The sequence below is a fragment of the Enterococcus sp. AZ062 genome (genome assembly GCF_051715065.1).
Classification (GTDB): Bacteria; Bacillota; Bacilli; order Lactobacillales; family Enterococcaceae; genus Enterococcus_B; species Enterococcus_B mundtii.
Window position 1 is genome coordinate 3080343 of record NZ_JBIOTB010000001.1, and the last position, 57671, is coordinate 3138013.

Annotated in this window: 43 protein-coding genes and 1 riboswitch (1 of these 44 only partly in view); of the genes, 6 read left to right on the top strand and 37 right to left on the bottom strand. The window is 39.7% G+C overall.

Annotated features, from left to right (window positions below):
• Positions 1-23: 23 nt before the first annotated feature.
• Genes IGJ00_RS14325 through pth form a run of 4 tightly spaced genes read right to left on the bottom strand, consistent with a single transcriptional unit; the run spans position 24 to position 6022 of the window.
• Positions 24-299 (bottom strand): RNA-binding S4 domain-containing protein, encoded by a 276-nt coding sequence (locus IGJ00_RS14325; protein WP_019722335.1) that lies wholly within the window; start codon positions 297-299, stop codon positions 24-26.
• Positions 300-308: 9 nt separating this feature from the next.
• Complete coding sequence (locus IGJ00_RS14330; protein WP_071866557.1) at positions 309-1907, bottom strand: putative polysaccharide biosynthesis protein; 1599 nt, start codon at positions 1905-1907, stop codon at positions 309-311.
• A gap of 15 nt (positions 1908-1922) precedes the next feature.
• Positions 1923-5444: a transcription-repair coupling factor gene (gene mfd, locus IGJ00_RS14335; RefSeq protein WP_438844555.1), complete on the bottom strand. Its 3522-nt coding sequence runs from the start codon at positions 5442-5444 to the stop codon at positions 1923-1925.
• Positions 5445-5461: 17 nt separating this feature from the next.
• Positions 5462-6022: an aminoacyl-tRNA hydrolase gene (pth, locus tag IGJ00_RS14340; RefSeq protein ID WP_071866555.1), complete on the bottom strand. Its 561-nt coding sequence runs from the start codon at positions 6020-6022 to the stop codon at positions 5462-5464.
• A 346-nt stretch (positions 6023-6368) separates the two neighbouring features.
• On the opposite strand from pth, the gene IGJ00_RS14345 reads away from it, so the two are divergent.
• Together IGJ00_RS14345 and IGJ00_RS14350 are read left to right on the top strand one after the other, a co-directional pair.
• Entirely contained in the window at positions 6369-7343 is a 975-nt protein-coding gene (locus IGJ00_RS14345) for an L-lactate dehydrogenase (protein WP_019722338.1), read from the top strand.
• Positions 7344-7640: 297 nt separating this feature from the next.
• Complete coding sequence (locus IGJ00_RS14350; RefSeq protein WP_071866554.1) at positions 7641-9041, top strand: L,D-transpeptidase family protein; 1401 nt, start codon at positions 7641-7643, stop codon at positions 9039-9041.
• A gap of 48 nt (positions 9042-9089) precedes the next feature.
• Here IGJ00_RS14350 and IGJ00_RS14355 read toward each other — a convergent pair whose 3' ends face one another.
• Positions 9090-9596 carry a VanZ family protein gene (locus IGJ00_RS14355; protein WP_071866553.1) on the bottom strand — a complete coding sequence of 169 codons (507 nt, stop codon included), beginning with the start codon at positions 9594-9596 and terminating at the stop codon, positions 9090-9092.
• A 122-nt stretch (positions 9597-9718) separates the two neighbouring features.
• On the opposite strand from IGJ00_RS14355, the gene IGJ00_RS14360 reads away from it, so the two are divergent.
• The gene (locus tag IGJ00_RS14360; RefSeq protein ID WP_071866552.1) at positions 9719-11518 is read left to right on the top strand and encodes a M3 family oligoendopeptidase; all 1800 of its coding nucleotides are present in this window, start codon (positions 9719-9721) and stop codon (positions 11516-11518) included.
• A 161-nt stretch (positions 11519-11679) separates the two neighbouring features.
• The gene (locus tag IGJ00_RS14365; protein WP_438844556.1) at positions 11680-12975 is read left to right on the top strand and encodes an ISL3 family transposase; all 1296 of its coding nucleotides are present in this window, start codon (positions 11680-11682) and stop codon (positions 12973-12975) included.
• Between the two features lie 187 nt (positions 12976-13162).
• Here IGJ00_RS14365 and IGJ00_RS14370 read toward each other — a convergent pair whose 3' ends face one another.
• From IGJ00_RS14370 to IGJ00_RS14450, 17 genes are all read right to left on the bottom strand, one after another.
• Complete coding sequence (locus tag IGJ00_RS14370; RefSeq protein ID WP_438844557.1) at positions 13163-14662, bottom strand: C40 family peptidase; 1500 nt, start codon at positions 14660-14662, stop codon at positions 13163-13165.
• 363 nt (positions 14663-15025) lie between these two features.
• Positions 15026-15550, bottom strand: coding sequence for a rod shape-determining protein MreD (gene mreD, locus IGJ00_RS14375; RefSeq protein WP_065096081.1), 525 nt, complete (start codon positions 15548-15550; stop codon positions 15026-15028).
• Positions 15551-15553: 3 nt separating this feature from the next.
• Positions 15554-16408 (bottom strand): rod shape-determining protein MreC, encoded by an 855-nt coding sequence (gene mreC, locus IGJ00_RS14380; protein WP_010734107.1) that lies wholly within the window; start codon positions 16406-16408, stop codon positions 15554-15556.
• Positions 16409-16567: 159 nt separating this feature from the next.
• Positions 16568-17206 (bottom strand): thiamine diphosphokinase, encoded by a 639-nt coding sequence (locus IGJ00_RS14385; protein WP_065096082.1) that lies wholly within the window; start codon positions 17204-17206, stop codon positions 16568-16570.
• On the bottom strand, positions 17206-17856 hold the full coding sequence (rpe, locus tag IGJ00_RS14390; RefSeq protein WP_074801789.1) for a ribulose-phosphate 3-epimerase: 651 nt from the start codon (positions 17854-17856) through the stop codon (positions 17206-17208). The genes IGJ00_RS14385 and rpe overlap by 1 nt, the downstream gene beginning before the upstream one ends.
• A 12-nt stretch (positions 17857-17868) precedes the next feature.
• Positions 17869-18768, bottom strand: a complete 900-nt coding sequence (rsgA, locus tag IGJ00_RS14395; protein WP_176285335.1) for a ribosome small subunit-dependent GTPase A — start codon at positions 18766-18768, stop codon at positions 17869-17871.
• A gap of 151 nt (positions 18769-18919) precedes the next feature.
• A complete protein-coding gene (gene pknB / locus IGJ00_RS14400) occupies positions 18920-20968 on the bottom strand; it encodes a Stk1 family PASTA domain-containing Ser/Thr kinase (RefSeq protein WP_108145313.1) in 2049 nt (682 codons plus the stop codon).
• Positions 20965-21705, bottom strand: coding sequence for a Stp1/IreP family PP2C-type Ser/Thr phosphatase (locus tag IGJ00_RS14405; RefSeq protein WP_010734102.1), 741 nt, complete (start codon positions 21703-21705; stop codon positions 20965-20967). Before IGJ00_RS14405 ends, pknB begins: the two co-directional genes overlap by 4 nt.
• A 12-nt stretch (positions 21706-21717) precedes the next feature.
• The gene (rsmB, locus tag IGJ00_RS14410) at positions 21718-23076 is read right to left on the bottom strand and encodes a 16S rRNA (cytosine(967)-C(5))-methyltransferase RsmB (protein ID WP_071866547.1); all 1359 of its coding nucleotides are present in this window, start codon (positions 23074-23076) and stop codon (positions 21718-21720) included.
• Entirely contained in the window at positions 23076-24020 is a 945-nt protein-coding gene (fmt, locus tag IGJ00_RS14415) for a methionyl-tRNA formyltransferase (RefSeq protein WP_010734100.1), read from the bottom strand. The genes rsmB and fmt overlap by 1 nt, the downstream gene beginning before the upstream one ends.
• Positions 24013-24504, bottom strand: a complete 492-nt coding sequence (def, locus tag IGJ00_RS14420; RefSeq protein ID WP_071866546.1) for a peptide deformylase — start codon at positions 24502-24504, stop codon at positions 24013-24015. Before def ends, fmt begins: the two co-directional genes overlap by 8 nt.
• A 13-nt stretch (positions 24505-24517) precedes the next feature.
• Entirely contained in the window at positions 24518-26926 is a 2409-nt protein-coding gene (gene priA, locus IGJ00_RS14425; RefSeq protein ID WP_071866545.1) for a primosomal protein N', read from the bottom strand.
• Between the two features lie 190 nt (positions 26927-27116).
• Positions 27117-27422 (bottom strand): DNA-directed RNA polymerase subunit omega, encoded by a 306-nt coding sequence (rpoZ, locus tag IGJ00_RS14430; protein ID WP_010734097.1) that lies wholly within the window; start codon positions 27420-27422, stop codon positions 27117-27119.
• Positions 27423-27426: 4 nt separating this feature from the next.
• Positions 27427-28041 (bottom strand): guanylate kinase, encoded by a 615-nt coding sequence (gmk, locus tag IGJ00_RS14435; RefSeq protein WP_034688579.1) that lies wholly within the window; start codon positions 28039-28041, stop codon positions 27427-27429.
• Positions 28042-28305: 264 nt separating this feature from the next.
• A complete protein-coding gene (locus tag IGJ00_RS14440; RefSeq protein WP_074801781.1) occupies positions 28306-29196 on the bottom strand; it encodes a YicC/YloC family endoribonuclease in 891 nt (296 codons plus the stop codon).
• A gap of 18 nt (positions 29197-29214) precedes the next feature.
• Complete coding sequence (locus IGJ00_RS14445; protein ID WP_019722353.1) at positions 29215-29433, bottom strand: YdbC family protein; 219 nt, start codon at positions 29431-29433, stop codon at positions 29215-29217.
• Complete coding sequence (locus tag IGJ00_RS14450) at positions 29403-31094, bottom strand: patatin-like phospholipase family protein (RefSeq protein WP_142433061.1); 1692 nt, start codon at positions 31092-31094, stop codon at positions 29403-29405. The genes IGJ00_RS14445 and IGJ00_RS14450 overlap by 31 nt, the downstream gene beginning before the upstream one ends.
• 231 nt (positions 31095-31325) lie before the next feature.
• Between IGJ00_RS14450 and IGJ00_RS14455 the strand changes: the two genes are divergently transcribed.
• Positions 31326-32102, top strand: a complete 777-nt coding sequence (locus IGJ00_RS14455; RefSeq protein WP_071866542.1) for a hypothetical protein — start codon at positions 31326-31328, stop codon at positions 32100-32102.
• Between the two features lie 53 nt (positions 32103-32155).
• Here IGJ00_RS14455 and thiT read toward each other — a convergent pair whose 3' ends face one another.
• The 9 genes from thiT to mprF all read right to left on the bottom strand — a co-directional run bounded on the left by thiT (position 32156) and on the right by mprF (position 43029).
• Positions 32156-32740, bottom strand: a complete 585-nt coding sequence (gene thiT / locus IGJ00_RS14460) for an energy-coupled thiamine transporter ThiT (RefSeq protein ID WP_071866541.1) — start codon at positions 32738-32740, stop codon at positions 32156-32158.
• 83 nt (positions 32741-32823) lie between these two features.
• Positions 32824-32926, bottom strand: a riboswitch (TPP riboswitch).
• A gap of 23 nt (positions 32927-32949) precedes the next feature.
• Positions 32950-33918 (bottom strand): ribose-phosphate diphosphokinase, encoded by a 969-nt coding sequence (locus IGJ00_RS14465; protein ID WP_019722356.1) that lies wholly within the window; start codon positions 33916-33918, stop codon positions 32950-32952.
• Between the two features lie 89 nt (positions 33919-34007).
• Complete coding sequence (gene glmU, locus IGJ00_RS14470; protein ID WP_074801778.1) at positions 34008-35381, bottom strand: bifunctional UDP-N-acetylglucosamine diphosphorylase/glucosamine-1-phosphate N-acetyltransferase GlmU; 1374 nt, start codon at positions 35379-35381, stop codon at positions 34008-34010.
• Between the two features lie 156 nt (positions 35382-35537).
• Entirely contained in the window at positions 35538-36356 is an 819-nt protein-coding gene (gene purR / locus IGJ00_RS14475) for a pur operon repressor (protein ID WP_010734088.1), read from the bottom strand.
• A 175-nt stretch (positions 36357-36531) separates the two neighbouring features.
• The gene (locus tag IGJ00_RS14480; RefSeq protein ID WP_438844558.1) at positions 36532-37353 is read right to left on the bottom strand and encodes a metal ABC transporter permease; all 822 of its coding nucleotides are present in this window, start codon (positions 37351-37353) and stop codon (positions 36532-36534) included.
• Positions 37326-38006, bottom strand: a complete 681-nt coding sequence (locus tag IGJ00_RS14485; protein ID WP_074801775.1) for a metal ABC transporter ATP-binding protein — start codon at positions 38004-38006, stop codon at positions 37326-37328. Before IGJ00_RS14485 ends, IGJ00_RS14480 begins: the two co-directional genes overlap by 28 nt.
• A gap of 18 nt (positions 38007-38024) precedes the next feature.
• Positions 38025-38963, bottom strand: coding sequence for a metal ABC transporter substrate-binding protein (locus IGJ00_RS14490; protein WP_142433062.1), 939 nt, complete (start codon positions 38961-38963; stop codon positions 38025-38027).
• Positions 38964-39497: 534 nt separating this feature from the next.
• Positions 39498-40346 (bottom strand): 4-(cytidine 5'-diphospho)-2-C-methyl-D-erythritol kinase, encoded by an 849-nt coding sequence (gene ispE / locus IGJ00_RS14495; protein ID WP_071866538.1) that lies wholly within the window; start codon positions 40344-40346, stop codon positions 39498-39500.
• Positions 40347-40458: 112 nt separating this feature from the next.
• Positions 40459-43029, bottom strand: coding sequence for a bifunctional lysylphosphatidylglycerol flippase/synthetase MprF (gene mprF, locus IGJ00_RS14500; protein ID WP_071866537.1), 2571 nt, complete (start codon positions 43027-43029; stop codon positions 40459-40461).
• A gap of 434 nt (positions 43030-43463) precedes the next feature.
• Between mprF and proC the strand changes: the two genes are divergently transcribed.
• On the top strand, positions 43464-44258 hold the full coding sequence (proC, locus tag IGJ00_RS14505; protein WP_142433063.1) for a pyrroline-5-carboxylate reductase: 795 nt from the start codon (positions 43464-43466) through the stop codon (positions 44256-44258).
• Positions 44259-44394: 136 nt separating this feature from the next.
• Here the strand turns inward: proC and IGJ00_RS14510 are convergent, their stop codons facing one another.
• From IGJ00_RS14510 to IGJ00_RS14535, 6 genes are all read right to left on the bottom strand, one after another.
• Positions 44395-44796 (bottom strand): hypothetical protein, encoded by a 402-nt coding sequence (locus IGJ00_RS14510; protein WP_074801765.1) that lies wholly within the window; start codon positions 44794-44796, stop codon positions 44395-44397.
• 520 nt (positions 44797-45316) lie between these two features.
• Complete coding sequence (locus IGJ00_RS14515) at positions 45317-53215, bottom strand: QWxxN domain (protein ID WP_438844559.1); 7899 nt, start codon at positions 53213-53215, stop codon at positions 45317-45319.
• A gap of 374 nt (positions 53216-53589) precedes the next feature.
• Positions 53590-53784: a hypothetical protein gene (locus IGJ00_RS14520; protein ID WP_130029219.1), complete on the bottom strand. Its 195-nt coding sequence runs from the start codon at positions 53782-53784 to the stop codon at positions 53590-53592.
• A gap of 193 nt (positions 53785-53977) precedes the next feature.
• Positions 53978-55534 (bottom strand): ribonuclease Y, encoded by a 1557-nt coding sequence (rny, locus tag IGJ00_RS14525; RefSeq protein ID WP_071866532.1) that lies wholly within the window; start codon positions 55532-55534, stop codon positions 53978-53980.
• Between the two features lie 288 nt (positions 55535-55822).
• The gene (recA, locus tag IGJ00_RS14530) at positions 55823-56863 is read right to left on the bottom strand and encodes a recombinase RecA (RefSeq protein WP_010734076.1); all 1041 of its coding nucleotides are present in this window, start codon (positions 56861-56863) and stop codon (positions 55823-55825) included.
• Positions 56864-56968: 105 nt separating this feature from the next.
• Positions 56969-57671 carry the 3' portion of a competence/damage-inducible protein A gene (locus IGJ00_RS14535; RefSeq protein ID WP_071866531.1) on the bottom strand. The gene runs 542 nt beyond the window's last position, so only the last 703 of its 1245 coding nucleotides appear in the window; its start codon lies off the right edge, out of view; the stop codon is at positions 56969-56971.

A 57671-nucleotide genomic window follows, 5' to 3' on the forward strand; every position in this document is an offset into this window, starting at 1 on the left:
ATACCAACATCCTGAATGCTTGTCTAATCTATTTCGCTTGTGTTTTGTACTCGTGTTTCTGACAAGACTTCATACATTTTTTGTGCATCTTCTTTTTTTGTTGACTCATGCAACTCTGCTACCTTGATTTCCATCGTCTTGTTGCCAAATTGGATGTCCAATTGGTCTCCAACCTTGACATCACTGGAAGATTTCGCGAGTTTGCCATTGATTTTGATTCGTCCTTTATCCGCCACTTCTTTAGCGACAGATCGGCGCTTGATGATTCGCGAGATTTTTAAAAATTTATCTAATCGCATCTCATGTCCTCACTTTTCTTTTTTTATTTTTTTCAAACGTAAGATTTTCTTACCAAATGGCAGTAACAGCCATTCACGGATCGTAAATAATTTTGTCCAGATCACTGCATATACAAATGTGACTACGCCTATAATGACACCGCCTAGGCTGGCAAAAAGAGCAGTCGAGCGATGGCTCACTGGACCAAACAATAAGTTTAAGAAGCCATAATACACAAACAACGCTAAGACCATACAACCTAAACATTGGATCAATTTCTTACCAAATTTTCGTTCGTGCCAAAAACTATTGATTGCTGGAGTTTCAGTACGGACAAAATACCATAAAGTCACTGATAGTCCAAGTAATGTCGATAAACTAGCACCGACTGTTCCTAAATAACTCGTGAGAAGGGGGGTAGCTAAAGCTTTAGCAAGCAAGCCCCAACCAGCACCCTTTAATGAGGGGCGAAAAGAGTTTTTACTTTGAGCAATGCTTTGGTACGCTTGAATAATTGCAGTTAGTCCAATGGAAAAAACAAACAGAACTAGTGTCATATTCCCAGCATAATCTTTAAACAATGCGTAATTGATATAAGGCAACAATACAGCTAATCCTACTGAAGCTGCCAACGCCAATGCAGTCGTCAGACGCAAGTAAATTTTTGCTGTGGAATAAAATTGTCCTTTGACTGCACTCGTTAGGTAGCGTGTCAACGCGGGTAAGAACGTAGCACTTAAAGCTGTAGCAATAACTAATCCTAATTGAACTAACGGTTGCCCACGATCATATACTCCTTTAGCTATTTTAGATGCTTGCTCGGATAAACCATAGATTTGTAACGCATTCTTAACAAAAAAAGAATCAATCAATTGGAAGAAGATCAATAGACCACTATAAATGGATACTAATCCCCCTTCAATCAAGAACCGGCGCACGAGTGATTTCGCTGGCCTTCTTAAAATCGGAAAGTGGCGGAAGCTCAATGCACCACCATGGATTTTTTGTTCATAATAATACAGTACACCATATGCACATACGCCACCAAATACTGCGCCACTCATTGCCGCTGTGCCTGTTTGATAGACTGTCCAGCCTAATCGCTTAAAGGCAATCGCGCTAAAAACAATGATCGCTACACGAACAATTTGTTCAACGACTTGCGAAACCGCTGTGGGCTCCATTAAAAACCGACCTTGAAAATTCCCACGATAATAAGATAGTCCTGGCATCAACAAAAACGTGAAGGAGACGATCCGAATCAACGGCATCAGTTGTTGATCCCCCATCATGAGAGCGATCCAGTGACTAAATGAAAATACGAAGAGCCAGAGTAAAAAGCCTGACCAAAAAACAAGGGGATAAAGATTTTTCAATGCTTGTCTTTGTTCGAAAGGGTCTTTTTTTTCTGCTACATATTTAGAGATAAACTGGGGTAGCCCCGACAAAGCGAGTGTCATCGCAATACCATAAATAGGATAAACTTGTTGATAAACATAAAAACCTTCATCGCCCACTAAGTTTTGCAATGGAATCCGATATAGTGCGCTGAGGACTTTTGCTATAAAGGAGGCAAGCGTCAACACAAAGGCACCGTGCATCACTTGACGCATTTCTTTATGATCCAAAGGTTCAGCCCCTTCCTATGCAGTCGCATATTTCTGTTCGCGCAATGCTTTGACAAATTGTTGGATTTCTTGCAACCAAACAGCAGTCGTTGTTTGAGGTGGCAAGGTCAAACGAATCATCATTTGTTCTTTTTCCACACCAAGTCCTGCTTTTAATTTTGTAGCAGTCAGCGCTTCAAATAATTGTTCAACCGTGTAGCGTTTTGTTCCCACTTTGCTCAACTTGAACACAATGGTTTGTTGTTGCTTACGGATCATCTCTAGCAATGCACGATCGCCATCCATTTTGATTTGTCCAATCGTCAACAAATGTGCGACTTCTTCAGGATATTCACCAAAACGATCCAGGAGATCTGCTTCTAATTCATCCAACATCTCTTGTGAATCCAATTCGCGAATCCGTTTATATATTTCGATTTTTTGGCGTTGATCTGACACATAACTTTCTGGTAGATAGGCATCGACGCCTAGATCAATCTCCACAGAAGTTTTTTCTGTTTGTTGATTTTTACCTTGTTTACGAGCGACTGCTTCACTCAACATTTGAGAGTACATATCGAAACCAACAGCATCGATAAATCCATGTTGTTGCGCCCCTAGCAAGTTACCAGCACCACGGATCGATAAATCTCGCATCGCGATTTTAAATCCTGAACCCAATTCCGTAAAGTCTTTGATTGCTTGAAGACGCTTTTCGCTGACTTCATTAAGGATTTTTTGCTGTTCGTACATAAAATAAGCATAAGCGACGCGATTGCTTCGTCCGACACGTCCTCGTAATTGGTAAAGCGTAGAGAGTCCCATATAATCGGCATTTTCTACGAAGAGTGTGTTTGCATTTGGAATATCCACCCCTGTTTCGATGATCGTCGTCGTCACTAAGACATCATACTGTCCCTCGATAAAGTCGAATAATGTGTTTTCCAGTTGGACTTCCGTCATCTGTCCATGTGCATAGGCGATCCTCGCTTCGGGAACTAATGCTTGGATTTCTTCTACTTTACGCTCAATCGTTTCTACACGATTATATAAGTAGAAAACTTGTCCACCACGTCCCATCTCTCGTTGGATCGCTTCTCGGATCGCACCTGGATTTTTTTCCATCACATACGTTTGGATCGGATACCGATTCGCCGGTGGCGTTTCGATCACCGATAGATCCCGTACGCCCAGCATCGACATATGCAGTGTTCGCGGAATAGGTGTCGCTGTCAAAGTCAGCACATCCACTTGCGCACGCAATTGTTTCAAACGTTCTTTGTGTTTTACACCAAAACGTTGTTCTTCATCCACGATCAATAGTCCTAAATCGCTAAATTCAATATCTTTTGATAATACTCGATGGGTACCCACAACAATATCTAGTTGTCCTGTGCGTAATTCTTCGATCGTTTCTTTTTGTTGTTTCTTTGTTCGGAAACGACTCAGCAAACCAACATTCACTGGGAATCCCTCAAAGCGTTCCAACATCGTTTCGTAATGTTGTTGCGCCAAGATTGTTGTCGGCACAAGAAATGCCACTTGTTTACTTTCTTTGACTGCTTTAAAAGCGGCACGTAGCGCAACTTCTGTTTTCCCATAGCCGACGTCCCCCACGAGTAAACGATCCATTGGTTTTTCTTTTTCCATATCTCGTTTGATTTCCGCCGCACTTCGGAGTTGGTCATCTGTTTCCGAATATGGAAAAGCATTCTCAAATTCTTTTTGATAAGAGTCATCTGGACCAAATGCGTATCCCTTTTCTGCTTCTCTGACCGCATACAATTGGATCAAGTCATCCGCAATGTCTTCGATTTTTGAGGAGATTTTACGTTTCGTTTTCGTCCATTCACTACCACCGAGTTTGTTGATTCGTGGTGTTTTGGATTCCGAAGCTACATATTTTTGGATCAAATTCAACTGCGTGACAGGAATAAATAGCTTATCATCGTTTTGATAAATGATCGTCATATAATCTTGGTGGACCCCATCGACTTCTAAGGTTTCCATGCCGATATATTTCCCGATCCCGTGATTCGCATGAACAACATAGTCTCCAGCTTTTAATTCGTTGTAGCTTTTTAGTCGTTCTGCATTCGTTACCGTTTGACGACGTGTCTGTTTTTTTGTTGTCTTTTGAAAAATCTCTTTTTCCGTGATCGTTACGATTTTTTCTTGCGGCAACTCAAAACCTGTCATCAATGCGCCTTCGACTAATTGGACTTGGCCTTTGATCAATTGGTCTGCTTCTGTTTCTACCACTAATATATCTTCATCACGTAACATTTGCTCCGCCTTACGGATACGTTCTTTCGTTGGAATGAAGATGACGACCGTTTGCTCTTGTTTGCGCCAACGATCCATTTCCGTTTTCAGCAATGGCATTTGCCCAAAGAACTGTTGCATCGTGCGATACTGGAACTGGTACAGTGCTTGGAACCTGAGATTTCCCATTCCTTTTTGGAATAAAGAGAAAAAAGTGGTCGCAAATTTTTCTTTTTGGATGATCCCATGTACATCTGCCACAAATTGTTGTTCAGAGAATACGCGCAACTCACTGATTTTTTGTGTATGCCATTCCGCTGCTTCTCTTTCCATTTCACGATTCGTTTCCATGATTCGTTGGTAATCATCCACGATCAGCAAGCTATCTTGGGGAAAATAATCCAAAATCGATAAATGTTCAGGATACAAAAGATCCGCATAGAACTTCGCTTCGTCTGTCGGGACATTTCGTTGCCACTCCGAGATCAACTGACCGAAATAGTCATGCAAAAATTGTCGTTCAGTAGGTTCTGAGGTCGTTGCTAATTTCTTTTCTAAGAGGTTTTCTATTTTGTTGATACCGTCAAGCAGATTCTCTTGAGAATAAATTTGTTCACTTGTTGGTGGCAACCACACTTCTTCAATCTTTTCGATCGATCGTTGCGTATCGGCTTCGAAGTATCTCATAGAATCAATTTCGACATCAAATAATTCCACACGAATAGGGTATTCAAATGTCAAAGGATAGATATCGACAATACTCCCTCGCATACTAAATTCCCCAGGTTTTGCGACCATCTCTGTCCGCTCATAGCCCATCAAGACGAGTTGTTTTGGTAATGAGTCCACGGCGATCTCGTCGCCAATCTGCCAATGTAATTGGGCGTTGTTCCATGTTTCTTTATCAGGAAGACGTTTGTGCAATGCTGCCACTGGAAGAAGATAGATTCTTGGCTCATCTTGTTGCAAACGATTCAACGTCGCTACACGTTCAGCCCGAGCTTCAGGAGAAGAAAAAGCCATTTCTGCGGAAAGCACTTCATCTACTGGAAATAAGTGAATACTTTCAGCCGGCAGAACGTGTTGCAGATCCTCTGCCAATTGGTTGACGTAATATAAATTCGGCATCAGGATAATCAGATTTTTATCCAGTTTTTTAAACGCATGGGCAAACAACAACGTCTTAGCAGATCCAGCTAAACCTGTAATCAACTGTCTAGACATCCGTTGTTCAAGATTCATGGACCATTCAGCCACTTGAGCATCTTTGCCAATCAATTGGATCATATCCATCGTTTCATTCTCCTTTCTTAATTAAATTGATTCATTGTATCTATAAAGGAATGGCCATCCAATAGAAATTCAATAGCAGCTACAGATTGATCGATGCTTTGTTCGATCAAGGGTTGCGTCTCTTTACTAAAGGGACTGAGAACATGTTGGACGACTGTTTTTTTACCTTCTGGTCGACCAATACCAACTTTTATTCGATCAAAGATCGTACTATCCAAATGAGAGATAATACTCTTGATCCCATTATGTCCGCCTGCACTTCCTTTTTGTCGTAAACGGATTTTACCGATTGCTAAATCTAGGTCATCATAAACAACCACCAACTCTTCTGGATAAATCCCAAAGTAAGTCATCAATGGACCAACCGCTCGGCCAGATTCATTCATAAATGTTTGGGGTTTGACTAATAAAATTTTCTCACCTTTGTGGAAAAATTCAGCTACTTCTGCTTCAAATGTGTTTTTCTTAAAGGTCGCTTGGTGTTTTTCAGCCAAACGATCCACCACCATAAATCCAACGTTATGCTTTGTATGTTCATATTTCGTTCCTGGGTTTCCAAGCCCTACGATCATTTTCATTTCTGCGCTCATCCAATCTTATAAACAGCACAAAAGGCTGGACTGCTCATCGGCGGTCCAGTCTTTGACTCGATTTTTTTATTATTTTAGCTCCTATTAGTATAACACACAATCCTTTGTTACAGCTAAAAAGAGAAACTTAATAAATGAAAAAATGATTAAAATTATAATTCAAAACTAATGAAATCATTGGTTTTGCTAAATAGTGAAATAACGCACATGTAAGCTTTTACATATGGTACAACCTTGTTATCTGTTATATTTTGTAACCAAATAGCGTGACAGCAGGCTTTTTCCATGTTAGCATAGGCATGGGAAAAACAAATCAATGGAAGGATTGATATAAATGACTGCAAACGCAGAAAAAAAAGATCATCAAAAAGTAATACTTGTTGGAGACGGTGCTGTAGGTTCTAGCTATGCCTTCGCTTTAGTTACACAAAATATCGCTCAAGAAGTTGGTATCATCGATATCAATACAGCAAAAACTGAAGGAGATGCGATCGACTTATCACACGCTCTAGCATTTACTTCACCTAAAAAAATCTACTCAGCTTCTTATGCAGATGCACATGATGCAGACTTAGTCGTTATCACAGCTGGTGCACCACAAAAACCAGGTGAAACACGTTTAGATCTAGTAAATAAAAACTTAAAAATCAACCGCGAAGTTGTTACACAAATCGTTGACTCAGGTTTCAATGGTATTTTCTTAGTTGCTGCTAACCCAGTTGATATTTTAACTTACTCTACTTGGAAATTCTCAGGTTTCCCTAAAGAGCGCGTAATCGGTTCAGGAACTTCACTTGACTCTGCTCGTTTCCGTCAAGCACTTGCTGAATTAGTTGACGTTGATGCACGTAACGTCCATGCGTATATTTTAGGTGAACATGGAGATTCTGAGTTCCCAGTTTGGTCACATGCCAATGTTGCTGGTTTACAAATCTATGAATGGGTGAAAAATAATCCAGACGTTGATGAAGAAGCAATGGTCAACTTATTCTTCGGTGTACGTGACGCTGCTTATACGATCATCGAGAAAAAAGGCGCAACATTCTACGGTATTGCTGTAGCTTTAGCACGTATCACTCGCGCGATCTTAGACGATGAAAATGCAGTTCTTCCATTATCTGTTTATATGAATGGTGAATATGGACTAAACGATATCTATATCGGTGCACCTGCTGTCATCAACCGTCAAGGTATCCAAAAAGTCATTGAAATTCCATTAAGCGACAGCGAACAAGATCGTATGGCCGCTTCAGCAAAACAATTAAAAGATATCTTAGATGAAGCTTTTGCTAAATTGGATGCTGAATAATTAATTACTTGAGACGCTATCGTTCTCACTAAAAAAGAATACACGTTGTTCCAGAAGTAATGTCTTCGAAAACAACCTCATCTTCACAGGAAATCCTGAAAATCGACCTTCCATTTTCTAGGATTTCCTGTTTTTTTATACACTTCTGCATATAAAATTATTGTCTAACTATCGTTATTTTTCTATGCAGTATGTTAATTTTTATATAAAGAGGAACATCATTTCGTCTTTTACTGTAAATTATGCTATGATAGAGTCGTTACACCCTATAACTATTATTATTAAGGAGTTGCAGATATGACAAGATCTTCTCATCGAAAAAAATCAATGCGTATTGGTTTGCTTTCTGTTCTCGGTGTGATTCTAGTATTAATCGGCTTTTACACCTACCGTAGTACATATTACACGAATCGTTTTCTTCCTAAAACGGAAGTCAATTCGATCAATGTAAGTAACCTGACTATCGACCAAGCAAATGACAAGCTAAAAGAAGCTTATTCCAATAAGACGATTTCAATCAAAGAAAACGGAACGGTTTGGAAAGAGATTGCAAAGTCCGATCTTGGTTATAAAAAGGATTTTTCAACTGATCTAGCTTCCATCTTGAAAAACCAAAATGCTTGGACTTGGGGAATGAACTATGTAGCTGCGGCCGAAAAACAAGAAATCGATCCATTAAGTGCGGAACGGGAACAACTGGATCAAACGATCGAGACATTGTCTACGGAATTGACTGAATTGAATAAAGATCGTACACCTACTGCCGATGCAACGATTGAAAAGTCTGGTGACTCATTTAAAATCAAGCCTGAAGTGAAAGGGAACACGGTCGATGTCGAGGCCGTTACGAAGGAATTGACGACTGTCGTAAATGATGGAAAAGATACGATTGATCTGACTGAGTTCCAAAAAGAACCTGCCGTCACATCTACAGATAAAAAGTTGACTGAGCAGTTAACGACAATGAATAATATCGCTAAAGTAAAAGGAACTTACAGTATCAATGGTGAAACAGTGACGATCCCTTCTTCACTCATCGTTGAATGGTTAACCTATGAAGATGGAAAACCAGCACTTGATTCAGAAAAAGTTCGTCAATATGTTAGTGAACTTGGCGAAAAATACAATACAAGTACGAATGATACTAAATTCAAAAGTACCAAACGTGGCGAAGTAACTGTTCCTGCTGGCACGTTCAGTTGGACGATCCAAACAGATAGCGAAGTAACAGCTTTAACAGAAGCAATTTTAGCAGGACAAGATTTCACACGTTCACCAATTGTTCAAGGTAGTACAACTGCCGACCACCCATTGATTGAGGATACGTATATCGAAGTCGATTTAGAGAATCAACATATGTGGTTCTACAAAGATGGGAAAGTAGCACTTGAAACAGATATCGTTTCAGGAAAACCTTCTACCCCTACTCCTCCTGGTGTCTTTTATGTCTGGAATAAAGAAGAAAATGCTGTATTAAGAGGAACGAACGATGATGGTACACCATATGAAAGTCCAGTGAACTATTGGATGCCAGTCGATTGGACAGGTATCGGTATCCACGATTCGGATTGGCAACCAGAATATGGCGGCGACTTATGGCGAACTCGTGGTTCTCATGGTTGTGTCAATACGCCACCAGGTGTCATGAAAGAATTATTTGGAATGGTTGAAAAAGGTACGCCTGTTTTGATTTTTTAATCGTAACTACTAGAGCACAGTTGCAGACACGCAACTGTGCTCTCTTTTTTACTTTCTCTTCTTTATAAAAGTAAATAAAATACATATAATAACTGCAGTCAATGCCCCCATCGAATCAAGCATGACATCTTGGAACATTGGTGAACGATCACCTGTCAACATTTGATGGAACTCATCTAGACCGGCGTATCCTGTCGCAGATAACCAAGCAAGAACCCCCGTTAACCACCAGATTTTCATTTTCGGGAATACACCTAGATACAGACTACCTCCTAATAGAAAATAGGTGCCAAAATGGGCGCCTTTTCTTAAAAAGAATTCAATGAATTTGCTGTATCCAGAATGGTCGATACTGATAACACTTTCTCCATAAGTAAACTGGATACCTGATAATGCTTCTTTAAAGGGTTGGTTTGGGAACCAGGCATCAATTCTTGAAAGTTGCGATTGTTGTCCATAGGTTTGCGAGGAGCTATAAAATAAAATAGCCATGATCATTAATGCAAACACTAAATAGAAATTTCCATTTTTTCTTTGTTTTTTTAAAAACTCCATAAGTCACCTCTTCTTTCTATGATAGCTTTTTTTTCATAAAACGACAATAATTTCTCCAAGACTTATTCCTTCTTTAAATGCTATACTAGAGATAGTACCATAAATATGAGAGGGGTTTTTTGATGACTTATTCGCTTAACTGGGATTTAGATTCTATCTTTCCTGGAGGAAGTGCTTCAACTGAATTAAATGAACGTTTGGCTCAATTAGAACGACAAATAGAAACATATTACGAACAAATCAATCAATGGTCATTTTCATCCGAAGATATCGATTCTCTTGTGACGATTTTGGCACTTCAAGAAAAAGTAACCAATGGCTTCAGCCAATGTAATAGTTATATTACTGCTTTATTATCTGCTAATGTCAAAGATTCCGATGCAAAGATTTTGTCTGGTAAACTCTATGCTTCGTTACCACGTTGGCAAGCAGCAGATACGATCTTATCGAAAAAATTTGCAGAAATATCTGACAATGAATGGACAAACTTGATTGCCCAAGATCAATTAGCTCCGATTGCTTTTCGTATGAACGAAATTCGTCGCGATGGCGCACGCTTGTTATCTGAAAACGAGGAGCACATTATCAATACATTATCTTTGGATGGTTTGAATGCCTGGAGTAGTCATTATGATACGATTGTCGCTAGCGTGACTGTACCATTTGAACAAGAGGGAGAAATCATTGAATTATCTGCTGGTCAAGCATTCAATAAAATGATGGGTGATCCTGATCCAGAAGTCCGCAAACAATTATTTACAGCTTGGGAAACTGCTTGGCAAGAAAAAGCACCTTTATTTACAGACACCTTGAATCATTTAGATGGGTTCCGTCTATCTACCTATAAACTACACGGTACAACAGATTTCTTACAAAAGCCTTTAGAATATAATCGCTTGAAAAAAGAAACATTAGATGTAATGTGGGAGACGATCCAAAAAAATAAACAACCCCTTGTCGATTACTTAACAAGAAAAGCCAATCTTTTTGGTAAAGAAAAAATGGAATGGCAAGATCAAGATGCACCGATCATTCTAGGTGATATGAAAGAAAAAACCTTTACCTTTGATGAAGCAGCAGCATTTATCATTGAGAATTTCAATAAATTCAGTCCTAAAATGGCTGAATTTGCTCAAGACGCTTTTAACAAAAGTTGGATTGAAGCAGAGGATCGTCCTGGCAAACGACCTGGTGGTTACTGCACGGAATTGCCTGAAACACAAGAATCCAGAATCTTCATGACTTATAGCAATTCAGTCAACGAAGTCGCTACTTTAGCCCATGAGTTAGGTCATGCTTTCCATAGTAGTACGATGTGGGATCTTCCAGCGTTGAATCGTGAATACGCAATGAATGTTGCTGAAACAGCAAGTACCTTTGCAGAATTGATCGTAGCTGATGCAACACTTAAAGCGGCATCAACAAAAGAAGAAAAAATCAATTTATTGGATACGAAATTACAAAATGCTCTGGCTATGTTCATGAATATCCACTCCCGTTTTATCTTCGAAAATCAATTCTATACTGCTCGTCAAAAAGGACTAGTGGCAGAACAAGAGATCACTGATATGATGATCGAAGCGCAAAAAGAAGGATATGCAAATGCATTGTCTACTTATCATCCTTATTTCTGGGCAGCAAAACTACATTTCTTTATTGATGATGTACCGTTTTATAATTTCCCTTATACTTTTGGTTACTTGTTCAGTTTAGGTATTTACGCCTATGCTAACGAGCAAGGTTCAAGTTTTGAACAAGAGTATATCGACTTACTACGCGATACTGCTTCAATGACAACGGAAGAATTGGCTCAAAAACACTTAGGTGTAGACTTAACGAAACCAGATTTTTGGCAAGCAGGCATCAACATGGTCTTAGAAGATATCCAAAACTTCATGGAATTGACGGAAGAATTTATTTGATCATGCTTTCTAAGCAAGAAAATTTGGCTCTATAATTTATGGGACTGATGAATCAAAATTGATTCTTCAGTCCCATTTTCATTTTAGGTATTAAAAAACATATCGTTCTCTAGTATGATTAAATCACCACAAAATAAACAACTGAGAGGACGATATGCTATATGAATGATTCTATCAAAAAAATGCTGAGATTAATAGATAAAGATTTGATGATTACTGAGATCTCTTACGAGATCTTTCATAAGGAAAAGACATTGGTCATTAATGCCATTCTCTCACCTGATCCTCGTACCTGTAGAAGTTGTGGTTCTACTGTGGTAGATGGAAACGGGAAAGCAATTGTCGTGAAAAATGGGAAGAAGGAAATCATTGTCCGCTTTGAACAATACAATCATATGCCAATGGTTATGCGCTTAAAAAAGCAACGCTATACCTGTAAAAACTGTCGAACCCATTGGACTGCTCAAAGCTATTTTGTCCGCCCAAGACATTCAATTGCGGATCATGTCAGACATAAAATTGCTTCTTTACTGACTGAAAAAGTCTCTTTATCTTTTATTGCGAAAAGCTGTCAGGTATCTTTGACTACCGTTATTCGTACATTGAAAGAGTTTAAAAGCTATTTACCAAAGCCCACTAAGAGGATTCTCCCCAAAGTATTGATGGTTGATGAATTTTGTTCGCACACTTCCATAGAAGATAAAATGAGCTTTATTTGCGCAGATGGAGAAACAGGTAATTTAATTGATATCTTACCTACGCGTAAATTACCTCGATTAACAAACTATTTCTTGGGCTGCATCAATCCAGAAGAAGTAAAATTCTTAGTCACAGACATGAACGCCGCCTACTTCCAGCTTACCAAACGCGTTCTGCCAAATGCGAAAGTAGTGATTGATCGGTTTCATATTGTCAAACACATGAATCAAGCTTTCAATGAGTTGCGTATCCGTGAAATGAATGAACTGCGTAAAGCAGGACAGAAAAGCCATGCAGAAAAACTGAAAAAGAACTGGCGCTTTCTGCTAAAAAATCGTGCAAACATTAACCACTATGAGTATAAAACATGGAAAAGTTTCCGAGCACCTAAATACCCATTTCTTACTGAAGCAATGATGATTGATCGATTGCTTAGCTTTTCTACGCCCCTAAAGGAGGCGTATCCCTTTTTCCATGAATTAGTTGAAGCTTTTCGAGACAAAGACCCTGACTTGTTTTTCTCCTTATTGGCAGAACTTCCCGAAACGTTAGATGACGGCTTTCGTGAGAAACTTCAAAACCTTCTGACCTACGAAGAAGGCATCGCCAATGCGATGATTTATCCTTACTCCAATGGAAAAATAGAAGCAAAGAATACCCACATAAAAACGATGAAACGAGTATCCTACGGTTTTAGATCATTTGAGAACATGAAAATTAGAATCTTTTTGACCAATCAATTAATCAATGTTAGATAACAAAAAATCTGAGCCAGAATGAGGTTCATTCTGACCCAGATTTAATTTTTCGCAACTCATCAGTCCTTATTGACAAAGAGCCGAAAATTTTAAAGGATCGAACAGACAGTTATCAAAACTGTTTGTTCGATCCTTTTTAGTTTCGTAAAAAAAGAACTAACTCACTTAAGAGTTAGTTCTTCATAAATTACATACTTACAGCGAAGTCAGGTGCATACCATTGAACTGAGCCAATTTTAACACTTTCGCCCGGTTGTGGTGCATGGATGTATTGTCCGCCACCTAAAGAAATTGCTACGTGGTAAGTGCCACCAGCTGCTCCCCAGAATAATAAGTCTCCAGCTTTTGCTTGAGAAACTGAGATTCTAGCTCCTGCTGATTCTTGAGGTACAGTCCAACCACCGATGTCACGGCCAGTTACTTGTAGGTACACATAGCGTGTAAATCCAGAACAGTCAAATCCACTTGGATCTTTTCCACCCCATACATAAGGAGTCCCAATGTATTTCATCGCTTCAGCTACAATCGCTGCTCCATTAGTAGATGGAGTCGTTGGCGCTGGAATTGATGGTGCCGGCGTTGATGGTTCAGGTGTTGGAGCTGGTGTTGCAGGTGTTGATGGCTCCGGTGTTGATGGTGTTGTTGGCTCCGGCGTTGATGGTGTTGTTGTTTCTGGAACAGATGGTGTAGTAGTAGATTCTTCTGTTGAAGATTCTGGTACACTACTTTCAGTTGTTGAATCTTCTGTTGATGTAGATGATTCAGGAACTGAAGATTGTTCTGTTGAAGATTCAGCACTTGATGATGATTCTGAAGTAGCTGATTCAGAAACTTCTGTTGATTCTTGTACTGATGAAGAAGCTTGTTCTTGTTCTTGTTCTTGCTCTTGTGCTGCTGCAGCGGCAACTGCTGCTGCTTGTTCACGTGCTTCTCTTTCAGCTTGTTCTTGTGCTGCTTGTTGACGCGCTTGCTCTGCTAAACGAGCTTGTTCACGAATACGTGCTTGCTCTGCTTCAGCTTCTGCTTTTTGGCGGTTCAAGTCTTCTTTTTTATCTTCTGCTGTTGCTTGTTCAGCCGCTAAAGTAGTTTTTAGAACATTTAAATCAGCTTGTTTTGATAGTAAGTCGCCTTTTTGTGATTCTAAAGCCGCTTGATTTTCTGCTAACTCTTTTAGCTTCGCTTCATTTTCAGCTTTTTTATCTTCAACTGCCTGTTTGTCTTCTTTTTGTTGTTTCACTAAGTCTTGGTTCGCACGTACAATCGATGACATTGCTTGAACGCGTCCGATTGCATCTGAGAATGACTCAGCATTCAATACTGCATCGATGTAGTTAGAGCTTTTGCTGCTAACTTGTGTTTCACGTGCTTGCTCTTGGATTGTTGCTTCACGTTTTTCGATACGTTCTTGTAGATCTGCAATTTCTTGTGTCAATTGAGAAGACTCTTGACGTAATGTTGCTTGATTAGCTAATAAAGTTTCAGCTTTTGTATTGATGTCAGCGACTTGACCTTCTAATGCCTCGATTTGAGATTGGGCACTTGCTTGTTGGTTTTGTAATTCCGCAATTTTTTGATCTTGTTGTTGTATTTGAGAATCAAAATCTTCCGCCGCGGCTGCGATCGGTGATGCTACGGCAGTCAAGGCCATTGAACTTACCATTACTGCTGATATTAAACTCTTTTTCACTCTTCATTCCTCCGACTGGCTTAATTTAATAAATATCTAAAAATATTTAAGTCTTTCTTAACGATAACAAAATTGTACCATAGCTGTATGTCAATGAGATAATAGTTATGTTACAAAAACATTTCAAAACAACTGATTATAATGACAGAAATGTAAGATGACATGGTTATTTTCATAATACATTTTTCAATAATTAAATAATGCCCGTTTTAAATTAAATAAAAAAAGGCTGAAACATTCGTCCTTTCGCACCACCTAAAACCGAATAAACGGTGGGAACAGAAGTAATCTCTTCGGAAAACAAGGCGCCATCCACAAAAATTTGAAAAACAATTTTCGTGGATGGCGCCTTATTCTGCGAGGCTAGACACTTCTGTCCCGACCTTCTTTAAATAGCTTCTTTAATGGGAATACAAGTAGAGCGAACAATACCATATTCAATAATAATGTTGGACCTAAATATTTAGTGATAAAGTACGTACTATCTACACTCGCAAGTTTGAATACCATTTGTACGATCAATGTAAACAACTCATAGCCTGTGATGAAAATGATGAGGCTAAAAAACTCAGTAAAAATATTTACATGGATGACAGATTTCATCCCATACATGATAAATACTAATAAAGGTAAAGCAACTGCATAAATGCCAATCACACCAATATAGTAAGAATCAAAGATAATACCTAAAACTAATGTCGTGATCAGTAAGTAGCGTTTGGAGAAACTCAAACTGCAAAATAGTAAAACCAATATCAAAAGATGCGCACTTGCCATGTAGTCACCGCTTGACCACCTGATCATCATTCGGGTAAAGTGCCCATCGATCAACATGAGTAAGAACAAGAGGATCGGCAAATAAATGGTCATTTTCTCTTTTTTTAGCATGGACTATTCCTCCACAAGACGTTTGATGATCGTTACTACTGGGAGATCATACATATCCGCATAAGGTTTGACATAGACTTCGCGATCTAGCCCATAACTATCTGGTTTTGTTTTGATGACTGTACCGATTTGCAGATCTGCTGGCGAGTTGCCTCCAAGACCTGATGTTTGTACTACGTCGCCCTCTTTGATTTCACTGTCACCTGTTAGCTGTGTCACAACTAGCGCTTGTAACTTTTCGTCATAATTCTTGAGTAAACCGAAAGATTCTCCGTTTCCAGAAGATACGCGGACAGGGAAATGGTTGGAACTTACGTTTGACGAAGTCAGCAATTCTACTTTAGAAGAAGTGGCATTGACTTCAATGACACGTCCGACTAAACCTTTTTGCGCCATGACTGCCATATTGACTTCGATTCCATCATTTGATCCTTTGTCGACGACTAATAGATCTTGCCATGAGTCAGGTGAACGAGTGATCACATTTGCTGTGACTCTTTCATAACTCGTCAACGTTTGGCTTAAATCGAGTTCGCTTTTTAGTGCATCGATTTCTTTTTGCATGTTCTTGTTTTTTTGAGCTATCTCATCATAGCTGTCGATTTTTTCTTTTAACCGTTCATTTTCTGAATAGGTGGTGAAAAGATGATGTACTGAATCCACGCCATTTTGGACCCATTTGACCGGAGCAGAAATCGTCCGATCGACAAAAGAGACACTGTCGTTCACAATAGATTGGAAGAAATTGGGCTTTCCTTCATTCGCTCGCTGGGCAGCTGTCACACTTAGGACCGTTACTACAATAATAACGATGACTAAGGTAATAATGATATTTTTATTAGGATTGAACTTCTTCACAAAGACACCTCGAATTAAATTAGACTCTTACCTGTAATTTTATCATTAAATAAGGGGAAACAAAAGGCTCGACCCTTCTTTTAAGCTTTTTTTAGCAAATAATTTAAACTGTCATTTTTCCGCTTCATTTCTTTTGCTACTTTGTCCTGAACCGATCCATCAATCTTTACTTTGGATGACTGAAATGATTCCTTCAGAGAAGCTGAAGGATGCTTTGTCAGTGACAAATTCATTGCTTGCATAAGAAGTTGGACGAGATACTTCCTCGTTTGATAGTTGATATTTGCTGTCAGATAATGTCAATTGACTAACAGGTGTCAAACAACAGTAAGCTAAATACTTCATTTCAGGAATTTTTTTTATCTCGTAAGCTCCTGGTAGATAGTAAGTGATTACGTTTTGTTTGTCTTGTATTTGGATCTGTCGTATAAAAGGTTGAAACCGTGGTTCTAATGCTAACCATAGATTAGCTAATAAATGATCTAATCTTCCACCAGTTGCACCGATCAGTGTCACGCTTGCTTCTGGAAAGTGTTCGAATGTCTTTGCTAAACCTAGCTGAGTGTCCGTATCGTCTTTCTCTGCTGGCGCTTGGTGTACTTCGACAGCTTTATCGGATACTCGTTGATATTCTGAGGAAGACAATGAATCAAAATCACCGATTGCTAGATCTAACGAATAGCCTTTTTCAAGCAAATAGAGTGCCCCACGGTCGATGCCCACGTATCGATCAAATGATTGCTGTGACAAGTCTGGCCAATTTTCTGGTGATCCGCCTGCAACAAGTAATACTTCCATTAGCCTAATGCCTTTTTCAATTGATCGATTTGAGCTGCTGGATCTTCTGCACTATAGACAAAGGAGCCTGCCACAAATACGTCTGCACCTGCTTCATGACAAATTTTTGCAGTTTCTGGAACGATTCCACCATCCACTTCGATTTGATAGGTCCAATCGTTCACCTTGCGTAATTCCGCTAACTCTGCGATTTTATCCACTGTTTCTGTAATAAAGCTTTGTCCGCCAAAGCCTGGATTGACTGTCATCACTAACACTTGATCAACTAAAGGCAAAACATGCTTGATCATTTCGATCGGTGTACCAGGATTGATAACGACCCCTGCTTTGACATCTAAATCTTTGATCATCTGGATCGCACGATGGATATGTGGTGTCGATTCCACATGGACCGTAATGATATCTGAACCTGCTTTTGCAAAATCAGCAATATAATTTTCAGGATTGATGATCATCAAATGAACGTCTAACGGTAGTTTTGTGACCGGACGAATTGCTTGCACTACATTCGATCCGAATGTAATGTTGGGAACGAATTGGCCGTCCATTACGTCCACATGGATATAGTCTGCTCCACCTTTTTCTACTCGTTCAATGTCTGTTTGGAGATTGGCGAAATCTGCGCTTAAAATCGATGGTGCTATTTTCATAAAAATACCCTCCTACTTTCTTCTAGTTTCTTTTTTGTTGTACATCGGTTTACGGTTTTCAACTTCTTGCAAAAATTGCAAGTAATTGTCATAGCGAGTCTGTGCAATTTCTTTTGTCGCTACTCTTCGTTTGACTTCACAATCTGGCTCTTTTACGTGCATACACTCTCTAAAGCGACAGTCTACAGAAGCTTCGACAAATTCAGGGAATTGTTTGGATAACTCGACAGGTTCGATGACTAAGAAATCAATAGAACTGAAACCTGGTGTATCGGCAACCAATCCATCATAGAGTGGTAATAACTCAACATGTCTTGTCGTGTGACGTCCACGCCCCAAAGAATCAGATATTTCACCTGTTTCTAACTCAAGTTCTGGTGAGATTTGGTTGAGCAACGTCGATTTACCTGCACCTGACTGTCCCATGAAAACGGTCAGTCTTTCTGGAAAATAGCGAACTAATTCATCCGTATCACCCTGTGTGCGAGGAACGATCACTGGATAGCCGATTTTTTCGTAAGTCTCTTTAATTTCTTTTATTTGTGTAGAATCGACAGCTAAATCCGTTTTCGTCAAATAGATCACTGGCTCGATCGATTCATATTCCAACATGACTAAAAAACGGTCGAGTAGATTATAAGAGAATGTTGGTTCGATCAAGCTCGTCACAACAACTCCTAAATCAACATTTGCTACTGGTGGTCGTACTAATTGATTTTTACGTGGTAAAACTTCTAGTAGATAGCCATCGGTCTTGTTTTCACTTTCAAATATGACTTGATCGCCAACAAGGGGCGTGATCTTTCGATTACGAAAATTCCCTCGACCTCGTGTCTGATAGGTCTCTCCATCTTTATATACGTAATAAAATCCACTTATTGCTTTTCTGATTTGCCCTTTAATGAAACCCACCTCCATTTTTAGTATATTTTACCATAGGACAACAGAAGTTAGGAGAAATCACCAAAAAATAGACCTAAGAATTTCTTCAAATGTCGCCGACATTTTGAATTCTCAGATCTATTTTTTATCATTATCGTTTCAGTTCGTTTAATTCTGTCTATTAGTCACTATCCGTCGAGGACGTTGTAGTGGTACTACTACTAGTTGTTTCGGAACTTGAACTACTGCTTGAACTGCTAGAAGAACTGCTGGAAGAATCTTTTTCAGAACTTGATGATGCTTTCGCTGGGTCTGGTCCTTTTGAGTAAATCACATTGACGATCGTTCCTGATGTGATCGATGCACCTACTCCTGGATCTGTACGGATCACTTTGTCTTTTTCTACTGTATCTGAAAACTCATACGTTTCATGACCAATGTAGTCGGCACCGATACCAGATAAGTAACTTTGCGCATCACTTTTCGTATAACCAGAAATGTCATTCAGTGTCTTCGCATCTGGTCCTTTACTCACCACGAAACTAATAAATGTCGCATCCGTCAATGGTTCCCCAAAACTTGGTGACTGACTGATGATTGCACCGGCTGGGACCGTATCACTATAATCATTCGTTGCACTGATATTCGTATAGCCATTCGTTCTCAAAATACTAAGAACTGTTTCATAGTTTTGTCCGGTGTAATCGCTCATCGTCGGCTGACTTCCTTTACTAACAGTAAAAGTAATCGTATCTGATGTGGGATCGACTTCTGTTCCTTCATCTTCTGATTGTGAGATGATATTTCCACTAGTGACCTCATCACTAAATTCTTCTTCTTTTTTGATTCTACTTGAAGAGAAACCTAAATCCAGTAGCTGCTTGCGCGCTTCATCGTAAGACATACCCGTAAAATCATCGAGTTGGATTTTCTTCTTACCTGTACTGATATAAAGCGTGACTTCACGATTTTGTTTCACTGTTGTTCCTGAGGCTGGATCTGTTTTGACCACATTTCCTTTCTCAATCGTATCGTCAGCAATTTCTTCAGTGTTCGTTGCTACCTTTAATTTTGCTTGTGTCAAAGCTTCTCTTGCTGAAGCTTCGGATTGACCCGAAACATCGGGAACCGTTACTTCTCCTCGTCCACCTGAAGCAAATAAAATCGCTGTCCCAATTCCTAACAAAGCAAGCAAGACCAGCAAAATGATCCACCATTTTTTTCTTTTTTTAGTCTTTACATCTGGCATTGTTTCTTCGGGATCTGGTAATTCTTCCGCTGGTTTCTCTTCGGGAAGAGGCATTGACTTAAAGGAATCTGGCATCGGTGTTTCTGCCGTCAGTGGTGTCAATACTCTTGTTTCGTTGTCCATCGCCTGGGGTTGCCATTTTTCTTCGTTTGCTCGTTCTAACGACAACACCGTTGCTAGGTCATCTGCCATTTCTTCTGCCGTTTTATACCGGTCGACAGGTTCTTTGGCTGTTGCTTTCAAGACCACATTCTCCAATGACTGAGGTGCCCCTGGATCTAACTCTTTGATTGAAGGCAAGTCATCCTGAAAATGTTTCAGTGCAATGGTGACAGCTGATTCCCCATCAAAAGGAACGCTCCCTGTCAGCATTTCATATAAAATGATCCCTAACGCATAGATATCTGATTGTTTTGTCGCCATACTACCTCTTGCTTGTTCTGGTGAAAGGTAGTGAACCGAACCAAGCATCGTATTCGTTTGGGTGATCGATGTTTCCGATAAAGCAATCGCAATACCAAAATCGGTGATTTTCACAACACCTTCATTATCGATCAAGACATTTTGTGGTTTTAGATCTCGGTGGATGATTTGATGGCTATGTGCTAAAGAAATCGCAGACAAGATTTGTTGCATGATGTTTACTGCTGTTTCATAAGGAATCGGATAGTGCGTTTGGATATACCGTTTTAAATCCATTCCTTTTACATATTCCATAACTAAGTACTGCATGTTATCTTCTTCACCGACATCATAAACACTGACGATATTTGGATGAACTAGTTCGGTTGCCGCTAATGCTTCTCGTTGAAAACGACGGATCGCCGTTTGGTCATTTTGGAAATCAAAGCGTAGGACTTTGATTGCAACATCTCGATCTAAAATCAAGTCATGGGCTAAAAAGACATTTGCCATACCGCCACTACCGATGTTACCGGTAATTTGGTAACGACCATTTAATTTTCTTCCTGGCTCAATCATGCAACATCCTCCTTGTATTCAATAAGAAGAACGCTGATATTATCTGCTCCGCCGGCTTCATTTGCTTGATCCACTAATTGCGTTACTTTTTCTGATAATGATCCTTCTTGATTGATGATCGTACCGATCGTTTCTTCTGACAGCATATTCGTCAAACCATCCGAACATAGAAGTAAACGATCTTGGAGTTGCCAAAGATACGTTGCAACATCGACTTCTAATGATCCTGGCATGCCGACAGATCGAGTCAAGATGTTCTTACGTGGATGATTGACGGCCATTTCTTCGCTGATTTCACCAGATTTGACTAATTCATTTACTAAAGAATGGTCTTCCGTCAAGCGAATGATCCGATTGTCGCGAAGCAAATACGCACGACTATCCCCAACATTGGCAATCGTGAAACGTTCCTCTGATAGGGCAGCTGCTACGATCGTTGTTCCCATTCCGTTATATTCAAGCTGTTCTTGTCCTAATTGATGAATCGCGCGGTTTTCTTCTTGGATCGCTTGGATAAACCACTGCGCGATTTTTTCGTCATCAAGTAACGCTTGCTCTTCCCAGGCTTTCCCTAAGTTTGTGACGGCCATTTGACTAGCAATATCGCCTGCGCGGTGCCCACCCATGCCATCTGCTAAAACCGCCAGCGTGAGACCGACTTGGTTTTCAAATACACTGACATAATCTTGATTCGTATTACGTCTTCTTCCTACATCTGATTGATATTCAATCTGCATACTTTCACCTCATTACTTTTTGCGCAAACAACAAATGAAAAAGCCATCTGTATAAGATTGATGTGGATACAACGTCAACATCTTCTCCTTGATTGATGATTGTAGCACAGGATCAACTAAAACATCAATCTTCTCAAAATCAGGATGTCGTTGTAAAAACGCTGAAACAACTTCTTGATTCTCTTCTTTCAAAATCGTACAAGTACTGTAGGTCAATATTCCTGAAGGTTTAAGAGCCGTAGCTACACTTTCCAAAATAGCTAGTTGGATAGCCGGTAAATTGGCTAATTCTTTTTCATTATTTTTATAACGAATATCTGGTTTTCGGCGTAACAAGCCAAAACCGGAACATGGAGCATCTACTAAAATACGGTCAAATTGTTCTGCTTCAAACTGTTCTTTGACTTCACGTGCATCCATTTTTTGTGCGAACACTGCGTTGGCAACTCCTAAACGGCGAGCGTTCTCTTCCACTAGTTTTACTTTGTGGTCATGGACATCTAGAGCCACGACTTCTCCTCCACAAGTTGGATCAAGGAACGTGGCGATATGGGTCGTTTTGCCACCAGGGGCAGCGCAGGCATCTAGTACATGATGTTCTGGCTCAATCTGCATCGCTGGTGCAACAAGCATCGAGCTTTCATCTTGGATCGTCATCAAGCCATCGTGAAAAAGTGTCGTAGAGGCGAGTCTGCCTTTTTCAGCAATCACACCATATGGGCTTATTGGACTTGCTTTTACATCTAGTCCTTCTTCTTTCAATTGATCCAGTGCTTGTTCACGCGAAAGTTTACGGGTATCAATACGGCCACTCACATGACTTGGTTGATACAATGAAAGACCTAACTTTTCTGTTTCCTCGTAGCCGATTTGGTTAATCAAGCGCTGTGTCAGCCAATTCGGCAGACTTAATTTAACGGCTAAACGTTCGACTTCATCTGTGATAGTTTCCAGATCAGGTTTTCCTTGACGTAAATAATTTCTTAATACGCCATTCACAAATTTCCCTGTGCCGGGGTTGCCTTTGATTTTTGCAATTTCTACTGCTTCATTCAAAATTGCATGATCAGGTACTTTATCTAAAAATTCGAGTTGATAGACAGACAAATACAGCAAAGTTTTGACCCAGTCATCCACTTTTTTTGCATTTGCAATCAATGGCGCAACATAAAATGCAATCAAACGATGGCGACTGATTGTTCCATACACTAGTTCTGTAAACAGACCGATATCTTTTTGGTTAAGGTCGCCTTGGTTGATCATCTCATTCAATAATAGATTGGAGTATGCTCCACCTTTGTTGACACGCTCTAATGTCATCAACGCCATAAAGCGAACCGAACGTTTCATTTTTTTGGGTATTTTCGCCATTATTTCACCTGCTGTCCTACAGCGACTTGTTGGCCACTGCCATTTAGGAATTCTTGTATTAGTTGTTTTGCTTTACCGGCAGGTTGTAGTTCTTTGATCGATAATACCGTCTGTTCCCCACAAGCTACCCATAATTGTTTTTTATCTTTATGGATGATAGTTCCTGGTGTTTCAGATGTCGTCTCATCTGCCAACACATCTACTGCCCAAAGCTTCCAGCGTGTTCCTTCATAGGTTGTAAAAGCAATGGGCCATGGACGCATGCCACGAACTTGGCAGTCGATTTCTTCTGCTGTTTTTTCCCAATTGATTGCTTCTTGTTCACGTGTGATATTCGGTGAAAACGTTGCTTGGTCCTCATTTTGAGGCGTAGGCGTCAATTCGCCAGAAATGATCTTTGGTAGTGTTTCTAGCAATAACTCTTTGCCTAATAGACTAAGTTTTTCAAACATCGTACCGACATCATCTTGTTTAGTGATTGGTAGGCTTGCTTGTGAGAAAATACCACCCGCATCCATTTTTTTGATCATCTCCATGATCGTTACACCTGTCTCTTTTTCCCCGTTGATAATGGAATAATGGACTGGTGCACCACCACGATATTTTGGCAACAAAGAGGCATGAACATTGATTGCTCCATGTGTTGGAACTTGCAATAGTTTCTCCGGCAAGAATTGACCAAACGCAGCTGTTACCAGCACATCTGGTTGCAAATCAATGATTGTTTGCATTTCTGGAGAACCCGTGATTTTTTCTGGCTGTAGCACAAGAAGATCGTGCTTCAAAGCCGCTACTTTCACAGGTGTCGGGGTAATGATTTTTTTTCTTCCCACTGGTCGATCAGGTTGTGTCACGACAGCGACGATCTCATACCCTTGGTCGATCAGCCCTTCTAGTACAGGAACTGAAAATGCTGGGGTTCCCATAAATACGATTTTAGTCATCTAAATGTTCCTCCATGTATTCTTCGAGTTTTTCTTCGGGGATTTGTTCGATCATTTTATCGATAAATAAAATCCCATCTAAGTGATCGATCTCATGTTGAAAGGCGCGTGCAAGATAACCAAACGCAGTGACTTCGATTTCCTCTCCGTCACGATCATAATATCGAACCGTTACTTCATCTGCACGTTTGACTGTACCGTAGACATGCGGAATACTTAAGCAACCTTCCACATCGATACTTTCTCCTTTTGCCTCGATAATCTCAGGATTGATGAGTTCAAACTTATCCCCTTCATCGACTTCAACAATAGCGATCCGCTGATTTTTGCCGACTTGCGGCGCGGCGATGCCGACTCCGTCATTTGCCACCATTGTTTCATACAAGTTATCTAACAAGACGATTGTCTCATCAGTGATCATATCGATTGGTTGGGCTTTTCGATTCAATTTTTTATTTGGGTGGATCATTATTGGATAACTCATAGTGTTTCCTTTCTTAAATAAAATGTAGCGGCTCATTGTCGATCGCAACAAATAGATTTTGTCGCTGTTCTTTTTGACTTTGATCCAAAATTTCTTTCAGGACGTTAGGCAGTTCTGGTTCATGTTTATATTTGATGATCAGCTGATAGTAATAGCGATTTTTCACACGTAAAACGGTGCTAGGTACCGGACCTAACAGAAGGCTGTTCGTTCCTAATACTTGCTTTAATTGACTGGCGATCTGAAAGATTTTTTTGGCTGCGACTTGTTCTTCTGGATGACTCGTCGTGATTTTCACAGTGAAGTAATAAGGCGGATAGCCTCCACGATGACGTACATTCATTTCTTGTTGATAAAAGCGTTCATAATTTTGTTCCTTTGCTAAAGTTACCGCATAGTGATTCGGATTAAATGTTTGGATCACAACTTCCCCAGCTTTTTCGGCTCTTCCTGCCCTTCCGGAGACTTGTGTCAATAGTTGGAAGGTATGTTCACTAGAACGAAAATCTGGCAGGTTCAACGATGTGTCTGCATTTAGAACGCCGACTAAGGTCACATCAGGAAAATCTAACCCTTTTGCGATCATCTGCGTTCCTAATAGAATATCCGCTTGTTTGTCCCCAAATTTTTGTAAGATTCGTTCATGCGCGCCTTTTTTTCTTGTGGTATCCACATCCATCCGCAAGATTCTTGCTTGAGGATAAAGTGCTTTTAGCTCTTCTTCCACTTTTTGTGTTCCCGTTCCATAATACCGGATTTTGTTTTCTCCACAATTTGGACAACGATGTGGGATCGCTTCTTCATGTCCACAATAATGGCAACGCATCGAGCGAGAATCCATATGGAGAGTCAAAGAGATATCGCAATTTGGGCAAGGCAAGACAAAGCCGCAATCTCGGCACATCACAAAGGAAGAATACCCTCGTCGATTCAATAGAAGAACTGTTTGTTCTTTTTTTTCTAATCGATCTTGGATTTTTTCTTGTAATAATTGAGAGAACGTCGATGCTTGATTCTTTTCGAATTCTTCACGCATATCGACGACTTCGATCTCAGGTAATTGCGCACTCATTTTCGCACGCTGACTCAAGTGCAACATGCGATAGACACCTTTTTGTGCACGGGCTCTTGATTCGAGGGAAGGTGTCGCACTCCCCAAAACGATCGGGCAATGATGGTAATTCCCACGCCATATTGCTAAATCTCTGGCATGGTAACGCGGGGTTTCATCTTGCTTATAGCTTGATTCATGCTCTTCATCAATGATGATCAAACCAATGTTGTCTAGTGGGGCAAAGATCGCTGAACGTGCACCGACGACGACTTGCGCTTCATTGCGCTCGATTTTACGCCATTCATCATATTTCTCACCTTGAGACAAGCCACTATGTAAAACTGCGACGGATTCTCCAAAGCGCCCTTTAAATCGTTCGACCATCTGAGGGGTCAATGCGATTTCAGGGACCAACATGATCGCTGTCTTCTTCTCTGCCAAGACATCAGCAATGGCTTGAAGGTAGACTTCCGTTTTCCCACTACCAGTAATTCCTTCAAGTAAAAAGGTGTCATTCTTTTCCTGATGACAGGCTTCAATGATCTGCTGAACCGCCGATTGTTGTTCTTCATTCAATTGTAAGGCAGTCGTTCGTTCAAATATCCGATCTTTATAAGGGTCGCGATAACTTTCGACTTCTTCGATACGCAACCAACCTTTATCTCTACCTTGATTCAATACGGCAGAACTGACTCCTTTTTCTTTGAAATAAGCAATAGGCATCGGGTTTTCCATTTCTGACAAATAAAGAAGTAATTCTTTTTGTTTTTTCGCATTTTGTCTCAAGGTGCCCCAAGCTTCATCGAGTTGTGCTTTTGACAAAAGAGAGTGAACGACACGGATCGTTTTCACTTTGTTTTTTGTATGGACTTCGTAACGGATATCAACTAGCTTGTTTTTACGCCAACGGATCAATTGCGGTAAGATCCCAGTTTCTTCCGCTTCCTTCCAAGAAATCTCTTGTCTACCTGCGAAAAATGCAACGACTTCTGGTTCATCGGTCACTGGGTAAATGAGCTTATCGTATTCTGCTTTCATGACACTTGGGAGCATCGTTTGTAAACAGGTGATCTTAAAAGCATAAGTAATGGTTTTCATATAGTCTGCTAACCTCATCAACTCTTGATTGACAACAGGTGCCAAGTCAAGTAATTGAAGGATCGGCTTTAATTCTTTTTTAAGAGGTTGCTCGTTGGCTGTCAACGCCATCACAAAGCCTTGGACTTGGCGATTGCCGTTTCCAAATGGTATCGCTACACGCATACCGACTTGGATAGCCGCTTCCATTTCAGAAGGAACCAAGTAGGTGAATGCTTGATCGGTTTGCATAGTTGGTACATCGACAATCACATCCGCAATAACAGTCATGGACTCCTTCTCCTTTCTTCATCTTGGTTTTAAACACAAAATGGCTCTTGCCTATTTTACTAGAGATTCCTTGTTTTGTCTTACTTTCTGCCAAATCCTAACAAAAAATTAACGCAGGAAAAAAAAGAGCCTAGGAACATTTCCCAAGCTCAAATCTTTCGCTATCCATAAGCTGAATAGTGAGTTGATTTTATAGTTTTTGCTCGTCACGAATACGCGACTCTAATTCTTGTTGTGCACGGTCTTTTTGCGCACGACGTTCTTCGTCTTCCATACGTAGACGTTCACGTTTTAATTCAGGATGTGGATCACTGATCACATTTCCTGCTTCGATTTCTTCTAAAGCTTGTCCAACACTTTTGACAGAATCAAATGAATCCATTGTTGGTTGTGCTTTTGCGTCTAATTCATGTGCACGTTTACTTGCTAAGATCACTAGAGAATATTTTGAATTCACGCGATCTAATAATGAGTCGATTGAAGGCTTTAACATCATAAGACTACATCTCCTTTAACATTTTGATATATTTTCCGATGACACGATCGACACGGAAATGTTCACTTGCAATAATATCTTTGATTCGGTTGACCGCTAATGGAACTTCATCATTAACAACAGCATAGTCATACAGTGCCATCATCTCGATTTCTTCCTTAGCGACTTTCATTCGTTCTTCGATTACTTCATCTGCATCTGTCCCACGCCCAACGATTCGTGATTTCAATTCAGCTAAATCTGGGGGCGTCAGGAAAATAAATACGCCGTCAGGTACTTTTTCTTTTACTTGTTGTGCACCTTGGACTTCAATTTCAAGAAAAACGTCTTTTCCTTCGTCTAAGGTTTTGTTGACATACGATAGTGGTGTACCATAATAATTCCCGACATATTCTGCATATTCCAACATTTCGCCTTCAGCGATCATTTGTTCAAATTCTTCGCGGCTTCGGAAATAGTAGTCGACTCCTTCAACTTCTCCTTCACGCATCTTGCGTGTCGTCATCGAAATCGAATATTGGAAATCATTATCCTCACTCTCAAAAATTGCTTTTCGCACTGTGCCTTTTCCCACACCCGATGGACCAGACAACACGATTAATAATCCACGCTCTGACATGACGACGTCCTTTCAACTAGTCTTTTTTATACTATTGCTTATTTTGCACTTTTTTCTTGCAACTTTCAAGGCTATTTTTTTATTATAGCTAGAAAACCTAGAAAAAGCTAGTCTACTTCCCACTAAAGAGTCCGAGACAAAAGTAAAATTTACTTTTGTTGTATACCTAAAAAACGAATAAACGGCGGGAACAGGAGTAACCTCTTTGGAAATAAGACGGAATCCTGCCTAACGGACAGGTCATCGATCAGACAGGCTGGACACTTATTCAATATTTTGGATTTGCTCACGGATTTTTTCTAAAATCGTTTTAGACTGAACAACATGGTTTTTGATTTCGATCGCGCTTGATTTTGAGCCGATCGTATTGATTTCGCGATTCATCTCTTGTAAAAGGAAATCTAGTTCTCTACCGATGGGATAATCTGCTTCAAGTAGCTCTTCCAATTTCTGCGTATGGATGATTAAACGGTCGATTTCTTCATGGATATCGCCACGCTCTAAAAGAATCGCTATTTCGGTCAATAAACGATCTCGCTCAACTTCTGTACCAAGAAAAGCTTCTAATTTTTCTTGGTATCTCGTCTGAAATTCTTGCTCGTAAATCTCGACAAAGCTAGCTAATCCAGCAATATTTTGTTTTAATTCTGCGGTTTGTTGAAGTAAAACGTTCGCCAAAGCTTGGCCTTCTATACTCCGACTTTCTTCGATTGAACGAAGTGCCGTTTGCATCGTTTCTTTCGCTAATTGTGCAAGTAATTCTTGATCCTCTTCCGTTGCTTCAGCAATTGTCACAAACTCTTCGTTTAGTGCAAAACGTTCGATCAGTTTACCGATCGACAATGCGTTCGCTTCGCCATACCTTTCTTTAATACCGGTAGTCATCTGTGTATAGAGCGTATCGATCAGTTGCCAATTGATCGTCACTTTTTTATCTTGTTCACCTAAATATGTTAGGTTGATAAAGACATCGACACGTCCTCGACTTAACTTCGTTTTGATCAATTGTCTCAGTTCATTCTCAACAAAGCCTAATACTTTAGGGCTACGTATCTGGATATCTAAAAACCGTTGATTGACGCTTTTGATCTCGATTTCAAGTTGATAGTTCTTTTTTTCGCGGATGGCATTGCCAAAGCCAGTCATGCTCTTCATGCGACAGAGTCCTTTCTTTTACATATTTTTAATTGCTTTTTGTAACTCTTCAAACTCTTCGTTCGTTAATGTTAGTCCCTTACCCATTTTTTCATGGTCCGGTGCCCAATCCCGCAAGTCAAATTTCGGTGGTCTACCATTCCAACTCACTAAGTTCAATTCTTTGCGCCATCCTTTATTGTTTTCAGATAATACTGCAATTTCTTCTACGATCTCATATGAGAATTCTTGTGCCATTTTTGTTCCTCCTTTATATGATAAAGATAGAGATACATCAGAGTTTCTACTGTATCTGCATTGAGTTGTCGTTGTAAGCGATCACGCTTTTTTTCTTTCACGTATTGGTAGATCGCGTGTTCCTTCATTACGTGTATTTTAGCATTTCGCTCCAGTTTTCGAAACTTCAACCATTCGCTGGCGTTTAATTGACCGACCTTTTTTAAAAATGCTTCATCGATTTTACTTTCTTGGCAAATGATTGGTAACATTTCTTCGACGGTATACACTTTATTCGGTAAGATCAATTTTTGTTTCGCTAGTAGCTCAAGCATCGCCAATCCGCATGTTTCACTTGTGACCCTGTCTTTATATACATTACGCAAGTCCCGCCAGAATTTTTCTTTGTAAAAAAAGGATACGTCTAAATCAAGTGTTTCGACTAAGAAACGTAAGAAACGTCGCCAATAACGTTCAGCTGGCTTTGCGGTTTCAAACGTATACCAGTTTCCTTGATAGATCCCTAAACATTTTTTAGCCTCTAAATAACCTAATTGGATATTCAATTGGTTTCTTTGTCGCTCAAAAACTAAGAAACCACCTAAAGACCAGTTTGAACAACATTTCCAGGTCACCAAAGCATCAGGTTCCTTGTATTTTTTGGCTACACCAGGTCCTTGGACATCGACAATCAAGACTTCGGTTGCACCTTGTTGGATAGCAACATCTACTGGCACGTTATTTCGATAGCCACCATCAACATATTTTGATCCATCGATCTGGCGATAAGCCATGGCAGGATAAAAAGAAGCAGAGGCGAGGATCCAATCGGCGATCTCTGTTGGTTCTAATGCTTGCATCTTTGTAACTGTTTCTTGAAATTCTGGGATTTTAGTTGCGATTGTATAGAGTTGCGGTTTTTCTGTACATTTGATTTTTTCTGCATCTAGGTATTGCTCTAGTAACGCTTCCAACGGTGCAATCGAGGTTCCTCCTTCGACTACTGCACGACGTGTCATCAAGCTGGCTTCTTGGATATAACGTTGCCTCAAATCTTCTGATAAGGCAACCTCTGGTAAAGCCAATACTTGATTGGTTGATAGTTCCTGCCATAACTCAATGGCTTGTGCTAGTTGATCCTGAACGACTAAAGCCCCATTTAGCGCACCTACAGAAGTGCCAGTAACGAGTGAAATCTCTAGATTTTCTTCTTTCAATGCTTTCCAAACACCTATTTGATAAGCTCCATGCGCCCCGCCCCCACCTAAGACAAGCCCTGTATGATAGGAAAGTTCCTTCTCAAACGATTGCGTTCCCGAATAACCACTTCGGTGGAAAAGGTCGACCATGTTGGGTGAGATCGAATGATCAAAGCGGACGAGTCCGTATTTTTTGAAAAAATAACGACCCGTACTTTCTAACAATAGGAAAATATCGGACCACTGCCAATATTCTTCTTCAATCAACACGTTGGTATAGATCATTTTTTCATTCGTTATTTCTGCAGTAAAGTAAATGTTCAGCCTTTTCGATACGATCTTCCATGCCTGTTGTTTTTTTGCCTGTTGCCAAAAATGTTGCCGGCTTTCTTGATGTGTAGTAAAAAAACTAAAAACTTGTTTTGCTTGCTGCACTCGATTCTGCTGATAACGTTCCGACCAATAGACTTTTTGAACTTTCATAGACACCTCGTATTCTCTTTTTCTTTTATTATATCAGTAATCAGAAAAAAAGGGCGGGGTGAATAGTTATCCGATTCCAGTGTTATATATATATAAATTTTTACTCTATGTTCATCTTTTATTCATAAAAAAAAGTTGCTTTGTAATCGAATTTTAAAATAAAAGAAACAAGCTTTTTTTCAGTAAATGTTGTAAAATGAAAGGGATGAGATACAGGGGAGGAGGAGCATGATGAGTGATTCAGTATATGTACATATCGATACAACTAGTAACGCCGTTTTGACCAAAGGGCTGACTATCAATGATTTTTCAAATAGCATCGTGCATTTCCCTCAAAATCTACTTTTGTTGGACCCTTCCGCATCTGCTGGAGAATATGAATCACACACAGGCTTGAAGGTCATTCGTGGAACTGAGAATATCCAAAGATTTTTCCAAACCGTTCGTAGCCGTAACAATAATACGGATCTTAAATGGATCGATTTTACTGATTTGACGATGTTAAAAGAATTAAGTCCTTTAGAAATCTCAGAGTTGCTTTATTTTGGTCATATGAAAACACATCTCCATTCACCTTTTTTCTATAAATTACAAAATAACTTTGTTTATTTTGATTTGAGCGATCATCTAGGTAGAACCTATTATCGTTATTTAGATGAATTTTATCGGATTTTTGCCAACAAATTAAGCACGATCTTGGCGGGGAAAATCAACGAAAAAAAATCATTCTTTCGAAAAGAGATCCCCGTTGAAAAAATCAGTGTGGAGATACTGAAAAAGATGCGTAATTTGATGCAAGAAGGAATCATTTTTTCGTTTGATCAAGCAGGTTTGGTCGATGACAAGTATGAGATCCCGATTTATGTCATTGAAGATTACGTTTGGAAATTAAAAGGGACACGTTACTTGGAAGAAAAACCGGTAGCTGTTCTCGTCTATCATGCCACTCAACAACGTTGGCAACTAGACGGCAACGTTTCTGATTTTGTCTACAACACATTTGTATAATGACATTCAACTCCACTAAAAAAGCGTAAAGGTAGCTACCTTTACGCCTTTTTTTAATTTTTGCTTTTACGTACTTGCAATCCTTCTCCTTCAAATAAAGAAGGAACGGTCTGTTCAATACCTAGTAGGACAATAGTTGTTACAATCCCAGTAGCTAACCCACTAGCGCCATTCATGACTAAGGAGAACAACCATGGATTCATCCCCCATAGTGCGAAACTTCCCCAAAAAGCAACCCCAGCGACAAAATGCCAGAAATATCTGGCAGTCACACCAACGAATGTCGCTAAAATGATCGTTGAGGCCATTTTCTTACGATTGCCTTGCAGATAACTCTGCTGCATTCTTTGCGAAAAAATCCCTGCAACGCCAGCAAACGTGAACGCGATCGGATACTCGATCAATACTTGGATGACACTCAAATAATAGACAGTTCCCATGGGAAAATGAAGGATTCCCCACAGAAAAGCCGATCCCATACCAGCTTTCCAACCCCTTCTTAAGGCAAATAAAGTTAAAGGGATTTGTCCGAGCGAGATTGCAAAACTACTACCGATTTGTAGAGGAATCATCGACAATACTAAAGATAATGCTGCGACGATCGTTCCCTCGATCCAGACACGATGATTCTTATTCATAAAAAAGCTTCCTCCTTTATAATTGGACATCACAAAGGAGGAAGCAAGTTTGTTTTTTTACAAACAGCTTCGTGCTTTCACACTAGCTATTCATTCACAATTCCTACGCTCGCATAACCGAAACAGGTACGAAGGGTTTAGAATATATTCAGTCTCAGCCCAAAATGGACTCCCCTTTGTGATTGTAATTATTTAGTTTTTATTTTCCTTTATCTTTTTGTTTCAAATAAAGGACTAACTGGTTTGTTTTCATGGATACGTTTGATTGCGTCACCCATCAAGCCACCAACGCTTACTTCGTCAATCTTATCAATTTTGCGATCTTCTGGCAAATAGATTGAATCCGTTACAACTAAGCGCTCGATTGCAGAGTCTTCGATTCTTTGTAAAGCAGGTCCTGACAGTACAGGATGTGTACATGAAGCATAAACGCTCACTGCTCCAGCTTCTTTCAACGCATTGGCAGCCAATGTGATCGTTCCAGCTGTATCGATCATGTCATCGATCAAGACACACGTTTTGCCTTCTACTTGACCAATGATATTCATCACTTCTGCCACGTTTGCTTTTGGACGGCGTTTATCAATGATTGCAATTGGTGCTTTTAAAAATTCAGCCAATTTGCGTGCACGAGTAACACCACCATGGTCAGGTGAAACAACGACAACATCATCGCCTTGAATCCCTTTTTCTAAGAAGTAATTCGCAATCAGTGGTGCGCCCATCAAATGGTCGACCGGAATATCAAAGAAACCTTGGATTTGGACTGCGTGCAAGTCAAGTGTCAACATTCTTGTTGCTCCAGCTTTTTGGATCATATTTGCCACTAATTTTGCAGTGATTGGTTCACGCGCGCGCGCTTTACGGTCTTGACGTGCGTAGCCGTAATACGGCATTACAACGTTGATCGTTTTGGCACTTGCACGCTTCAATGCATCGATCATGATCAACAGTTCCATCAGGTTATCATTTACCGGACTACTTGTTGATTGAATAACATATACGTGTGAACCACGGATACTTTCTTCGATATTGACTTGGATCTCACCATCACTAAATTGAGTGACGGATGATTTTCCTAATTCAACCCCAACAGCTGCAGCAATTTTTTCTGCCAATGGACGATTTGAGTTTAATGCAAATATTTTTAATCTTGGATCAAAGTAATGTTTGGACATGAGGACCTCCGCTTTCTTTTTCACAACTCTACTACCTAATAAATACTAGTCATATTTGCCGAATAAATCAAGTGATTTTGCAAAAAGTATCAATTTGAATATGGGAGTTTCTTCGCGTATCCTTCTTTATTGACTTGTCTAGCGCGTGCGATTGCCATCGCATGTTCAGGAACATCGTTAGTGATCGTCGAACCAGCAGCGATACATGTATTCTCTGCCACTTCCACTGGCGCCACAAGATTCGCATTTGACCCAATAAAACTATGGTCACCGACTGTTGTATGATGTTTTGCTTTTCCGTCATAATTGACAAAGACGACACCACACCCCACATTGATTTCTTCACCTAGTGTGGCATCCCCGACATACGTCAAGTGACCAACTTTTGTGTTTTTGCCTATTTTCGCATTTTTCACTTCTACAAAGTTGCCGATATGGACGCCTTCTGCAATTTCTGCTTTTGGACGTAAATGGGCATACGGTCCTACATCTGCTTTACTTTTGACAACACTGTGTTCGATCACTGAGTTTTCGATGACTACTTGGTCACCGATCTTGCTGTCAACAATACGTGAATGTGCACCAATAAAACAATCTTCGCCAATTTCTGTTTCCCCTTGGATCTGAACGCCCGCTTCGATCACTGTATCTGAACCAATCACAACATCTGCATCAATATACGTAGTTGCAGGATCAACAAAGCTAACGCCATTGACCATATGTTTTTTGTTGATTCTTTGGCGCATCAACTCGTTTGCTTTTGCTAGTGCCATACGATCATTGACACCCATACACTCATCGAAATCTTCCGTCTGATACGCAGCAACTGGATTTCCAGCATCTTTCAGGATCTCAACGATGTCTGTTAAATAATACTCGCCTTGTGCATTGTCGGTTCCTACTTTATCCAATGCTTCAAATAACGCTTTGTTATCGAAACAGTAAGTTCCTGTATTGATTTCTTGAACTAACGCTTCTTCTGGAGAAGCATCTTTTTGCTCAACGATTTTTTCAACGATTCCTACATGGTCACGAATGATTCTGCCATAACCTGTCGGATCTTCTGCTTGTGCAGTCAAAATCGTGGCACTTGCATTTTTCCCTTGATGGTATTCAAACAAGTTGTTCAACGTCTCAGTTGTCAACAAAGGGGTGTCACCACTAATGACTAACGTCGTGCCTTCCTTGCCTGCTAAAAATGAGGCTGCTTGTAGTACCGCATGACCCGTCCCAAGTTGTTCAGCTTGTAACGCATACTCGCTGCGCTCGCCTAACTGAGCTTTGACTTTCTCTGCACCGTGACCAACGATCGTCACGATTTGATCAGGGTTTGTCTCACTTACACGGTTGATGATATGTTCGACCATCGGTTTTCCAGAAACAGGGTGTAGGACCTTGTATAGTTTTGATTTCATGCGAGTACCTTTACCCGCGGCTAATATGATTGCATAACGTGCATCCAAATATGTCACTCCTAAATTACGATTTATTATTTTTAGTTTAGCCCAGTCGCTCTTTTTTTTCAACTAAACGTTCATTTTAGCAACCAGGACGCAAAAAAAAGAAGAGACATCATCCATCGCCTCTTCTTTTTCCATAGCACCGCTATGTTCGTTGTTTTATTCTTCGAAATAGTTACCTGGTACTACAGTGATATTTTTCGTTTTTGTATCCACATCTTTGACGTAAAGTAGTGACGTGTAGTCATTGATTGCGCGATGTCCGTTGAATTTTGATTCCGCAAACACAGTGATACCGACAAGCTCAGATTCAAATTCTTCAATCAAGCTCTTCATTCCGTTCACTGTTCCGCCGCCTTTCATAAAGTCATCGACGACAAGCACGCGAGAACCACGTTTCAAACTTCTTTTTGATAGTTCCATTTTTTCGATCCGTTCCGATGAACCTGAAACATAGTTCACACTCACTGTAGAACCTTCTGTGATCTTAGAGTCACGACGTACGATGACAAACGGTGCGTTCAAGTAATAGGAAACGGCTTGAGCGATAGGCACCCCTTTTGTGGCTACAGTCATTACAGCATCGATTTTTTCTCCTAAATATTTTGAGGCAATGATTTTCCCTACTTGACGTAATAGCTCAGGTTCTCCTAATAGATCAGATAAGTAAACATAGCCTCCAGGGAGTAAACGGTCTTGTTCAGACAAGCGCTCAGCTAGCGATTCAACATATTTCTTTGCTTCTTCGTAGGAAATCTCCGGAATGAATAGAACACCTCCGGCTGCGCCAGGGATTGTTTCAAGCGTTCCGTAACCTCTTTCTTTAAATGTTTTTTTGATGATCCCCAAATCTTCACTGATCGAAGATTTAGCAGATTCATAACGTTCGGCAAAGCTTGTTAATGAAATCAATTCATGCGGATGATCTAATAAATACTGTGTCATATCGACAAGACGCTCACTGCGACGTACTTTCAAAAATTCCAGCTCCTTTTTCCAACAAATTTTATCGTGTTTCATTATATAAGTTTTTTCGGGAAAATTCGAGCATTTTATCCAAAATTAAGAAAATAGTTCGGTATTTATAAAAAAACAGGTAGCTATTTAAGACATTTGTTTGTCCCAAATAACTACCTGTTTTTCAAATAGTAATCTATTTTTTCCTTCTAATTCCTAATAAAATACGTTTACTCAAGTTGACTAATAAGAATAAAAAGATAAATACTAACGTGATAGTTGCCCCTGGAGGTGTATCCAAGTAAAACGAACTAGTCAACCCAGAAAGCATACCAATAAAACCAACGATGATACTAATCAATATGACAATATTGAAGCTTTTCCCTAAACGCATCCCGATTGCTGCTGGTAAAACCATAATAGCAGAAATCAGCAACGCGCCTGCTATCGGGATCATAACAGCGATTGCTACCCCAGTAATGATATTGAACATCATTGACATCCAACGAACCGACAGTCCATCGACATGAGCGGTGTCTTCATCAAAGGTCAACACGTACATCGGACGTTTGAATAAGAAAAACAAAAGACCGATCACTGCAAACAAAATACCTAGGAATAGAACTTGTGGCCAAGTGATCGTCACAATCGATCCAAATAAATAAGATTGGATGCTCGTGGCAGAATTACCCCCACTCAAATTCATCAAAACTAATGCAAGCGCAAGTCCTCCTGCCATTAAGATCGCAATGGAAATCTCTGAATACGTACGATACATCGAACGTAGGTATTCTAAAATGATTGCAGCGATAACGACTACCACCATTGTGGTCATCGTTGGATTGAGATTGAGGAAAAATCCTAAGGCTACCCCTGCTAAAGAAACATGAGACAGTGTATCTGCCATCAACGATTGCCGACGTATCACTAAGAATACTCCTAACATCGGTGCGATTCCTGCAATAAAGATCGCAGCAAGAAATGCCCGCCTCATGAATTCATATGAAAGCAACGCCATTGAGAATCCTCCTTTCTCACTAAACGGATTTGTCGATCCGCATATTGTTTGATGTCTTCGTGATCATGAGTGATCATCAATACAGCTTTACCATGGTCGTGTGCGCTATGGCGCAACAAACGATAAAATTCATTTCGTGATTCTTCATCCATTCCAGTAGTTGGTTCATCAAGTACAAATAAATCTGGATCAGTCGCAAAAATACGTGCTAAACTGATTCGTTGCTTTTGACCACCAGACAGCTCACCGATCCGACGATGACGCATATCCCACATACCAACAGATTCTAAGGCACGCTTGACATGCTCATGGTCTTTTTCGCTTAACCGTTTGAACCAACGACCTCTCGGATATCTGCCAGAACGTACTAATTCTAAGACTGTACTAGGAAAACCCGCATTAAAGGAAGAAACTTGTTGTGGAATGTACCCGATACTTAATTTGTCTCCTTCTTGATTTTTTCCTGCAATTTTTATGGTCCCTTTAGAGGGTTTCAATAGCCCCAAAGAAGCTTTGATCAATGTAGATTTTGCCGCTCCGTTTTCACCAGTTAAAATCACAAATTCACCGGCATCTACATGATAAGAAACTCCTTCTAACACAGGTTCTTCATCATAATAGAAAGTAAGATCGGCTATTTCGATATAACGCACATAGAGGACTCCCTTCCTTTACTTTATGCTTTCTTTTAATGCCTCTAGGTTTTTCTCCATGGTAGAAATGTAGGTTTCACCCGCTTGGATTTGTTCATTCGTCAAACTCTCAAGGGGGTTGAGTACTTCAAGTTTTACACCTGTTTCCTTCGATAATGTCTCTGCTACTTTAGATGACGCATTTTCTTCAAAATAGATGACTTCGATTTTATTTTGATCGACAAAATCTTTCAATTCAGCTAATCGACTAGGTGTAGGCTCTTGATCCGGTGAGACTCCTGAGATGGCTACTTGTTTTAGGTCGTAGCGATTTGCTAAATAAGCAAAGGCAGCATGTTGCGTCACAAACGTTCGGTTTGTTGCACCTTTTAATGCTTCTGTATAGGCCTGATCCAATACTTCTAATTTTTTGATATAAGCTGCGGCATTTTGGTCAAATGTGTCTTTCTTCTCTGGATATTTCTTGCCGAGCTCTGTAGCAATCGTCTGTACTTCTTGGATCGCTAATGTTGGATCTAACCAAACATGAGGGTCATAGGCATGGTCATGCTGATGTCCTTCTGATTCTTCGTGCTCTTCTTCATGCTCTTCTTGTGACTCTAGACGTTCAATTCCCTTAGCGGCTTCGATCATCAACGTTCGATCGGTATCGACCGTGTCTTTCAATGAGTCAACAAAAAATTCCATATCTGAACTGTTATAAACAAAAACATCTGCATCCGCAATGGTTGCACTTTGTTTGGCACTTGGCTCAAAATCATGGGGTTCCGTTCCTGCGGGGATCAATAATTCGACCTTCCCAGTATCACCAACGACTTCTTTCGTAAATTCATACATCGGGTAAAACGTTGCGACAACGTTCAACTCATCTTGTGCCGATTCTTGGGTTGTCTGTCCACACGCTGTAAATAGGAAAGCTCCTATTGCTAAAGATGCGGCTAATAAATATTTCTTCATATATGCTCCTTTCAAAACAAATCGTAATATTACGATTTATCAACGAGGATTAATGTACCAAATTAAAAAAAAACAGTCAATAGTTTAACCTGATTTTCTGATTTAAATGCAAACTTATCCTGTAAATCGGAAAACAAATGAATTGCCCGTCATATCAACAACGAACGTAATCGTTTTCTTTCAACTTTGGTTAAAAAGTGTCTGTTCAACACTATTATTTTTTGTTCCGATAACACTGAACGATTGGTTGAGATTGATAACAAAAAAGAAGGTAACGATCCTTCATCTTCTAAAACGAAATCAGCGGGAAAGATGTCTAGGTTATTAGTCCTCCCACATCTCCTAAAACTGAATAAACGGCGGGACTAGAAGTAACCTCTTCGGAAACAAGGCGCCATCCACAAAAATTTGAAAAACAATTTTCGTGGATGGCGCCTTATTTCTCGAGGCTAAACACTTCTGTTCCGACCTCTTTTACCGCTTATTTCTCGAAGCTGACTACTTCCGTCATGACATCGTGTCTCTTTCATGCGTTTATAGCGTTCTGACAAGATAAACTTCCTCACAAAAACCTTTTAATCCGTTGTAGACGCGTTGGGCTCTGGAATAGTGTTGACAAAGGGCAAAAACAGTTGGACCACTACCACTCATCAGGGCCGCATCTGCGCCATATTTGATCATTCGCTCTTTGATTTGATAAATGACCGGATGGCGTTTTCCTGTCACATCTTCAAGACTGTTCCCCATTTTCGTCAACATTTTTTGATAATCTTGTTGTCGAAGCGCATCAGCCAAACCAGGAATATCTTGATGTTGGATTTTTTGCGTATCGATTTCTCGAAAAACAGTTCGTGTCGAAACACTCATTTTAGGTTTTACCAAGATGATCCAGCAAGAGGGCATCGCTGGCAACAATTGGACGATTTCTCCCTTTCCGCCTACGTAAGCTGTTTGTCCGTAAACACAGTAAGGTACATCTGTCCCCACTTCCAAACCAATCTCAGCTAGTTCTTCTAAGCTACAGCCTAAATCCCATAACCGGTTGATCCCTCTTAATGCTGCAGCACAATCTGTACTTCCACCACCTAGTCCAGCGGCAACAGGGATATTTTTCTTCACAGCGATTTTTACGCCTTTTTTTATCTGGTATTTCTTTTTCAGCAACAAAGCTGCTTGATACACATTGTTACGCTGATCTACCGGTAAAAATGCTTTATTCGTCTCAACAATGATCCGATCTTCCGATAGCTCTTCAAAGAACAAGTGATCAGCTAAATCTACACTTGACATCACCATTTCCAACTCATGATACCCATCTGGTCTTTTATATAACACATCCAACCCTAAGTTTATCTTCGCTGGTGCTTTTTCAATCAATTCCATCCTCTCACCCATTCGAAAAGTCTAAGTCGAAAGTATTCTATCATAGGGGAAAATAAAAGTATAGCTTCCACCAACATGCGTAAACACTTTCCTCACAGCTTTACAATCATTTTTACAATTCTGTCAGAACTTCTTCTGCTAGACTTGTTCCTTTTTCTTTCCCTTTACCAATCAATAAGAAAAGCTGCCATGTGGCTAAAGTAAAACTACTTCCTTTCATATACGCAAAATAACGGCCTTCCCAATGAGTAACATACCGTTGTTTTTCTTCGTAAGTTAATTGGAATGAGTAAAAGAAATTCCCGTAATTGAAGATGATCCTCATCACTTTTTCTTGCAAGAACGAGAAATCAGTTTCTCCGACATTTGCAAGGGGAGCCAGCCCTAGATTCGCTTCTGCATACCCATTTTTGCGATAGACATCCAGTAGATTTGCAAGTAAGTAATCACCTAGACTATTCGGCTGGTTCGGTAGATACCGCAATAAATCATACCCCGCTTGGCGGTCATTGATTGGTTGAGATGTAATGAACCCAACGATTTTCTGCTCTTTCCTAACAATACCAATACCACTCATCAAGAGATAATCTTTCTCAAAATAACCAACAGAGAAATGCTTCTCACGAGAACCATCCAACCATTTTTGAGAAACTTCCTGAATCGGTTCGAGCAACTCTTCAGGTAATTGGTCATACCAAGTAAAATGGTATCCCTCATTCGTCAAACGTTGCAATTCGATCTGCTTTGTACGCCAGTGAAGCGCGTCTGAAGAAAGATTAGTAATCGCTGCTTCTCCAACTTTTGCAAAGTGAAAACCCGCTTCGTGAAGCATGACGACATAACTTTCGGATACTTTATAAAAAGCTAATTCATAGCCAAAACAATCGGCTTTTTTCAAAAACTCATGCGTAGCTGTACGTATCTTCGTTGGATCACCAATCGGATCACCAAGAACAAAACATTTATTTCCTTTGATTTGGTAACCAAACACTACTTTATCTTGACCATTTTCCTGATAATAAAAATAAGTATATCCAGGTAAGTGCAGATAATGACTAGCCGCGGTTCCACCATAGGCTGTCAAGAGGCGATTTAAACGCATTTGATCCAGAGGTTCACCAAACCCTGTTTCTGAAGCTAAATATTGGTACAATGCAACTAACGCAAGTAATGAGATTCCTAAACCAATCAGTCCTGAAAACCAAACATCCTCAGATGGAAAGAGAATAAAGCGATTCGCAGTTAAATCTCCTACCCAAAAACTTCCACGGTGATAGCCTGCGATTGCATAAACAATAAATAAAAAGCCAAACAAACACGCATCAAATATGATTGCTCCCCATGAATAGACGAACTTTTCACGATAAAACTCTTTTCGGGATAACCACACCGCTAATAAAATCAAAAGGTATACAACAATCAGTTCCCATGATAAGGTGCGCATTACAGTATTGATGATTCCAAAAGCGAGTAAAGCAATAGTAGGAATAAACGCTTTTTTGACTTTCATCGCTAAAGCTCTAGCTAGCCCTAACAATAAGAACCCAACCAGCAGGTTCAATGACTGATCTAAAAAATCAAACGAAAAGGGTAAGAGTATTTGAAACAACCGACTGACAGTCGAAAGATTCGTGATCGTTGAAAGTAAGACCATCATGATTCCCGCAAAATAAACGGCACATACTAACACTAAATGAGCAATTTTTTGAAAAAATAGTCGGGGAATATTATCTAAAAATCGATTGATTTTGACGCCTGTGTGTGTCAAAAATAAAACGATCCCTGAAAGAAATGGTAGAACATAGTAGAACAAACGATAATAAAGCAACCAAACAAGTGCAACATCTTGCCGCACGCCAAGTTGACTCATTCCTAAGATCATCAGCACATCAAATGTGCCTACACCACCTGGTACCATTGTCAACATCCCAATCAATGTGGCAATGATAAACATAGGGTACAAGGACCATACAGAAATATCTACAGCCATCAAGCGCCCAATCAACAAGAAAACCACTAAGGCACCAGTCCATTGTCCAAAGGAAGCCAGTAACAAGCCCAGTAAACCTTTAGGATAAAATTCTGCAAATAGCGTTTTACGTTTCAAATAGGCAAACAAAAAGATAAGTGGTGCTAGAAAGCTACCACCAAATAACCAAATCCAATAACTACGAAACACACTATCTGTTTGAAGAAAGAAGACATTGATGAACGTCACTAATGACCAAATAGAAAGACCCGTCAATAGAAACAAAGCAACCTTAGAGACTGTTGCCAACACCATTTTTCGATTCGTGTGCTTGCCATAAAAACTGGCGCGCAAGCTTGCTCCGACAATCCCTCCGAATCCTGCCAAGTTATTGATCGTATTCGTGATCCATGCAGATAGCAAAAAGTCTTTACGACTCATTTTGGGCTTGCCTTGTTTTTCCAATACTCGAATCGTTACCCAATCATAAAGTAACATCGGCATCACACCAATCAAACCTGCTAATATCATCCATGCTAACGTGACATGACTTTGTTGTTCCATCGTGTGCCAGACATCTTGCCAACTCATCCCATGGGCAATGTTTGCGACTTGATTTGCCACAAAAACAAGGATCGATCCAAAGAAAATCAGCTTCAAAATCAACTGATGTGCTTTCACCCACTGGATCATGATCTGTAATTTATTTTTCACCGGCACCCTTCCTCACCTGTAGACTTTCTAAACATATACATTCATGTTATCTTATTTACATTGATTTTTCCACTTTGGGCATTAGGTTGTGAAAGAAGCGCTTTGACCTGAGCAATAAGCTGGAAAATCGGAAAATAGCTTCTCATATTTTTTGATTTTTCAGCTTAGTGTTGAAGGTCAGCTTCTTGAACACCGTTTATCGAGGTCGTGAAAAAGCCGTTAAGCTCCAAGTAGTAAGGCAGAACGTGGGAAAATAGCTCCTCATATTTTTTCACGTTTTGACTTACTATTGAAGGAGCTGGCTTTTGAACACCGTTTATCAAGGTTGTGAAAGAAGCACTTTGACCTGAGCAGTAAGCTGGAAAAACAGTTCGTCTCTCGACTTGCAGATTATGAGAAAGAAAGCTATGCTAAAAATCAAAGGAGAGGATTACATGAAAATCGGATTTATCGGTACAGGAAATATGGCACAAGCAATTATTCACGGTATCTTAGCAAATAATCTAGTGGCTAAAGAAGATATTTTTGTTTCAAGCGGTCATTATGAAAATGCTCAACGCTTTGCTGGTAAAGTTGGGATCAATGCTTGTCAAACCAATCAAGAGATTGCTGAAAAAGCAGAAATCGTTGTTTTGGCAGTAAAACCAAAAATCATCGAACAGGTGTTAAATGAATTACGCGACTATCGTAAACAACAGTTGTTTATCTCAATTGCTTCAGGAAAATCGCTTGCAACACTAGAACAAGCACTTGATCCAGAAGCTGCTATCGTTCGTGTGATGCCCAATGTCAACGTGAGTGTGGGCGCGGGTGTTTCTGCAATCTGCAAAAACCAAGCAGCAACAAATGAACAGTTGACACAAGCGACACAAATCTTTGAAGCGATTGGTAGTGTTTATCCTTTAGCAGAAGATGATTTCAGTACATTTATTGGATTAGCTGGAAGCTCCCCTGCTTTTATTTATATGTTGATCGATGCAATGGGACGTGCAGGTGTTTTACATGGACTACCTAAAAAAACAGCAACGGAAATTGCAGCCAAAGCGATTTTAGGTTCCTGTCAAAAGTTCCTAGCAAGCCATGAAAATCCTTGGGAATTAGTTGACCAAGTATCTTCTCCAGGCGGAACGACAGTTGCTGGTGTCGTCGCATTAGAAGAAGCTGGGTTTATCCCCGCGATCATCACAGGGATTACCAAAACGATCGAAAAAGACAAAGAAATGTTGTAAACGAAGAAGCGATACAAGGATAGACTGAAAAAAATAAAATCTAATATGGTTAAAACAAAACAAGCCGAAGAATCCGAAAACACCTGTGCCTACTTCCGGATTCTTCGGCTTGTTTATAGTGAACATTTGCTATTATTTATTTCTTGTTTTTATGCGAAGTAAAAGTTACTCCACATAAAATTAGTATTCCTACAAGCATTAATCTAGCGTACAAAAAACGTGTAATCTCAAATCTTTCAACTTCAAATGAGCTTACTATTTTAGGTGGTAAGTAAAAACACAAGAATAGAAGAACCGCATATTGGATTTTTCTTATCCTAGTTTCATTCTTAAACGGTTTAACGGATAAAAATGGAACGCCAAAAACATAGCCTAAACCACTGGTTGATATTAGTATAGATTTATTTCCTTTCAATAAAAACTCAACCAAGCCGATAAAGGCTAATACAAGTGAAAATATAACTAGTAATTGAACGATGTATTTCTTCATACGATTAGTCATCTCGTTCTGTGATGCTTTCCATGATGTACCCTCCATGAGTCATCCCATACTTCTCGAACATATCATCCAGTCATATCACCAGTAGCTAAAGAGAATGCACTTGCTTCTCCACTAGATAACATACTCATTGTGACAGACAAGGTAAAAATTTCAGATTTAATCATTTATACTCCTCCTTTAACATTTAGTGAGAGTGCTCGCTAAACATTAAACCACTCATTTAGAGTACTGTATTCAATAATTTGTGTTTTTTTATTGTTACTATTCGACATACGATAACCTATTGTTAATACGTCCTTTATCCGTTGATTTTCAAATTAAATAATAACAATAATACATAAAAATCCTTGTAAATTCACTTTTTTCTGTCACCTTAGAACTGAATAAACGCCGAGAACATCCGTAACCTCTTCGAAAATAAGACTGCACATTTTTATGCTTACTGTCTTAGTGATCGAAGAGGTTGTTCTTCATATTTTAGCTGATACTTACAGTAGTAAAATTATACCTTATCTCTGTTCTATCTTTTTTTGGCTAGTGTCCTTTACTGTTCGTTTTACAGACTGACCTGTTTTCCCTTCACGATAGACTGCTGGTAAGTGATTGTCGCGTTGGTCTCTTTACTAACCTTTTTGCCATGACTTATGATCTTTGCAAAATCTACCGCTCCATCTCTTGTTTGAGCAGGTGCTTCTGTCAACATTTTTGGTACTACTTGTTTCTTTTCTAAACGTTTATCTTGTTCTATCACTAAAAAATCACCTGTTTTCATTGTCGTTGCAACAGGAAACAGCTTACCATCTCCCGATTCTTCTTTTGTCTCTCTTTTGACGCGGGGGTGATCGTGGGACTCATTTTTATCCTCATCCCCTCTCATGATCCTTGCAAAATCTGCCGCTTTATCTCTTTTTTGAGCAGATGATTCTGTCGGCATTTTTGGTACTACTTGTTTCCTTTCTACATTTTTATCTGGTGGTATAACTGAAAAATCATCGTTAGATTTCTGGTAAGTTGCTGTCGCATTGGTCTCTTTATTAATCTTTTTACCATGACTTATGATCCTTGCAAAATCCGCTACTTCATCCCTTATTTGAGTAGATCCTGTCGGCATCATTTCAGACAAGTCTTGCTTCTTTTCTAAATCTTTAGTTTGCTCTAACACAAAGAAATTACCTGTTTGCATCATTGCTAACACAGTGAATAGCTTGCCGTCTCCCAATCCCTCTTCCTTTGTTTCTCTTTTGACACGCGGTTGGTTATAGAACTCATTTTGATTGGCGAAATCTCTCATAATCGTTGCGAGTAATTGAGCATCCGTCAGTTTAAAGTTAGTAAATAACATAGCATCTGTTTGAAATGCTTTGACGACCGTTTTTTTAGATAAACGAGGGGCATTTTGTTGTTTTGCTACCCCTGTAACAAATTGATCAAAATTCGGATGTTCAAAAAAACCCGAGTATCTTGTAAGAAAATCATCTTTCACATTTTGTCCACTCGGCAAAAATCCAGTAAGCGTTAGCCCATATTTAACAACATCATATGTTCCTGAAACAATATGTGTGGTTTCATGCGTGATCGTTATCTCTGGAGGTGCTGCTATTTGAATTCCTGGTAAAATTTCTGGTCTTTTATGGAAAGCATCAGCTACAATAATGATGCGACACTCGGCATCTTCTTTCAATACAAAGGCATAGGCTTTCGGATTATCATTACTAACAGAGTAATAGGCATGTGTCTTCTCATCTAGAACAAAATCAGTCGAAACGATCCAAATATTTTCAAATCCCCAGTCTGCTGATTGTCTCAGAAATTGTTCACCCTTGGTTGCGATTGAAAGGAGTCTCTTTACCGATTCCTTTAAAATCTTCTCTTGCTGAACAGAAGGTGGCACGTCAAGGAAATTTATTAAGTATTGACCTTCGGCTGTTTCTGCGATTTTATCTACTTTTAACAATTCTAAACACACATCTTTGACGATTCTGAAATTTTCTATGGCATTCTTGAATTCTTGAGGAAGTTTCTCTATAAACGGTCTAAGTGATTCCGGCACCATACTTATGTCTAAACCGGAAAAAACACGAAACTGGTCATCTGGTTTCAAAGACAATACTTTGGCAATCTCATCAGAAATCGATTTTTGTGCTTTCTCCTCGTCGATATAGACAATTCTTTGTGGCTCTGGGATAAAATGATCCAATGGTTTGATCGGAACTAATTCATCTTCCAATCTTGAAATGCCTTGCATTGGCGAATACTCGATTGCATTAAGCATACCGTACCATCCCCACCATCTATTTGGGGATTCTGGAAGGGTATTATACGGCGGATACAATGAATTCTCATTCCTCTGCGCAACTGTCTTTCCGCGAGCTGACCCTACATCCTCTTTTTTTGACATACCTTCTTGCGGAGAATTAGGGCTATTATATTGGACAGTCCCTGGATATTTTTCATTGGCTTTCTCTAAAGGCGTTTCAAACCGAAAAGCACCATTATTCGTGTCCAATCGTAATACGGTCATCGGTGCAAGAATATTTTTTTTCACCAAATGGTAACGATTCGTTTCCTTGTCCAACAAAACTAATGGAAGGTATTGCTCTTGGATTCTGATATAAGATCGCCCAGCAGAATTCCACATCAACCCATTTTCATCCGGTGGGGATAGCGTAGTCGGAGTCAGTAATGACTCATACTGACTTAATTCCTTTCCTACCTTCTCACGTACTGCTAGCGAAACTGTTGGGCTAGTTTCTGCTTCAAAATACCACTCTATCCCGTTAAAGTTTACCGGATATATCGCTCCTCTATCATGTATATCATAGCGGACACCATGATTCTCAATTGTACTGATTCTGACAGGCACTAATTTCTTATTCATTTCAATAAACGTTTGCCGAAAATCTCCTTCTCCAGTAACAGTTAATGTAGTTGCCTCCCCATAAGCTTTAGGATTTAAATTTAGTTCTTTTACAGCTACATCTCTGTTAGGAATCTTCCTTGAAATTCGGTTAACCAAATATTTGTGTCTGCGAAAAAAAACTGCCGGTCCCTCAAACAGCCTTAGCTTTGTTCCACGCAATGTAAAATGATTTCCATAAACAGTCCCTTTTTTTAAATCTGATACTGGGACGTACAAATGATCTTGCACACGTTTCACGCGTATTTCTGGACCATTATTTGGTAAAGTAGCTTGCGTATAACTTTTCGCCCAATCGTGGGTTTCTATTCCAAATTTTTCAAGTTTTACCACTACTTCCTTGAGTTCTTTTCTAATAAATGCTTGGTTTTTTAAACGTATCAACCCCTTAAATAGGGCTTGTGAACTATCATTTAGAAATTCTATTCCTGGATCAGCGTAACGTATAGCACTAACAACAATTGATCGGAGTTCTGATGTTCTTGGGAGGAAGCGCGTACTATGACGTACTATACCTGCTACACCTTGTTTCATGATCGTTCTTGCCATACCAAATACAAATCTCGTATTGAGGGCTGTGACTTGACCCAATACAGGAATCAAGGACACTGCATCGAGCATACAACTGGGAACCGCCTCACCAATATCTTTATTCATACTACCGACCACGCAATCGTAAAAAGGAATGAGATGCTTGAAAACATCCCAAATTTTTGTAACCATTGTTGTCTCTCTTCCTGAATCATAGAGTTGTCGATAGACTTTATCCCTGTGTTTACCGCTGATATGGTTGATAAACGCCTCCTGTGCATTTCCTTTCAATAAAAGTTTGTTCTGATTCGATTCTAGTTTAAAAATATAAGGCTTATCTCTGATCAGAACTTTATCACCATATTTTCGAAATTCATTTTTCCAAAGATCTTGTCGATTAAAAAGTCCATATCGGAGATATGACATAGGATCTTTATCAACGCGATAAAGCTTGTATCCTCCATCTTTTTCAAGCCTTTTCAACGCATAGCATCTTTCTTCTCCACCAAGAATAACTACAAATAAATCTGTCTCATCTAAGGTAAGAAGCGTCTCTACTTCCACTTCTTTTGCCAAAAAGACTGGTGGAAAACCTGACGTTCCTGGTCCACTTGCCGAATGCCTTGCTTTATGACTCAGCACTGCCTGTGCCTCATATATACGACTTTCCGATGAAAATATAAAATTCAAATCATCTTTGTGAAATGAATCCACCGCAAGTCGTATCAGAAACTGATCCAATGAATAAAATGATTCAGATACAGCTTTCGTTAACCGCATATACCATTCATTGATATCTGGTGGAATCCATGGACCAGGACAGGGATTTCCGCCAGCGAGATAAACTTGCCCACCCGCAAGACTAACCGCGATACCTAGTTTTTTGCACTCTTCCAGTACTTCATCCACAAGCGCTGATTGTTGGCGCCAGTCTATTACTGCTGTTTGATAAGATAAGACAAGGTCATTGACCATTTCTTGCTTTTTTATTAGTTCAAAATAGCCACGTTGCAAATAATTGACAAAGGTGCTTAACGCGACTTGTTGATAGTCCCCTTTTGCTATTGGACCTCTGAGAATATCTGGGTCCAACTGAACGATAGCCAATGTCGCTGGAACTAAAAGATGAGAAATTTCTTCGACAGTATCAATCCCTTTATCTCTAAAACTCTCAAAAAAAAGTTCGCCTACTGATTTGATTTCTTTCTGATTGAATTTCTCAAGATACCCTAAATCCTTTAATATTCTAGAGCCAGTCATCTGCATTAAAGAATCATAATCAGCGATCAATACATCGTCACCAACCTCACTTGATTTAAGAAAATAATTAGGTAATGCTCGATTCATGAACATAATCCATAGTTTAGTGATATTATTTTGTCTTCCTATTTTTTGATCGACTTGTTGAGTGGCAGATTTCGGTGGGATGTTGATTAGATCAGCTTTTATCAATTCTTCTACGGAAAATGACTTCCTAAGCTGGCCGATCGTAAATGTAGATGGGTCAGATGAATCAATGATTTTTTTTGCTGCATACCCTTCTATTGTGGTACCCAGGACATTTTCAACTGTCCATTTCATTACGGTCAATTCAGCGTCCCTATCTGAGATCACTTCCTCTGGCTTTCCACCATATAGTTTTAACTCTTTCAGGATAACTTTTGCTATCGCTTGGACTTTCTCAGATGAGACTCTGCCATCCATCCCTGTTTGTCCAAACCATTCCCCCATAGCGGACAAAACATCTTCTTTGCTTACTTGGGTAGTAGACAACATGCCTTTTTGACGAAAAAATGTCTCAACTTGTGTCATGATTTTCTTATCCAACCACTTATTGATTGTTACTGCTGGTATAGATTCTGCTTTTTCATCTACAGTCGCAGAGGGAGTGGTGGTAGGCAAAACTAAATGATTGCTTTCGATCATGTCCCATAACCAATTCGTGAACGTGATTTCTGCGCCTTTATTTGAAATGACGCCATCTACTTCCTCACCAAGGATGACTTGAGCAATTTGTTTCATTTTTACCATGTCTATAACCTCTTGATTTGCTCCTTCCAGTAGTACCCAACTTGAGACTATTTTCGCAAAAGCATCAGCATCCGTAGTTTCACAATCTACGCCTTTTTCAGTTAAAAATTTAGCTACTCTTTGTTTTTCTTTCTCTAACTTTATACGATCTACGGTAGTATGTAACACTTCTTTTGGTTGGCTATTCGTTTGTGTCGTAGGCTTAAAATCATTTTCTAAAAAAAAACGTTCAATCTTTTTCTTAACTTCTTCTTCATGCTCCTGTTCTTGATTCTTTTTGATTTCTTCAATATCGATACCCAAACGATTGTCTTGCCCCTTCTTATACGTATAGCCAATCTGTGCGTTATTGTTTTCCCACTGCAACACAATCGCTCGTGACTCAGCATCCGTCAAGGGAACAGCTGCCCCACCATAAGCCCTCACAATCATATTCGCTGCTATGTTCTGTCTTTTGCAGATTTCTTCGTACTGTAAACCTGCAAAGATCCATTTTTGTAACAACAAAACCAGTTGACGTGGTGTTGCCGTTGTAAAATACATTTGTTCTTTATATAGGAACTTGCCGACTTCGCCATTCGCTTTTTGGGTATTCTCTCGCATATCAAAAATCTGTTTATGATAATAAATTGGTACGATTAGTGTTTGCTTAGGAATACTATCTGGTCGATCAAGGATAAAGTCCTCATAGATCTGATTGTTTTCTTTTAAATATTTTTGAACTTGAAGAATTGAGGCAGTCTCTGCTGGTGATAAATCATATTGAATGGTTTGTTTCGTCTTCTCTTTATAACGATACCCCGCTAGCAACGTGTTAGTTTTCCATTGTTTATAAATTGCTTGTAATTGTATATCGGATAAGAAATCTCCTAGTCTACTATTTTCAATCCCGTACCCTTTGTGGATGAGATAAGCTAAATATTGTGCCCGCTCTGACTGTATGGTTTGGTCATTTTTCCAATTCCTACCTGCCCAATTTTGAACAACCTTAATCAACTCCAAGTCGGTATCTATATGGCTAACAACTCCTGTACCGATGAAAAAAGATTTAAGTATCTGATTCACATCAGTTGTCTGATTTTTCTGCTGAAAAAGCGGTTCATCAAAATGAAAAACTGGCAATAATTCTGACTGATCAAAGGGTTGTATATCTTGAGAGATGGCTTCGGTGATTTGAAGGACCATACTATAGTCAGAAGCACTAACAGGGATGAATAAATTATTGGTTAGACCATTTTCTGTGACTGTTTCATTATGTTTTTGTATCGGATTGATCTCAATATTCTTAGTTTCAGTAAAAGTATATGGTTTAAACACGTTATTTGTTTCCCATTGAAAGAAAATATTGATTGCTCTAATGGCAGATAACTGCACGACGGAAAGACCATAAGCACTAAGAATAATTTTAGCAAGCTGTTGTCTCTTCTCAAGAAGTTCATGGTTTGATGCACCTCTATTCGCCCAGCTTTGAAGAGCGAGAAAAAACTCATTATATGGCTTATCTTTAATGGCACATAACTCACTGCGTTGTTCACAAACAGCTTGTCTGATTCTTTCATTTGCTTTGTCTGTTTCACTGCGCTGCCCAAAGACTTCTTGATCATACCAGAACGGTGTAAATGGTTCATTGACTGGTACAGGTGAAGGTTTATTTTCCATATAAGCTAACATGATTTTGTTGATTTTCTCATGTGTTGCTTCAGAGAGTGCTTCCGACGATTTCAGTCCAACAAGCGTTGGGTTTGTTGTTTCAATTAAAGGTGGCGCATCCATTGACTGCGTAGGGATGGTTGCTGCTTCCGCGCCAGTTCTTGTTTGTAAGTAATCATAACGTTTAACGAAACGATCGAACACTTCTGAAAAATCTTTGGCCAAAGCAACAAGTTTTGCGGTGATGCTCACTTCTGTTCCGTGAGCGGCTTGTCTTTTCGAATCACTTGCCAGAAGCTGCTGTTTTAAAATATGCTGTCGCTCATATTTTCTATTATCTTTGCCTAACGGATCAGAAGATTTCTCTTGTGTTTTAGGATCGCTAGAAAAAGTTTGGATCAATAACTCTGTAAAATGCCCTAACATATTGTATTTTTCATCTGTGTGATTCAATGAATCAATGATCTGCTCTTGCTGATAAAAGAATGAGCTGAACACTTCATTTAGACCATTCCAAAAAGAAGTCACACTAAGAGTTACGTTTTCTGGTACTGGAACGTCTGTTGTCGTCCCATTCTTCTGATACTTTTCCTCAAAAGTCTTTTGAAAAAAATTTTTCAACTTTTCAGCCGCATTACTTGCATTAAATTGCTGTGGATCATTTGCATCCGTACTTTTCTTGAATGAAAATTGCTGGAGAGAGCGCGTTGTATTACCTCGTGTTTCATTCAATGTTTGTGAGGCGGCGATAGCATTTTGGCAAACTGTCTTAAAGTGGATTTGTGTATGATTTTTATTTTCCCATAAGCCGTATTCTTTTTTGTGGAATGCTTGTTCGGACGTTGAACAGTCAATAAGTTCTGAAATACCATAGGCTAATTTGTGCACATCTATACTGAATTGGTGAGCAGCGTCTGCTAAATCCGAAAGCGGCGAGACAACTTCTAGTTTGTTTTGTTTTATTTGAGTAGTATTCGTTGGTAAAGGCGGGGTTATTTTTTGGGGGTTAAAAGTCGAGCTAGACTTGAGCGCAGGCATTCGTACTTGATTTCCGATCTGTTGAATTTCGACATGCGTATCTACTTCTAACACCGCACCTGAATCTTGGACAGCTCGTTGCTGATCAGGGCGATCCTCTGGCATCCGTAGACCTGCTAGAACGCTCCATATAAAGAGGAAGCCTGCAGGGGTCAGGAGGTCTGTCGGCGTCTGACCTAATCTACTTGCAATGTCATACATCGTATTTTGCCGTTCTTTTGGGTCATCCTTCATATTAAATTCGTTGTAGAATTCACCGATTCTTCTATTAAAATCTTCTCCTGGCATTTCGTCTCACTCCTTCATTAAAAGATGCACATCAACTGAATAAAGTGTTAAAAATCACTAGTTTTATTTGCTTTTCTACATATCTCTTCTCCCCTTCACTTTCATCATACAAGGGTGGTAAACATTTATGTGCCTTTTATTCAAGTATTTTAGAAAAAAATGGTCAAATAAATTAGCTTGAACGTTCCAAGATGAAATGCCTGATTTTCAATTTATTACTCAAGAAGGTGTGCATTTTTTTGCTAGGTAAAAAGGAATTCATTTAAGTGTTTTTACACACCTAAAACGACTGAAATGAACACTTCCTGGCATTTCAGCCGTTTTTTATGGATGTATGTAATCATATCTTTTCTTATTGTCTTGTTTTCATTTGTTTATTTTTTAGATTTGAGTTTAACGATCGACAATTCTATGACATAGTAAAACATCAGACTATAAATGCCACTCGGCAGGAAATCACGATTCACGATATATTCAATCGTGATCCCAAAAGCACTCCCAAACAATCCAGAATAAATGACGATTAGATAGGGATGATCGTCAGCAAATTTCATTATTTTTATCAGCAATATGCTTCGCCTCCTTATACTATAGTTATTTCAAGTATTACTATACCGTTAAAAAACTATGGATATCTTATCTGTCATAAAAGATCATTTTAAAGTCATAAGCGTTGTCACGATCTGTTATGCCCTAGAATCAAAAAAAATGACCCAACAGACTAATCTAATCTGTTGGGTCATCCTATATTTTAACTATTTTTTATTTCGCATAATCGGTTGCACGAGTCTCTCGGATCACGATTACTTTGATGTGTCCTGGGTAATCCAGATCATCTTCGATACGTTTACGGATATCGCGTACTAAGCGTACCGCATCTAAATCAGAGATTTCTTCTGGTTTGACCATGACGCGTACTTCACGTCCGGCTTGGACAGCAAAACTTGATTCAACACCGGCAAAGCTGTTTGAGATTGTTTCTAGGCTTCTCAAACGACGGATATAGTTTTCCAATGATTCACTTCTTGCACCTGGGCGAGCTGCTGATAATGCGTCTGCAGCGGCTACTAGGACGGAAATAACAGAAGTCGCTTCGACATCGCCATGGTGAGAGGCAATCGCGTTGATCACAACTGGATTCTCTTTGTATTTCGTTGCTAGTTCTGCACCGATCTCAACGTGAGATCCTTCGATTTCATGGTCTAACGCTTTTCCAATATCATGAAGCAAGCCCGCACGTTTTGCCAATTGGATATCTTCGCCTAACTCCGCTGCTAAGATTCCTGATAATTTCGCTACTTCGACCGAATGTTTCAACACGTTTTGGCCATAACTTGTTCGGAAATGTAGACGACCCATGATCTTGATCAAATCTGGATGAAGCGTATGTGCGCCGACTTCAAAGGCTGCTTCTTCTCCATATTCACGAATCCGTTCGTCCATTTCTTTACGTGATTTTTCAACCATTTCTTCGATACGCGCTGGATGGATCCGTCCATCTTGAATCAGTTTTTCTAATGTCATTCGTGCGATTTCTCGACGAATTGGATCAAATCCTGAAAGAACGACTGCTTCTGGTGTATCATCAATGATCAAATCGATTCCTGTAAGTGTTTCAAGGGTTCGAATATTTCGTCCTTCACGTCCGATGATACGACCTTTCATTTCGTCATTTGGTAATGTCACGACGGACACTGTCGTTTCAGAAACTTGATCTGCTGCACAACGTTGGATAGCCAATGAGAGCAAGTTCTTCGCTTTGCGATCTGCTTCTTCTTTTGCACGTTGTTCTGATTCTTTTACCATCAAGGTCAGTTCATGATTCAACTCTTCTTCGGTTGATTTCATGATTACTTCTCTTGCATCTTCTTTCGATAAACCAGCAATTTTTTCTAATTCTTTTTGTTGATCTTCAATCAATCTTTCAACGTCTTTTTCTCGCTCTTCAATTAATTGCTGTTTTGAACTAAGTGCCTCTTCTTTACTTTCAAGTGAGTTTTCTCGTTTTTCTAACGAGTCATCTTTACGATCTAACGTTTGTTCACGTTGGATCAATCGATTTTCTTGAGATTTTAGCTCTAATTTACTTTCTCTCAGCTCACTTTCAACTTCAGAACGATATTTCTGATTTTCTTCCTTAGCTTCCAACAATGCTTCTTTTTTTAGAGTTTCTGCTTCTTTTTTTGCACCTTCAAGAATACTTGCAGCTGATGTTTTTGCACCAGCAATTTCTTTCTCATGACGTGACTTCGCAACCATAAACCCTAAACCAAGACCGACAATTAAACCGATGATAGCGAGGAGAATGTTGAGTCCCATTAAATCCACCTCCATACTATCTTTTCCATTTTTATCATCTACCAATTTCTATGATAAATTATTCTAAACTATAAATATGCTGTTGCATATGTGCATAAAAACCTGCACAAGTTTATTCTAATGTTTGTTTCCAGTAGTGTCAACTTTAAATACGAAAAGAAACGGCTTCCTCGATTTTCAAAAAAGGGAGGTTTTGAGCGAGTGATGACTTATTTTTTGGTTCTTATTCTAGTGAAAAATAAAAAAACATCCGGTAGTTATTAGACTACCGGATACCCGCTTATTTCTTTATTCATCTAGTGGTAATTCTTCTTGTGCTTCTTCTGGTACATCAACTGGTTCACCGATGCCATAAGCTGCACGCACTAATGTAGATACTTCAGCCATCATCTCTGGATGATTTGACATATAGATTTTCGCGTTTTCACGACCTTGACCGATGCGATCTTCTTTGTAAGAATACCATGCACCACTCTTATCAACGATATCTTTTTCAACTGCCATATCCAATAGCTCGCCTTCTTGAGAGATACCTAAGCCATACATCACATCGACTTCAGCGATTTTGAATGGTGGTGCTACTTTATTTTTTACGACTTTGATCTTTGTACGGTTACCGACAATGTCCGTTCCTTGTTTCAATTGTTCCGCACGACGTACTTCCAAACGGATCGTTGCGTAGAACTTCAACGCACGTCCTCCTGGTGTGATTTCTGGATTACCGAACATCACGCCAACTTTTTCACGAATTTGGTTGATGAAAATCGCGATCGTTTTTGTTTTGTTGATCGATCCTGAGAGTTTACGTAAGGCTTGAGACATCAAACGAGCTTGTAACCCTACGTGTGAGTCACCCATCTCCCCGTCAATCTCTGCACGTGGTACTAAAGCTGCTACTGAGTCGATAACGACAATATCTACTGCACCACTTGATACTAAAGCATCAGCGATCTCTAATCCTTGTTCTCCGGTATCTGGTTGAGAAAGGAGTAATTCATCGATATTTACCCCTAATTTTTGGGCATATTGTGGATCTAAGGCATGTTCCGCATCAATAAAGGCGGCAGTCCCACCATTTTTTTGGACTTCTGCGATTGCATGGAGTGCAACCGTTGTTTTACCTGAACTTTCTGGACCGTAGACTTCAATGATCCGTCCACGAGGATAGCCACCTATCCCTAAAGCAACATCTAGTGCAAGAGAACCACTTGGAATTGTCGAGATTTGTTGGTCGATTTTTTCGCCCAGTTTCATGATCGAACCTTTCCCATAGTTCTTTTCAATTTTTTTCAATGCAGCATCTAAGGCTGCTTTACGATCATCTGCCAATACGATAATCCTCCTTATTTTTACGACTCAAAGTAACATTTCATTACGTTTATAATATCTTTTTTATTTATAAAAAGCAAGCAAAAACCGAACAAATATTCGCATTTATTTTTTTCTTAATAGTTGCTTTCTTAGCAGATCAAATCCTTGCATAATCGCACTATTTCTGATTGCCGAACGGTCTCTCGTAAAGTGACATTCTTTTGTTTCTACGCCTTCTTTTGATGCAACGGCAAGCCAAACTGTACCCGCAGGATGTCCTTCTAATGTGTCGGGTCCCGCCACACCGGTAAACGCTACGGCATAATCTGTACCAACGAGTTGGCGTGCTCGAATCGCCATTTGTTCGGCACATTCTTTACTGACTGTGCCAAACTGCTCTAATAGTTCTGGATCGATGCCTAAGAGCTTTGCTTTGGTCTCTGCTGAATAAGTCACAAAGCCCCCAGAAAAGACTTGAGAGACGCCAGGAATTGCTCCTAACGCGGATTGAAAGCCTCCCGCTGTCAAACTTTCAGCTGCTGTGACTGTCTTCCCCTGTTCTTTTAGCAGATCCACGACGGCTTGTGGCAACGAATAGTCATCCCCATAGCCATAAAAATATGCACCGACACGGGCTTGGATTTTTTCTTCTAGTGCGTGCAATGCTTGATTCCCTGCATGGATATCTGACGTTTTGACTGTCAATCTCAGTGTGACTTCATTTGGTTTGGCATAAGGAGCAATCGTGGGATTGATTTGGGTAGCAATCAAGTCTTTTAGATCGGTTACTAATTGTGATTCACCGATGCCATAGAAGCGCAACACT

Bases quoted from the DNA above. Each gene is read 5' to 3' on its own strand.
- IGJ00_RS14355 (WP_071866553.1), bottom strand. From the start codon at position 9,596: ATGGAGTTTTTAAAAAAACAAAGAAAAAATGGAAATTTCTATTTAGTG.
- IGJ00_RS14510 (WP_074801765.1), bottom strand. From the start codon at position 44,796: ATGGAGGGTACATCATGGAAAGCATCACAGAACGAGATGACTAATCGT.
- rpoZ (WP_010734097.1), bottom strand. From the start codon at position 27,422: ATGATGTTAAAGCCTTCAATCGACTCATTATTAGATCGCGTGAATTCA.
- IGJ00_RS14405 (WP_010734102.1), bottom strand. From the start codon at position 21,705: ATGCAGATTGAATATCAATCAGATGTAGGAAGAAGACGTAATACGAAT.
- IGJ00_RS14450 (WP_142433061.1), bottom strand. From the start codon at position 31,094: ATGAAAGTTCAAAAAGTCTATTGGTCGGAACGTTATCAGCAGAATCGA.
- IGJ00_RS14385 (WP_065096082.1), bottom strand. From the start codon at position 17,206: ATGGAAGTATTACTTGTTGCAGGCGGATCACCAGAAAATTGGCCAGAC.
- IGJ00_RS14480 (WP_438844558.1), bottom strand. From the start codon at position 37,353: ATGGCGTTGCTTTCATATGAATTCATGAGGCGGGCATTTCTTGCTGCG.
- IGJ00_RS14445 (WP_019722353.1), bottom strand. From the start codon at position 29,433: ATGGCACAAGAATTCTCATATGAGATCGTAGAAGAAATTGCAGTATTA.
- IGJ00_RS14465 (WP_019722356.1), bottom strand. From the start codon at position 33,918: ATGTCCAAACATTACTTTGATCCAAGATTAAAAATATTTGCATTAAAC.
- gmk (WP_034688579.1), bottom strand. From the start codon at position 28,041: ATGTCAGAGCGTGGATTATTAATCGTGTTGTCTGGTCCATCGGGTGTG.
- IGJ00_RS14345 (WP_019722338.1), top strand. From the start codon at position 6,369: ATGACTGCAAACGCAGAAAAAAAAGATCATCAAAAAGTAATACTTGTT.
- IGJ00_RS14515 (WP_438844559.1), bottom strand. From the start codon at position 53,215: ATGCCAGGAGAAGATTTTAATAGAAGAATCGGTGAATTCTACAACGAA.
- IGJ00_RS14360 (WP_071866552.1), top strand. From the start codon at position 9,719: ATGACTTATTCGCTTAACTGGGATTTAGATTCTATCTTTCCTGGAGGA.
- pknB (WP_108145313.1), bottom strand. From the start codon at position 20,968: ATGATTGAGCCAGGAAGAAAATTAAATGGTCGTTACCAAATTACCGGT.
- def (WP_071866546.1), bottom strand. From the start codon at position 24,504: ATGAGTTATCCAATAATGATCCACCCAAATAAAAAATTGAATCGAAAA.
- rsmB (WP_071866547.1), bottom strand. From the start codon at position 23,076: ATGGCGAAAATACCCAAAAAAATGAAACGTTCGGTTCGCTTTATGGCG.
- IGJ00_RS14490 (WP_142433062.1), bottom strand. From the start codon at position 38,963: ATGAAGAAATATTTATTAGCCGCATCTTTAGCAATAGGAGCTTTCCTA.
- mfd (WP_438844555.1), bottom strand. From the start codon at position 5,444: ATGGATATGATCCAATTGATTGGCAAAGATGCTCAAGTGGCTGAATGG.
- IGJ00_RS14365 (WP_438844556.1), top strand. From the start codon at position 11,680: ATGAATGATTCTATCAAAAAAATGCTGAGATTAATAGATAAAGATTTG.
- IGJ00_RS14455 (WP_071866542.1), top strand. From the start codon at position 31,326: ATGAGTGATTCAGTATATGTACATATCGATACAACTAGTAACGCCGTT.
- proC (WP_142433063.1), top strand. From the start codon at position 43,464: ATGAAAATCGGATTTATCGGTACAGGAAATATGGCACAAGCAATTATT.
- priA (WP_071866545.1), bottom strand. From the start codon at position 26,926: ATGACTGTTATTGCGGATGTGATTGTCGATGTACCAACTATGCAAACC.
- thiT (WP_071866541.1), bottom strand. From the start codon at position 32,740: ATGAATAAGAATCATCGTGTCTGGATCGAGGGAACGATCGTCGCAGCA.
- IGJ00_RS14350 (WP_071866554.1), top strand. From the start codon at position 7,641: ATGACAAGATCTTCTCATCGAAAAAAATCAATGCGTATTGGTTTGCTT.
- rpe (WP_074801789.1), bottom strand. From the start codon at position 17,856: ATGAAAATAGCACCATCGATTTTAAGCGCAGATTTCGCCAATCTCCAA.
- fmt (WP_010734100.1), bottom strand. From the start codon at position 24,020: ATGACTAAAATCGTATTTATGGGAACCCCAGCATTTTCAGTTCCTGTA.
- mreD (WP_065096081.1), bottom strand. From the start codon at position 15,550: ATGCTAAAAAAAGAGAAAATGACCATTTATTTGCCGATCCTCTTGTTC.
- rny (WP_071866532.1), bottom strand. From the start codon at position 55,534: ATGGGACTCAACATTCTCCTCGCTATCATCGGTTTAATTGTCGGTCTT.
- IGJ00_RS14325 (WP_019722335.1), bottom strand. From the start codon at position 299: ATGCGATTAGATAAATTTTTAAAAATCTCGCGAATCATCAAGCGCCGA.
- pth (WP_071866555.1), bottom strand. From the start codon at position 6,022: ATGAAAATGATCGTAGGGCTTGGAAACCCAGGAACGAAATATGAACAT.
- IGJ00_RS14440 (WP_074801781.1), bottom strand. From the start codon at position 29,196: ATGAAGAGCATGACTGGCTTTGGCAATGCCATCCGCGAAAAAAAGAAC.
- ispE (WP_071866538.1), bottom strand. From the start codon at position 40,346: ATGGAATTGATTGAAAAAGCACCAGCGAAGATAAACTTAGGGTTGGAT.